The organism is uncultured Coprobacter sp., assembly GCF_947855755.1.
In the GTDB taxonomy this organism is placed as follows: Bacteria; Bacteroidota; Bacteroidia; order Bacteroidales; family Coprobacteraceae; genus Coprobacter.
The window spans coordinates 1-57671 of sequence record NZ_CANUAR010000018.1; the positions used below are offsets into that span (position 1 = coordinate 1).

A 57671-nucleotide genomic window follows, 5' to 3' on the forward strand; every position below is an offset into this window, starting at 1 on the left:
TTTCCAACAAAAAATATTATCAGGTCATTTTTGTGTTTTCTTCCGGTCTTTTTTCTCGTTTTCCCTCGTCAGATAGCTCAGTATCATCCTCGTAAAAACAGAAAAATATCCTCGAAAGGAACTCTCAAATCTGACCCGAGTAAAATTTAGATAGGCTCTGAGAGCCTTGTCTAAATAAAAACCGGTCAATAACGTAAATATTGACCGGCTCTCGCAAAATATAGTCATATACTATTTTTGCATCTGTTTAAATTTTATTAGAATAGGCAATCGAACATAGTCGTTATCTCTATTCTCGATTTGCATTTTACTTTATGATAGATACTGTCAACGGTTCACTCTTTAATGTAGCCTCCTCATCGATGTATGCATTCCAATCTTCGATTGTATCGAATCCATACTTACTCCATCCCGCTCCCCAATAATAGACTAATTCCGAACCGGGAGTGTAATCTGCAATAGCAAGCACATGACCGTCAGCTCCGCCTCTCAAACTGTTTTTTTCTTTTTCTTCAAAATAAACGGCTTTTGCATCTTTGGCCGTCGGCAAAATAGCTCCGACAAATATTGTTCCATTATTATTATTCGGATTATCGGTCGGATCGGCATAGGTAACATAACCTTTTTCTGCCGAAACTTCATATTGAGCCGAAGATTCCGGATCATGTAATACTATACCGGCAACTATCGGTGTCGTTTCTTTCAGGTTATCATAAGTCACGACGGTTTTATTTAACTGAGAACCGGCATCCAATGAAATCAAACGAGTTTCAACCACAGAATCGCCATTTACAATCAACGGATTATATGTCAGCTTTACAGTAAAGCGCAAAGGACCATTATCCAATATCTCAAACGTCTTATAACAATATGGGTACACAATCGTATCGTTCACCATCAATGCGGCAGTCCCTCCCCCCAAAGTAGGTCCTACCTTATAACAATCCAATCCGTCTCCATGATCTACATGATATGATACAGATTTATACAATTCATCAGCAGCTTTGGGATCTGTTTTCTTTAATTCCGCGATACGGGCTTTTGTTTCAGGATTCAACTCCCCTTCATAGCGCTTTTCAACAACCGGTTCTGCTACCGACTTTACCCAAATGTCATAGCCGAATGCTCTTTCTCCTGTAGCTTGAAGAGCCGGTCCATAAGTACGGAAAGCTATTTTATCATTTTCCCAAGCAATATCGTCTACACGTTCGGGATACTGTCTTCCGCAAGTTACCGTATCGTATTTTTCGGGTATCCCGGCTTGTACAGTATATTCGACAGAAGAATTAGCCTTCACCGTAACCGGAAAGATCAAATTACCGTCATAAGTCAATTGATAAGGCAGTTGTTTGCCTTGTGCATCCAAAATAACGAATTGTGCCGTATCGGATAGCCCGAGCATCTCAGTCACGCTATTCATAGAAATTTCAGCTATTTCATTTTCCCGATCTATCGTTGAATCATTCTTTACAGAAATCTTGACACTCTTACCTCCACTACAAGAGAATCCGATAATTGCAATAAACAGTAATAAAAAGATTTTTTTCATATCTTAATTTATTGGTTAATTATATATACAAAGCAACCCTCTGTCTCAAAATCGAGATAGAGGGTGTATTTTTATCTCCCGTTCTTTATTGGGGTTGTTTTCCGATATAAGCCAAAATACCACCATCTACATAAAGGATATGGCCATTAACGAAATTAGACGCTTCTGAAGCTAAAAACACAGCCGGACCCATCAAATCTTCCGGAGTACCCCAACGGGCAGCGGGAGTTTTTGCGACAATGAAAGAATCAAACGGATGTCTTGATCCATCAGGTTGTTTTTCCCGTAACGGAGCAGTTTGAGGAGTTGCAATATATCCCGGGCCAATGCCGTTACACTGAATATTATATTCACCGTATTCAGAGGCAATATTTTTCGTCAACATTTTGAGACCACCTTTTGCTGCTGCATAAGCAGATACGGTTTCACGCCCCAATTCGCTCATCATCGAACAAATATTGATAATTTTACCATGTCCTTTCTTTATCATAGAAGGAATAACTGCCTTAGATACGATAAACGGACCATTCAAGTCGATATCGATCACCTGACGAAAATCCGCTGCAGACATTTCGTGCATAGGAATACGTTTGATAATACCGGCATTATTTACCAAGATATCGATAACCCCGACTTCTTTTTCTATTTGAGCAACCAAAGCATTAACCTGATCTTCATTTGTTACATCACAAACATAACCATGTGCTTTAATCCCTTCAGCTTCATAAGCTGCCAATCCTTTTTCAACCAACTCAGGTTTAATATCGTTAAAAACGATTTTTGCACCGGCTTGTGCAAATGCAGTAGCCAAAGCGAAACCGATACCGTAAGAAGCGCCTGTTACAAGTGCAACCTTACCTTCTAATGAGAAATTTACCATATTTAATAAAGTTAGTGTGTTTAAGTTTTTATCTAAGATCTGTATTTTTATAAAAATCCTGATCACCATAATCCAGATTTTCACCGCCCATACCCCAAATAAAAGTATAATTACTAGTTGCAGCAGCAGAGTGTATCGACCATTCGGGCGACAATACGGCTTCATCTCCTTTCATCCAAATATGGCGAGTTTCGGTCGGCTCTCCCATGAAATGACAAACTGCATTTCCTTCCGGAACTTCAAAATAGAAATATGCTTCCATCCGGCGACTATGAGTATGTGCAGGCATAGTATTCCAAACACTGCCCGGCTGCAATTCTGTCATACCCATTTGCAACTGGCATGTTTCCAATACTTGAGATACCAACATCTTATTGATGTTACGATGATTAGATCCTTCTAATGAACCCATTTCCGCAACTACCGCATCAGCTTTCGTTACTTTTTTATCCGGATAAGTTTTATGCGCCGGAGCAGAATTGAAGTAAAATTTTGCCGGATTCTTATCATCCAGACTTTCAAATGTAACAGTCCGTTCGCCTGCACCGAGATATAAAGCTTCTTTGTAATTCAAATCAAAAGCCGTATCTCCCACTTTTACACAGCCCGGACCTCCGACATTGAATATTCCCAATTCACGACGAGAAAGGAAATGTGTCGCTTTTAACGGATCTATCGCTTCTAATGTAAGTACTTCACCTACCGGTTTAGCTCCTCCTACAATCAAACGATCATACATAGAGTAAACCATATTTACTTCATTATTTACAAATAAGTTCTGAATCAAAAAATCCTCACGCAAACGAGTCGTATCATAGCTTTTCGCATCTCGAGGATTGCTCGCATAGCGAAGTTCGTAATTTGTTTTCATAACTATCTAATTTATATATTTGATTATTAAACTATTATATTCAATTACCAATATCTTCAACTCAAACTTTATATTTAGATTGTGTAATCGATTGCACAAATGTATAAAAAAATAATCTTCAAACAATACCTCAAATATCTTTTTTTGATAAATTATCTTTTTTAATCGACGACTCTCTTATAATCAAAGAAGAGTCCAATACCTTATCGACCCATTTCCGGTTTTCTGGATCAACAGACATTTCTTCTAATAAAACTTCAGCTACTGTCTCACCCATTTTTTTATTTACTTGATCAACAGAACTTAAAGGAGGCTCAACAAAAGAATCAAAAGGTTCATTAGCAAATCCGACAATAGCAACGTCTTCAGGAACTTTCACTCCATTTTTTTTCAAAACATGCATAACCCCCATTGCCGAATAATCTCCGGCAGAAAAAATCGCATCCGGAAGAACAGGCATTTTAAGTATTTTTTCTCCGGCCTTTTCTCCTGTGGCTAAAGTGATACTGTTTTCAAAAATTAAAGATGAATCTACCCGAATATCCGAATCCATCAAAGCTTGAACATATCCGTCTTGTCGATCTTTATAAACACTAATAGCCTGAGGTCCTGATAGATGAACTATACGAGTACAACCCTGCTCTATTAAATGCATAACTGCATTATAGGCCGCCGTCCGATTATCTATTCTCACACAACTGCTCCTCTTGTCTAACGGAACTCTATCAAAAAAAACAACCGGTACTCCTCTGCTAACAACAGCATCGAAATGTTTATAATCAGTAGTTTCTGAAGCCAAAGATATTGCCAAACCATCGATTTTCTTCGCAAGCATAGTTTTTACGATATTCTTTTCTTCTTCCCAACGTTCGTTCGACTGGGAAACTAAAACGCTATAACCTGCAGCATGGGCGACACTCTCGATTCCCCCGATGACCGAAGCAAAAAAATGGCGATCGATTCTCGGAACAATAACTCCGATAACCGATCCTTTTCCCGTTCTTAGATGATGGGCTACTGGATCGGGATGATAATTCATCTTCTCTGCGAGCTCCGACACCGCTTTTTTCATCTTTTCACTAATTCTCGGATGATTCTGCAAAGCTCGTGAAACGGTCGAAGCCGAAGTATTCAATTCTTTGGCTAAATCATATATCGTAACCTTTTGCAATGGCTTCATATATTAGCTTTCTTTACGAATTTAGTACCCACCCATCGGTTTTTCTCGGTATAAGTCTCCAATACTAACCCACAGCGATTTGCCTCTTCGCATATCACCGGAATATCCTCTTTGTAAAATCCGCTCATATAAAGTTCAGAATTTTCATTCATGCAAGAACTATAAATTTTCATATTCTCTAACAAGACATTCCGATTTATATTCGCCAATATAATATCATAGTTTTTACCGGCAATTTGTTCTGAACCTCCTAATAAAATATCTATATTCGAAATATGATTCAGTCGAATATTTTCAAGAGCATTTTCATAAGCCCATTCATCGATATCGACTCCTGTGACCGATTTTGCACCTCTCAGACTCGCCAAAATGGACAATATGGCCGTTCCGCATCCCATATCCAAAACAACTTTGTTCTCAAATGAAGTTTTGAGCATCATTTCCATCATAGTACTCGTTGTCTCATGATGTCCCGTCCCGAACGACATTTTCGGATCTATCAAAATGTCATATTTCACCTCGGGTATATCAGTATGAAAAGAGCTATGAACTACACACTCATTACCGATTACAATAGGTGTAAAATAGTTTTTTTCCCACTCTTCATTCCAATTACGATCTGGAATTTCGATTACAGAATAATCGATTGCACAATCGACCGGAATTAAAGCGAACGATTGCTTCATACGATCTTCATCGAATAAAGATGACGGTATATACGCAAAAAGTCCTTCTTCAAAGGGAACAAAGCTATCGAATCCGATCTCCCCTAAAAATGCAGAAAGCAAATCTGCACTTACTTCGGAACAGGGGGTTATTTGTATTTTAACTTCAATATAATTCATCCTTTTATAAGCTAATGAGATAAATTAAATACCGTATCAACCTTTCATTTTTTCCAATAAACGAGGATAAGAAACATTTTTCACATGTGCATATTCCGGATATAACTCTAAAACTTTACGATACATTTTCTGAGCTTCCACATAATTCTCTCGTTTTTCTTCTACAACCCCGATTGTTACCATTAATTGAATGTACATCCAATTATTTTTTTTCAATTCGGGATCAGCTTCCATTGTTCGTAAAGCTTTTTTATAACCTTGTAACGCTTTCTCCGTATCTCCTCCAAATATTCCCGGCATATAGAACAAGATATTCGAATATAAAATATTCACATGCGGATCATTCGGTCCTTTAGCAATAGATTTTTTAGCCTTATTCATCATACCTTTAGCTAAAGTTGTAGCTTTCAAAGGGGATAGGGCTATTTGGAAACCTGTCAAATTAGACATGAGACCAAGTAAAAGAGGATTGTCCGGATTTGTTTTATACAGCTTCATCGCAAGCTCATTGGCCTTCCGCAAATTCTCCGACGCCTGTTTTTTCTGCCCGACATCCATCAAATGACCGACCAAACCATAATAATATGTTAAAATTTCCAACTGTCCTTCTGTATCTTGCAATTTAGGATCAGCAACCATCTTATTAATGACCCATGGCCACTGGGAAATTTTTCCATTCAAGAATAAGTTAAATGCTGTAGCTTTGTAATCAATCTGCTGAGCTTTCCCCCCCGAGACTATACACAAAGACAAAATAATAAAAATAAAAATTCGTTTCATTTCTTCTCAATTAATGCCAAAAGAGAGGCCTACACCTCTCTTTTGTATGACAATGCAAAGATAGTCTTATTATTCAAATTATTTCAGGACTTCTTCTAATTTCTTCACCAAAGCTGAACCTTTCAAATCTTTTGCTACAATTTTTCCTTGCGGATCTACTAATATCGTATGCGGTATGCCTTGTATTGCATAGAGCAATACTGCCTCTGACTCCCATCCGTTCAAATCGCTCATCTGAGGCCACGGAAGTTTTGCATTCCGGATGTATTGAATCCACTCATTTTTATTATTGTCAAACGAAACACCGACAATTTCAAAGTTCTTATTTTTAAACCGATCATATAAACTGATCAATGTCGGCATCTGTTTTCGGCAAGGAGCGCACCATGAAGCCCAAAAATCGATCAACACGTATTTTCCTTTTCCAATATAATCAGATAATGAAATCTCCTTTCCCTCCGGATCTTGCATCTTTAAATCAACATACGGCATCCCGACAGCTATATTTCGGGTATGTTCTAAAATATCCGAAAACGTCCGTATCATACGATTTTCTTTAAAAAACGGTTTTGCGTCCCGAATTATCGAGGCTTGTTCTTCAGGTGAGAATAAATAACTGTTTTGAAGAAATACGTAAACTCCCGAAACATTGTCGGTATTATTTTGTATATACTTTTGAGTTAAGATTCTCAAATTGGTCTCTTCGTCTGAAAATTGTTTTTTCAATTTTGTCAAGATACTGTCCGTCAATGTCCCCGTAAGATAATCCGTCACATATTCTCGACTAAGTTGTTCCATTTTTTTATCCGTACTAAATCGAGATTCCATATAACTTTGAAATACATCATTCAACTTTGTACCTGACACTGATGAAACTGTATCTACATTAACTTTCAAATTTCCATTTTCCAAAATAAACAGAACCGGCATATAAGGCAATTTCTCTTTACTCTCGACTGTCAATAATGCCATAGTCGCAGTATCTTGTTTTCCTCGAAATGCAAACTTTCCATTTTTTACAAAAGTACTGTCCATGTCGACAAACGATTCATCCACCTGTTTTCGGAGAAGAACTTTTGTTCCATCTGCCATCTTATCTACAGTTCCTTCGATTGTGTAGTCATTAGTACACGAAGACAGGAGCAATAACACTCCGGCAAAAAATAATAATTTCTTATACATAACAATTTTTTTATACGTTATGTACAAAAAACAATAGATTTCAAGGTAAAGTTCTCATAATTCAACAAATTAACTTCTTCAAAAACAACAAAGGTGAAGATTTGAACAAATCCTCACCTTTACCTCATGATTTATTGAATAAAGTTTTTACTTTTTCGTTCCCGTAACAGTTATATATACTTTTTCTACCAACTCTTGTTCTGCTACAATTTTTAAAGAGACTTCACTCCCTTGGAAATCTCCCACCATAGAGTTGATATATGCATCCAAATCACCTAATACTTTTAAAGGAATATTAAGGTTTGTCGAATTCAAAATAACTTTTTCCCCATCTACGGAAAAAGGCACATTCGGTACATTAATATTCATAGGATCAAGACCTTCTTGTAATATAAGTCCTGAAATAGATAAATTAATAGATTCTTGTCCATTCTGAGTTACGGTAAATTCCTGATTTTCCAATTTTATCGGATTTTCCGATTCTTCATCACCAATATTAATAATAATCGTACCGGTATATGATCCGGCAACATTAATACCTGTATCTTTATCCTTATCATCATCGTCGTCACCACATGCAGTCATAAATGTAACAGCAAACAATGCTATAAACAAATAGAATAAATTCTTTTTCATACTTACGTTTTTTACTTTTTACTCTTCTTGATTAATTTGATTTTAAAATTTGAACACAAAAATAGAGGAATTAAACTATATTTGCAAGGAAATTCTTATTTATTTACAACATCCATGCTCTTTTTAAAATTAACGGAACAGATTTTTTATTTTACGGATAATTTTTAATCCTATCATAAAACCGTCAAATATGGCAAATCCCGTTGTCAATTTTTTCATCAATGACGAATGCATCGGATTAAAAGTAAACGGTTCTGTCAACAAATGATAAGACTCGACAAGTTTTTGTTGCTGATTTTCAATTTGTTTTTTCAGTTCTTGTTTTTGAATCAACAAATCTTCTAACGTTATCTTTTTCTCTTGGATATTCATCATATATCTTTTAAAAATAATTTATACAGAAACCGAACTATCGGGTTAATTATGAGCTGTTTTCTTAATAAAATAACAATGACTAACATCAACAGGCAAATACAGCCTATAATACTAAAAGCCCCTATTAGGCCAATAGCCGGTTCTAATAAATAAGCCAAAGCAAAAAGCAAATAAAAAAGAGCCCCTCCCCCAAGAATGACACTTATCATTAAAACAAGAAAAGCCGAAATAAGAATTGTAAGTTTCTCAACTCCCTCAACTTTCAATAAATCTCGTTGTAATCCAAGATACTCTTTTATTTCAGAAATCAATTGATGCACAGATACAGATTTTGAATCATTATTTATCATAAAACACATAAACTTAAAGGACAAGTATAACAAGCATATATTATACAAATGCCATACTTGTCCCAAGAAATTTCTACTCTTTATCCGAGCTTAGTTCTGAAGTAATCTGATCTACCAATTCATCCATCTCATGATGGTTCAATTTAATTCCCTTTTCACGAAGGAGCTGGCAAATTCGTTTACGAGTATCCTCTCCTTTTTCCGGAGCAAACAGAACTCCCAGTGCAGCACCAACAGCTGCGCCGCCCAAAAAGGCAAATAATGCTGATAAGTTTTTCATAATCATTTATTTTTTAGTGCTATTACAAAGTTAACAAAAATCAGATCGTTTTTATTTTTTTCCACACAAAATATTCCACTTTTTTGAGATTATTTTATTTTCTCTCAGTTAAATCCCCAAAGAGAAAAAAATTATATATAATGTATCTGAAAGAGGCGAACCTTTTTTTTACATCCACTTTAATGTATTATCTTTGACTGTGTCTTAGAGCCTGTCGTAAATTTTGCTCGGGTCAGATTTGCGAGATTCTTTCGAGGATGTTTTTCTGTTTTTAGGAGGATGATAGCGGGCTATCTGACGAGTGAAAACGGGAAAAAAGACCGAAAGAAAACGCAAAGATGACCTGATAATATTTTCTTATTGGAAAATTTAGACAGGCTCTTAGATACTCCCGATCGGCAAAAACAAATTTTATTTGCTTTTGCGCTTGACTTATTCGTATCTTTGTAGGTTAATTTTGATTTGACAGCTAACATGACCGATAACTCAATATTTATAAAAGGCGCTCGGGTAAATAATCTCAAAAATATCGATATCGAGATACCCCGAGACAAACTGATCGTAATAACAGGACTCTCCGGTTCAGGAAAATCTTCATTGGCATTCGATACCTTGTATGCGGAGGGACAACGCCGGTACGTCGAAAGCCTCTCTGCCTACGCACGACAATTTTTAGGACGTATGAGCAAACCTGAGTGTGATTTCATAAAAGGTATTCCTCCTGCAATCGCAATAGAACAAAAAGTCAATACGCGAAATCCCCGTTCCACGGTAGGCACTTCCACCGAAATTTACGATTACCTACGACTATTATATGCTCGCATAGGAAAAACAATTTCTCCAATATCCGGGAAAGAGGTCAAAAAACATCAAATAGAAGATATAATCAGATGTATGTCCGATTATCCGGAAGGAACGCGATTTTCAATTCTCACGGCATTACATATTCCCGAAGGCCGAACTTTAGAAACACAGCTCGAGATTTTATTAAAAGAGGGATATAATCGCATCGAATATCAGGGAAAAACTATTCGAATAGAAGAATTAGAACACTCACCTAATATAGACACGACTTCTCTTTTCCTAATAATAGACAGAATGACTGTCTCTTCTGAAAAAAACACAATAAGCCGATTAGCAGACTCAGCAGAAACAGCGTTTTTTGAAGGGGGCGGTGAATGTATTCTTAAATTCTACACTGAAAAAGGGATAGATGAACGCATATTTTCAAAACGATTCGAAGCTGATGGTATTACTTTTGAAGAGCCGAACGATCTCATGTTCAGTTTTAATAGTCCTGTAGGAGCATGCCCAACTTGTGAAGGATTCGGCAAAGTTATCGGCATTGACGAAAATTTAGTTATTCCCAATAAAGCTTTATCGGTATTTGACGACGCTGTCATGTGTTGGAAAGGAGAAAAAATGAGCGAATGGAAAAAGAATTTGATTCGTGTAGCCGAAGCTTCTCACTTTCCCATACATCGCCCCTATTATCAACTTACCGAACAAGAAAAAGAACTCCTATGGAACGGGAATCATCTTTTCGGAGGAATTCACGATTTTTTCAAAATGCTTGAAGAAAACCAGTACAAAATTCAATATAGAGTCATGTTAGCCCGATATAGAGGCAAAACAATTTGTCCCGATTGTAAGGGGGGACGACTAAAGCCTCAGGCACAATATGTAAAAATCGGAGGAAAATCTATTTCAGAATTGGTAACTTTACCGATTACCGACCTAAAAGCTTTTTTCGACACTTTGTCATTAGATGAGCATGATAGCGTTGTTGCTAAAAGATTGCTGACAGAAATAAAGAACAGAATAGGTTTTCTTGTAAATGTCGGACTGGGTTATCTGACATTGAATCGACTATCTTCTACTCTTTCAGGAGGAGAAAGTCAACGGATCAATCTTGCAACATCTTTAGGAAGCAGTCTCGTCGGATCTCTGTATATTCTGGATGAACCAAGTATCGGATTACACTCTCGCGATACGACTTTACTTATAAAAGTATTAAGAGAATTGCAAGCTTTGGGAAATACCGTGATAGTTGTAGAACATGACGAAGAAATAATTCGCGCTGCCGATTATATCATCGACATAGGTCCTAAGGCAGGACGTCTTGGCGGAGAGGTCGTTTATCAAGGAGACCTGTCGAAACTCAAAAAGGCTACAAAAAGTTATACAGTCCGGTATCTTACCGGTGAAGAAAAAATCGAAACACCAACCCACCGAAGAAAATGGAACAGCTATATAAAAGTAGAAGGAGCTGCACATAATAATCTCAAAGGAATAGATGTCATATTTCCTTTACACATAATGACAGTAGTTACAGGAGTTAGCGGTTCGGGAAAATCATCACTGGTCAGAGACGTATTTTTCAAATCTCTTTCCAGATTTTATGAAGAGGATGGAGAGCAACCCGGTACATTCAACCGACTTTCCGGAGACATGCAGATGGTAAAACATATCGAATTTGTCGATCAAAATCCGATCGGCAAATCATCGAGATCTAATTCGGCAACATACCTAAAAGCTTTTGATGAAATCAGAAAATTATATGCCGAACAGCAGGCTGCCAAACAAATGGGATTTACTCCGGCATACTTTTCGTTCAACGTAGAAGGCGGACGTTGCGAAGAATGTAAAGGCGACGGAACTATCACCGTTGAAATGCAATTTATGGCGGATATTACTCTCACATGCGAAAGTTGCCACGGGAAAAGATTTAAACAAGATATACTTGAAATCGAATATCATGGAAAGAATATCAATGATGTATTAGAAATGACTATCAATCAGGCTATTGAGTTCTTTTCGGAACAGCAAGGAAGTATCGAGAAAAAAATTATCAAAAGACTGAAACCGCTACAAGATGTGGGATTAGGATATATTAAGCTCGGACAGGCTTCTTCGACCCTTTCGGGAGGAGAAAATCAACGGGTAAAGCTCGCTTATTTCTTGAGCAATGAAAAGCAAGAGCCTACGATATTCGTTTTTGACGAACCGACAACAGGATTACATTTTCATGATATAAAAACATTACTAAAAGCATTCGATTCTTTAATAGAAAAAGGGCATACGGTCGTAATTATCGAACACAATATGGACGTAATTAAATGTGCTGATTATGTCATAGACATGGGTCCTGAAGGAGGAGACAAAGGCGGTTTTCTTGTTTGTGCAGGAACTCCAGAAGATATTGCGTCTTGTGAAAAATCTTACACCGGGAAGTACTTAAAAGATAAATTATGATGATAAAGAAAATGCACTTGAAATTTCAAGTGCATTTTCTTTATCATCATAAATATTTTAAAATAACTTAGCAGGGTACTCTCCGGCAGCAACCAAAGCATTGATCTTATCTACAACAACCGGACGATCTAAAGCATAAGTTACACCAAACCATTTAGAAGGCGTATCCAAAACTTTAACTGTTGCGATTTTATTTTGAATCAAATGATTTACCATCAACGGAATAAAATATTCCGCCTTGAGATTTCCAGCATTTTCTTTTAAGAACTGAACAAAATAATCTTCTGAATATTTAAAGTAATCGGGCGTAAATCCCCACATATTCATGGATACGGGAGCATTCTCGTCAACTTCTGTCCAGACATCTCCCTCTTTAAACATTACCTTTCCGTCACGCCGTTCTATTTGAGTCCGCTCTACAACAGAGGTCAGCTCATTTTTATCATTCATTTCGCAAACTCCCCGAGCAACAGAGCCACTTTCGGACAGAGTATTTCCGACACGATATCCTACCATACAATATTCATTCTGTTTTCCGTCCAATTTAGACAAATAATCTGCAAGAATGGCAAAACTTTCACGGCCATAAAAATCATCTGCATTAATGACAGCAAATGGCTCTTTAATCACATCTTTCCCCATTAATACAGCATGATTAGTTCCCCACGGCTTCTCCCGGCCTTCAGGAAGAGAGAACCCATCAGGTAAATAATCTAATTCTTGAAATACTACCTCAACAGGTATTATATTCTCATATTTCTTTAAAATTTTTGTCCTGAAATCTTCTTCAAAAGAATGTCTGATTACAAAAACAACTTTCCCGAAGCCACCACGCACTGCATCAAAAATAGAATAATCCATGATAGTTTCGCCATTAGGACCAAGCCCGTCTAGCTGCTTTAATCCGCCATAACGGCTACCCATTCCGGCAGCCAAGACAAATAGTGTAGGTTTCATAATTCACGTTAATTTAGTTGGTAAACGAATTACAAAAGTAATAATAATACGTAAGAAATACACTTTTTTTATCAAATCTTTTATATTCCCCTATCATAGCTCTAACTCTTAAACGATTAACATTTTACGTGTTAAAGCTGTTAAATATGAACTTTTAAGGAGGAAAAATAACAAGAATGCTTTTTTTTGTATGGAAAATATATTTTATTTGCAACAAATCATCAACTAATTCATTCACATAAACAAAAAACAAGAGCCTATAGAAAAACATTACTCTTAAACCAACATACTACAAGGTAATGAATAATTTAGCATCACGAACAGACGAAGAACTGGTCGTACTTTATTCGAAGGGTAATAACGAGGCTTTTGACATTCTTCTGAACAGATACAAAAACCGTATTTATTCTTATATATATTATATAGTTAAAGATAGAGACTTGACTGAAGATATTTTTCAGGAAACCTTCGTAAAAGTAATCACGACTATCAAACAGGGACGTTATGTCGAAACGGGGAAATTCCCATCATGGATTTCCCGTATAGCCCACAATTTAATTATCGATTACTATCGTCAGGAGAAAAATGAAAATCATTTATCTAATGACGAAATGAATCCTGATGTATTCAATCGGAAAGAATTAAGCGAAGGTACGATAGAAGACTCATTAGTACAGACACAAATTCAAGCCGATATTCGTAAACTGGTAGCTGCGCTTCCCGATAACCAGAAAGAGGTACTCATCATGCGTTATTATAAAAACATGAGCTTTAAAGAGATTGCAGACGCTACAAATGTAAGTATCAATACTGCTTTGGGACGAATGAGATATGCAATTTTAAATATGAGGAAAATGGCAGAAGACCACCATATCGAACTTTCTTTATAAAAAAATAGCATGTTAGGATAATAAAAAACAGAGTAGGCACGTTTTAATAATAAACAAAATAAAAAACAGTGCCTATGAAAAAAAGCTCTACTCCTCGACTGCTTTCAGAGAAAGCTATTGCTCCGATATTAACACCTAAAAGTTCTACTGTCGAACTTCTTAAGCAATTTGCACGGTCATATACCTATGAAAGCAAATTGCCTCAAAATCTCGGAGGATACATTCTAAACTAAATCATTATCCTGTTTTTTGAAATATTCTTTTTCAAAAAACAGGATTTTTATGCCTTGGCTACTAATAACTTGCTTCCCAAAGCGGCCTAATACCTTTAGAGAAAATCTTTTATTTTTGTTCATAAATCCAAATCCTATCCGTATCTTTGTATATAATCTGATTTTATAAGATATGACACATAAAATAGCACCGTCCCTCTTATCCGCCGATTTCGGCAATCTGCAAACAGCCATAGAGATGGTAAACCAAAGTGAAGCGGATTGGTTGCATCTGGATATCATGGACGGCGTATTCGTACCGAATATTTCTTTCGGGTTTCCGGTTTTGAAATATGTAAAAGAAATCAGTACAAAACCTTTGGATGTTCATCTTATGATCACCGACCCCATTAAATTCATCAAGGAAATCAAAGGGATTGGCGCTTATATGATGAATGTGCATTATGAGACTTGCGTACATTTGCACCGTACTGTAGAACAGATAAAAGAAAACGGAATGAAAGCAGGTGTTACATTAAATCCCCACACTCCTGTTTCTTTACTGGAAGACATTGTTTCGGATGTTGATATGGTACTTATTATGTCTGTAAATCCGGGATTCGGAGGACAAAAATTTATAGAACATTCTACTGAAAAAATCTCAGTTTTAAAAGAGATGATTTTACGGAAAAATGCCAATACTCTCATTGAGGTTGACGGTGGTATTAATTTAGACACCGGTAAAAAAGTTTTGACAGCCGGAGCGGATATTCTTGTTGCAGGAAATGCGATATTCAGTGCTCCAGATCCTATGCAAATGATAGCAAAACTTAAAGCGTTATAAAAATTCGATATAATACCGGAGACAGGAACTCTGATAAATTACCTCAACAACATTCTTTGTTAATCTCATTCTAATCCATATCCGAAACACACAATCTTATTTGTCATTTCCTGTGCTCCCGTATATATCGTAAAAATAGCCCGATATAAAATGCCATGAAAAATTCCTTTCTCCCAATCGAAGAAGCTCCGTTTTTACGCATACTGCTCCCGTTCATAACGGGAATCTTATTACAATATTTTTTACCATTCCTTCATACTATTTATATTTTTTCGTTTTTAGGTATCATATTTATTATTAAATATCACAATTCATCAAAGTTCCCGTCAAAACGATTTATAAACCGGCACTATTTCGGTATGGCAATATCTTTATTCTTCATTTCTGCAGGAATTGCAACATTATTTATAAAACAGAAAAACGAACCGGGACATTATTCACCTAATCATAAATATGCTATTGCAACCATTACCGATTGTAAAGAAACACAACGTTCGATCTGCTGCGAAACAGAAATAAAAGAATGGATTCAACAAAACGGACAAACGATACACGACAATCAAAAAGCCATTCTATATTTTAAGCCGGATGCCCTTTCTCGTTCCCTAATAAAGAATAATATAATCATATTCAAACAAAAGCTCGCACCTATTGCCAATTTTAAGAATCCTGAGAGTTTCGATTATGCATCTTATATGAAATACAAGGGGATTTTATATACACAATATTTAGACACACAAGATTGGAAGCGGTTAGGTTACAGAGAAGATAAATCTATCAAAGGTATTGCTCAAGGATTGCAAGATTCAGCATTAGAAAAACTGAAAAGAGATAATTTTTCGGAAACTTCTTATGCTATATTAAGTGCTCTATTATTGGGAAATACAAAAGAAATCACTCCAGAAATCCGTAATGCGTTTTCTACAAGCGGACTTGCTCATATACTGGCTGTCAGCGGACTGCATACCGGTATTATATGGTCATTGTTATACATACTTCTTACACCACTCGTATGGATAAAGATGTCAAAATTACGACCGATTCTTATAGTTATCTTTTTATGGGCATACGCATTTCTAACCGGATTGTCTCCCTCTGCTGTCAGAGCAACAATCATGATCAGCTTAATATTATTCGGACAAATTCTCGACCGTAAGGGAACAACCATGAATAATCTTTTTGCAGCAGCATTTTTTATGTTATTATACAACCCGTATTATTTATTCAATGTCAGTTTTCAATTAAGTTTTATTGCAGTATTCTCAATTCTTTATATTTATCCGGTCCTTTATGATCTGATAAACCCTTCCTCGAAATGGAAATCATATATAATATCGATATTTTGTGTCTCTGCCGCATCTCAAATAGGGACATTGCCGTTAACCGTATACTACTTTCACGAGTTACCTTTACTTTCCCTGCCGGCAAATCTGATCATTATTCCTATCCTCCCTTTTATCTTAGGAGGTGGAATGCTTGTCTTAATATTGAATTATTTACAAATACCTGCAACTTTTCTGATAAACGGATTAGACCAAATTCTTATATATATAGAACACCTGACTAAAATAATTTCTACCCTTAATTTCTCTTCTATCAAGAATATCTGGATAGAATCTCATTATGTCCTGTTTCTGTTCGTCATTATTTTTACTCTTTTCTGGTCTTACCGAACACGACGCAGCGACATTCTGATTTTTACTCTTTCGTTCGCAGTATTGTTTCTAACGGCAGACACTTTTTACAAGAGTCATCCTATTCAAAACGCATGGGTCGTTTACCATGATAATCACAGCACAACGATCAACTTCATCGATAACGGGACTAATTATATTTTTTATTCAAATCCGGAAAAGCAAGATTCGACAATAGAAAGAAAAGCCCGTAACTTCTGGCTAAAGAATGAAATAGGTAATATTATACATATAAAAGAAGACAGTACCCATCTTCAAGATCTGACAATCTGCCACCCTTTCATTCATTTCAAAGGCAACAGAATACTATTACTAAACTCAGGATACTGGAAAAACAAAAAAAGCGCTTATCTTCTTCCCATCGATTATGCCATTATCAGTAAAGGTTTTTCAGGGAAACTTTCGGATATTACCGAGTTATTTAGCATACAGACAATCATACTTTGCTCAGATCTCAATTACTTCAAACATCAAGCATTACAAAAAGAGTCCGATCAATTGGGCATATCTTGTTATTCGATAAAAAAATCCGGAGCATGGATATTCAATACAGATACACAACTTAGAATTCCATTGATAACCTCAGATTGAACTGCCTCATAGTAAGATAATTAGGAACAGCACTTTGATGATTATAAATATCAGTCACCCAATAATAAGAATTTACATTACTTATATCCAACAAGTTAAAGACATCCAATCCAATCCAGATGCTCTTAAAATAGCGAAAAAATCCTCGTTTCATCAATCGGTCTTCTCCTCCGACCAATAAACGGGAAGCCCCTATATCGACCCTACGATATGGAGTTGTACGAAAGTAACCGGCCTGACGCCCTAATCGAGGAGCTCCTACGGGTAATCCGTCTGCCCAAATCGCACGTAAGCTAAATTTATATTTTGGGAAACGGGGTACATAATCTTGAAAAAACAACGCCACACTATATCTCTGCTCTGTCGGACGAGGAACTCTTACCCCTCCGATCGTTTCCTGTGTTCTCATCAAAGAAAAACTTAACCAAGAATCTGTCCCGGGAACAAATTGTCCGAAAAGCTTTAAATCCAATCCTGCAGCATATCCTTTCGACTCATTCCGTCCTGAATACCAAATACGGACATTATCTACTTCGTAAGGGATCAAATTATCGAGCTTTTTATAATATAACTCTGCCGTAAATTTAAAAGGTCTGTTCACCGCCCTAAAAGAATAATCGCTACCCAATACAAAATGAACAGATCTTTGAGATTTAATAGAGCGGTTCAAACGCACTACATAATTTTCTCCGGTACGCACCGTATCTCTCAACTCTTTATAAAAAGGAGCCTGATAATAAAGACCGGTCGCAAATCTGAATGTCAACCGATCATTAAAATTCGGAATGTAACCGACCGAAGCTCTCGGACTTAGAATAAACTCCTTATTGAATCCCCAATAAGAACCGCGTATGCCTCCGGTAAATGTATAAAAGCCAGACTTAGCCCGCAATTTATAAGTATCCTGTGCATAAAAAGAGAAACGATTGCTTTGCATATTCTGGTAAGAACTAAGGCTGGAAACAAGATCAATTCCATTACCCGTATGCGGTAAAGAATACCCGGCAGAGTCCCGAAGTTCCCATTCCCTCACCCTATCCTTAATTATTTCACGTTGAAAGTTAACGCCATATTTCAGTTCATTCTTGCCGAAACGAGTAGCCCCTTTAGCAGCTATTGCAAAAACCGAAGCGTTCAAGCGATTTCGAGCATGTTCATGGTAAGTTCCATATCCCAATGTCCCGGAAGTCTGTGGAACTCCACCATTATTTGCCATATCCAATTCATCGAGCCAATATTCACCGGTAATATCATAAGTTACGATCTCATTTGTTGCAAAAGCCGAAGCCAGCAACGATAATGCGGTATATTTCGACACACCGTAATTTAAAGAAAGAGCACCAAAAAATGTTTGGAACTTATCTTTTTCTTGTCCGTCGAAATAGACTTTAAACTGCGATGCTGATGTATAAGTTCCGTATTTCGTCGTACGCTCTTGCGGAGTAAAATTATAGATATTATTAGATATATTTCCCAAAAGAGAGATATTCCAATTCGGAGAAAATTTATATGTTAAATAAGTCTGATAATCAAAAAACGAAGGATCATACTCACCTTTCGTATCTAAAGAACTTAATAATGTTGAATTAGTTTTATACCGGAAACCGTGTAACTGAGAAAAATTTTTCGTACTATGTCCGATCATGGCACTAGCACCCAGAAAACTGGCAGATACAGCTCCCTCAAAAGCTTCTGGTTGTTTATAAGTAATATCCAATACAGACGACATTTTATCACCATATTCTGCAGAATAGCCTCCGGAAGAGAAACCGATACTGCCGACCATATTCGGATTGATAAAGCTTAACCCCTCCTGCTGACCCGAACGCACGAGTAAAGGCCGATATATCTCTATCCCGTTTACATAAACGATATTTTCATCGAAATTTCCTCCACGCACCGAATATTGGGAACTAAGTTCATTACTGGAATTAACCCCGGCTAAGGTCGAAAGCATACTCTCAATACTTCCTCCCGAAGCATCCGGCATCAACCTCAAATCTTTTGCATCTATTTTTTGGAGAGTACCGGTTTGTTTCCTTATTTCCGTCACGACCACCTCTCCCAATTTTTTATCTTTAGTATAAAGCCTCATATTTAACACCACATTACCTTGCGGTGCCGCCAAGACCCTCTTTTCGGTTCGATAACCCAAGCAAGAAAAAATAATTTCTATAGAATCCTGAGAAGCCACCGTCAGCTCATATTCTCCTTTCAAATCGGTCAATGTTCCTTGTGTAGTTCCGCCTATACGCACACTGACTAACTCTAATCCCTGATTATCAGCATCGATCACCTTCCCGGAAATTTTTATACGTGATTGAGCAAATACGGCAGATCCGATAAAAATAAATATAAAGAATATATATAGCTTTATTTTCATGAATTTCATTTTCAAAAGAATCTTTCTTTTCAGATATATAACGTAAAAAATATGATTTACGTATATTTACATTTTCAAGACGCGCAAATTTACATCTTTTTATGGGGCTTTTACCACAATATCGTATCTTTGTACAGAAACATTTCAATATTTACTTTATGGAAAACCTGAAAGAACTGCTCAAAAACAGACGCAGTATTCGCAAATATACCGAAGATTCCATTTCTCCGGAAAATGTAAAAGAAATACTTGAGGCAGCTTTAATGTCGCCGACATCTAAACGGTCTCTTTGCTGGGAATTCGTCGTGATCGAGAATCCGGAACAATTAGAAAAACTTTCTCACTGTAAAGCTCAAGGAGCAAAACCTATTGCCGGCGCAAAACTGGCTATTGTTATTCTTGCCGATCCGTCAAAAAGCGATGTATGGATCGAAGATGCATCCATTGCGGCAATCCTCATCCAACTACAATCTGAAGATCTCGGTATAGGCAGTTGTTGGATACAAATACGAAACCGATTGACAGAAAACGGACAATCTGCTGAAGATTATGTTCGTGAAATGTTGGGAATCCCATACGGAATGGAAGTTTTGTCCATTATCACTCTGGGTCACAAAAATGAAGAAAAAAAGCCTTTTGATCCGGATAAGGTTCAATGGGAAAAGGTTCACATAGAACGTTGGTAACATAAAAAGATAAATATGAAAAAAATAATATTTATCGGAGCTGGTAACCTCGCTACACAATTGTCGTCAACAATGAAAGAACAAGGTTACGATATAATCCAGATATATAGTAAAAGCCTCAAAAATGCAAAAATATTGGGGTCATCCTTGTCTTGTGATTACACCGATGACCTCAATCAAATAAAAGATACGGCAGATCTTTATATTTTTTCAATAAAAGATACGGCATTACAGGAATGCATCCGGTCTGTCAAACCGAATAAAGCTCTTTGGGTACATACAGCCGGAAGCATACCGATGTCCATATTCGAATCACATGTAAAAAGGTATGGTGTATTCTACCCGCTACAAACTTTCAGTAAAAACAAAAAGGTAAGTTTCTCAAATATACCGTTTTTTGTCGAAGCTAATTCAGAGAAAGATACTACGTTATTAGCCGATATGGCTTTAAAAATTTCACAAGATGTAAGAATCGTCTCTTCAGAGCAGCGAAAATATATTCACTTAGCTGCCGTATTTGCATGTAATTTCACAAACCACATGTATGCAATATCCGAAAAATTACTAAAAGAACACGGATTACCTTTCGACATTCTGCAACCGCTTATCCAAGAAACAGCTGATAAAATAAAAAAAATATCCCCCTTAACAGCTCAAACCGGTCCTGCCGTAAGATATGACGAGAACGTAATGAACAAGCAACTATCTTTGTTAGATGACGATCAACTAAAAGAAATCTACCGATTATTGAGTAAAAATATTCACGCATTTGCAATAAACATTTCCCATGAGCAAAATAAATTATGATTTATCTCGAATAAAAGCTTTCGCTTTCGATGTCGATGGAGTTCTTTCTTCAGACATGATTCCTCTGCATCCCAATGGAGAACCGATGCGTATGGTCAATATAAAAGACGGATACGCGATACAATTGGCCGTTCGTTTAGGTTACAATATAGCGATTATTACAGGAGGACGCACCCAAGCTGTTCATGAACGGTTTTCCGCATTAGGAGTAAAACATATCTTTATGGGTGCAAAAATCAAAACCGAAGCATACTATCAATGGATTGAATCTTCAAACCTAAAACCGGAAGAGATCCTGTATATGGGTGATGATATTCCGGATTATGAAGTTATGAAACTGGTAGGACTACCTACTTGCCCCGCTGACGCCGCACCTGAAATTAAAGCGATATCAGCTTATATATCCCCCAAAAAAGGAGGATGCGGATGCGGACGAGACGTTATAGAAGAGGTGCTGAAAGTACAAGGAAAATGGATGGCCGACGAGGCTTTCGGATGGTAATAAATAAGAAAAAATGCTGGATCATATACAAAAATACAATATTTTACTGGCAAGCAATTCGCCAAGACGTCGAGAATTATTGAGCGGATTAGGAATCGAATACGAAGTAACCGCCCTTTCTGATATAGATGAATCATATCCGGAAACATTGCAAGGTGAAGAAATTCCGAAATACATAGCTATGGTAAAGGCAGAGGCTTATAAACCGGAAATGACAGATAAAACTCTGCTGATCACAGCAGATACAATCGTATGGTTGAACGGTAAGGTTTTCGGGAAACCGAAAGACAAAGACGATGCGAAAAATATGCTACGTACTTTATCGGGAAATATTCACACGGTGATTACCGGTGTTTGCATCACTACACAGGAGAAACAAATTTCTTTTGCCGTTTCTACCGATGTATCTTTTGCAACTCTCGATGAAGAAGAAATCGATTTTTATGTAGAAAAATATACTCCTCTCGATAAAGCCGGTGCATACGGAATACAGGAATGGATCGGATTTGTAGGAGTAAACGGCATTAACGGTTCTTATTTTAATGTTATGGGGTTGCCTATACACCGGCTATATCAGGAACTCAAACATTTTTAATTGCGAAATATTTTGTAATTAAAACCCGTATATTCTATTCCGAAAAGATTCGTTTTACAAATTCTCATTTATGGAACAAAAGAAACAACAATATATAATAGATGAACAAAGTCTGGAGAAAGCCAAAGCTCTGTTTGAAACAGGCGATATAAATAACATTGAGGTAGGTACAACTAAAGGATTGTGCCAGATACATGAGTATTTATTCTGCGGTCTATACAACTTTGCCGGAAAGGTACGTACCCAGAACATCGCCAAAGGAGGCTTTCGTTTTGCAAATTCAATGTTTCTCGACGTAATACTTCCTGTAATAGAGAAAATGCCGGAAACAACTTTTGAGGAAATCATAGCTAAGTATGTAGAAATGAATATCGCTCATCCATTTATGGAAGGTAACGGACGTTCTACAAGAATATGGCTTGATCTAATTTTGAAAAAAAATCTTGGTAAAGTTGTTGATTGGAACATGGTTGACAAAGACCTCTATCTGCAAGCAATGGAACGCAGTCCAATCAATGACTTGGAGCTCCGTTTCCTTTTGCAACCGGCACTAACTGAAAAAGTCGATGATAGGAAAATGATATTTAAAGGGATAGAACAATCGTATTATTACGAAGGATATAGTAAAGACAAAATTTAGACAGGCTATAAGACTCTTTTAATAAATCTCTACCCTCGCCCGATAATGAGATGCGGAAGTAACCGGAGATAAAGATATATATCCTTTAACAATTTTCCCGTCACAGATGATTAACGGATTATTTTTCGTCCGGGCTAAGTGATCTGCATATAAAGCAGCGGAATCAGGGTTATAATCGACAACATATATTCCTTTCGATCCGGATGCTGTATAACGATCATAAAAAATGCGGGATACTACTCCCATATTCATTCTCAGATTCAATTCGATACAAGGATTCAGGCGATACTTACCGTTTTCTTTATAAATCATCATATCGATACCGAGATATCCTTTATAATAAGGTGCGACTTTTACCGACAATAATTCTTGTAACGCTATCTTTACAGATTCTATACGTTCTGTAGCCACATAAATTGACAAACAAGATAATATATCATCGTCTCCGGTCAAAATATTTCCGGTATACACTCCCTTTTTGTTTGTATCAAACAACGAATATCCGGCAAAAACTACGGACGAGACTCCGTCTGAATGAAACTCCATGGCAAAATCCTGCACTTTTTCGTAAAACGGTTCTCCCATCATACTTCCTTGCCGACGTAATATTCCTCTACTCCAGCGCTCAAGTGTCGTATCATATACGCCACGTCCCCAGCTCAATCCTTTACCACTTCCGGACCATGGCGCTTTAAGAACCGTCAACGGAGCAGATTGTATGTAGCGGCGTACAGATTCGGTCGTATATAATTCTTCCGGCAACAAATCGGGAATATCTTCTATTTTATAATCTCTCAACCCTTTTAATATTTCCAGTGTCTGATTTCTATGATATAAGCGCTTCTGTTCTTTTAGAAAAGCATCTCCCGGCAATAAATGATTCGACACTCCCATACGTAAAAAACGTTTGGCAATTTCAGGACTCCATCCCCAAGGAATGCAAGCCGTCCAATTCTTATCAGGCAAACAGTCCTTTATCACAACTCCGGGAAAACATCCTAACAAGGTTCTCTCGGAATACATCCAATCGATATATTTTTCAGAAGGAACTATTACATCATCATCTTTCTCTGCATACCAAACCGGCAAGAACGCTAAATCTTCAGCTATAATTCTGGCTCGAGGAGGAGGCATATAATTTTCACCGCCATTGGCGACAGAAAGATCATTCTCAGGATTAAAAATATAGAGAGCACCAGACATATTCGTATTATTCTGGCTGCAAAAATAGGAGATTTATTTTAATAGCTTTAGAGCCTGTCTAAATTTTCCAATAAAAAAAATATTATCAGGTCATCTTTGTGTTTTCTTCCGGTCTTTTTTCCCGTTTTCCCTCGTCAGATAGCCCACTATCATCCTCCTGAAAACAGAAAAATATCCTCGTAAGAAACTCTCAAACCTGACCCGAGCAAAATTTAGACAGGCTCTAAGAGTCTATCTAAATTTTGTGGAAATATCTTTCTAAAATTCTCATATCATCCGAAAGAAAATAATATACAAAGCCGATAATACCAATAAAATCAACAATATGCTTCGAATAAAAACCGGACTCCAAGTACGAACGAATTTTACTCCCCAATATCCACCTACCGCACTTCCTACTCCCATCAACAATCCATAGTTCCAAACAATTTGAGCATGATATATAAATATTATCAGAGCGACAGGAATAATCATCAAATTAAGGAAAAGTTTCAAAGCATCTCCCGTAACCATATTATGTCCCATTCTCAACACCAATACTGCTAATACGAGATAAGTAAATCCTGCTTGTATAAATCCTCCGTAAAAACCGATGAAAAACAATAAAATAAAATTACTCACGGTCAAGCCACGAAAAACTATCGAATTTTTAATACGAGTCCATTTATCCGGCTGAAAGAAAAGTGCTGCAATCATCAATACAGTCAACAACAAAATAACAATATTCAGAATTGTTTCGGTTAAATATTCTGCTGCCAGCCATGCTCCTACCATAGCACCAATAATAACAGGAACAGAAAGAATGAAGCCCTCACGTAATGGAAGCTGTTTTTGTTTATGAAATGTCGTTACCGCTACTATATCCTGTAATAGAATAGCAATTCTATTAGTTCCGTTAGCAACTCCTGCAGGCAACCCTAAAGCCAATAAAACCGGAAGTGCCAATAAAGAACCTCCGCCTCCGATGACATTTACAATACCACAGATCATTCCTGCCATCAATAAAGATATTACCGTTACAAAATCCATAATTTTTTTTATATTAAACGGAAAAAGATTATACTTTGTTTATAAAAAAGGATATAAAAGAAGCCATGTCGGTATTTCGACACAGCTTCTTTTTGCGCAGATTAATTTGTAAAGGAAAACTTAACTTATCACTGTTTGATAAATTTCAATGTTGAAGTATATGTATCATCTGTAATCCGAATATAATATAGTCCGGTAGCCAGATCACCTACATAAATTTGTTCAGATGCTGAAACAGAACGAACAAGAACTCCGTTTAACGTATAAATATCAGCTTTTTTATATTCATCACCTTTGATGCGAATATAATTCGATGCCGGATTAGGATATACACTCCAAGAAAGTGCTTTCTCACTTTCTGATATTGCAGATGGCACTGAAGCCTGAGGATTTACCGACAAGCCATCTAAGCAAAAATAAGTCGGAGTGTTCATTCCATAATCTCCATTATCTGAAGATGACAAAGAAAACTCTATCGAAGAAACCTCTCCCAAAGAAGACAAATCCATCCAACTCCAATCTGTGACAATATAATCGTCACAACTATAATCTGAACGATAATCAGCCAAATAAAAATCGACATTCCCGGTTTCTGTATCACCATTCTTTCCCACAGCCGTCAATTTTAAGAAATCCGGATCTGTCCCATTTTTTCCACCAAACTTTTTCCCATAAGAATCACCATATTTCATCGAAATATAATTTATGGCAGCATTCGTCACATACACACCGTTTACTCTATGAGACATTCCGTCTGCAAAAGATATAATACTTTGATCATCACTATATGAGTTCCAATATCCGAAAATATATGGGGTATTATCCCCGTTTACGCCTGCTCCGGTCACTGCAGCGTAAGTATTCTGCGGCAAATATTCCCACGAACTTACGACATCTGTATTTACACTGCCATCCGGGTTGTATAAATCCGAAGGTTCATTCAGATCGGGTTGCTGTTTACTGCAAACAAAACCGTCCCAAGAGAAAGAACCCCCACCCCAATCCGTTGCCGAATGTGAAAAACGGAACAAATCATTAAAATCAAAGAATTTCGTTTCTGTATCGAAAATAAAATCCGAAACCTTTGTCGATTCATCTAAAACTGCTTCGGATAAATCCAAAACAACAGATTTGTCTTCAGATACTTGAGCATCGGGATGAAGATCTATGACAGACTTAAATTCTGTCGATGTCTCTCCTACAGCTCCGACACATTGGTTCAAAGCAGTATATACCTTTACAAAATCGATATGTGTCAAACGAACAGGATTTCCGTATTTATCGACAGCCCAATCTATTTTCATCCCGATTTTCTCATTCGACTCATTGGCACTCCAATTATCGGCATACCCCCAGTCATAAGCCGGAAATTGCCATATATTCCCGGACTGTACAGCATTCGAAGGCAATAAAGAACCCGAAAATGTCAACTCATCCGATTCGATCCACATCGGATAATAAGACTGCTGTTTATGGAAAGTATTACGCAATACATAACCTGTATTTCCCAAATTATCTTTCCACATTACATCCGCAATATTATTATTTTCTGTTTCTGTACGAAATGAAGCTGGGTTATTTATATAATTTTCATCAGGAGTTCCTCCTTTCCGTATTTCTATGTCGTATTGAGGCCTGTAATAAGTTATTTTATAATTATGAACTGTCTTAGGGTTATTATATTCCGAACCGGCCAATTCATACCACTCGTCATCAGGAAGGCCGTTTCCATTCTTATCTTGAGATACCATAATAATTCCACACTCGGCATTATTTACATACGCATTTCCCGCTGTCTTAAAATCATACTCGCCGGGAACATTCACAATCGGTTTATCAAAACCGACAACCACATAACCGCCATAAGCTCCCAAACCGATAAACGAACTACCGGCTTTCATTGTCGATTCTGCCTTTGCCCGAATCGATTCATCCGTATCTCCTGCTTCATATTTAGGCAAAGATGCATTCACGAATTGCCCGGGTGCAGGAACATATTCCAACACTTTAGTTACTGAGGTTGTTTGTCCCGTCACACTTAACGAAGCTGACAATAAACTGCAACAAAGCAATACTCGGGACTTTCTCAAACCCTGCAAAACAAAATCTTTTTCACAATTAAAACGTAAAAATTTCTGCATACTGATATATTTATTTGATTCTAACTAATCAAATAGCCAACTAAAAATAAGAAAGTGAACATTATATGGTAAAATACCGCGTAATAATACTCAAAAGCTTATTCCTCGAAAGCTATTGAAATGAGTTTGTCCGGCAGGTCTTCTGACTTACTCCTGTTTTGAACGCCTTCCCATTTACAGAAAATAAACAGTGGCAAAGTATTTTGTCAAAACATTTTACAGAGTTTACAGCAGCGGGACTGTTCAGGATTCTCACCTGATTCCCTTTTAATCATGTCCCTGAACAGGAACTATGAACCGAAACGCAGCAAAGATAATATTTTTATTATAATATTATTTTAGTACCTATTTAAATTTTACGGAAATATTTTTTCCTTACTCATATCAGCTACAATAGATTCACATCTCGAATAAGAACCTGATTAAACTTTAAACTGTATTAAAAAAACTCCGGGAAGCTACAAATAGTAACTTCCCGGAGCTTCATAAATTATCAAATTCTCAATTATTTTTTACTTTAATACCGAAAGAACAATATGTCAAATATAATATGCAAACTAAAATAACCGCGACAGAACCGTTTTGACTCCCAACCAAATCCGTAGCGTATCCCATCAAAGGAGGAACAATCGCTCCACCAAAAACTCCCGTAATCATCAAACCGGAAATTTCATTTGCTTTGTCGGGACGACTTTGTAATGCCATAGAGTAAATAACAGAGAAAATACTTGAACATACAAACCCTACTAACCCGATCATTGCATATATTAACATCAAATCATTCACAAAAAACAGAGCTAACATACCTAAAATCGCTATAAGGATATTGATCCGGAAAAATTTAACAGGTGAATATTTCGCTAACAAGGCCGTACCGACAAAAGCTCCGACTGTACGACAAGCAAAATATACGCTCGAACCGAATCCTGCAGCATCAACAGCCATGCCACAACGTTCTATAAGCAATTTCGGAGCAATAGTATTCATTCCTACATCCGTACCTACGACAAACACTATTCCCAAGAAAAGGAGCAAAATCGTTTTATCTTTCAATAATCCGAATGTCGCTCCGAATGACGAAGCTGAATCGGGTTTCTCCTCCTGAATAGGACTAACTAACAGCCACAGCGTAGAAATCAAAGTTATTACAGCAAAAATCGGAAAAAGATATTCCCAAGATCCGAAAAAACTCAAGGCAAATGCGGCAATAAACGGTCCGCAAAATGATGATATTGCTTTAATAACTTGCCCTCCGGTTAAAGAACTGGTCAAAGCATCGCCTTTTACAACATTGGTCAATAACGGATTTAAAGAAACTTGTAAAATGGTATTTCCAATTCCTAAAAACGCAAAAGCGACCAGGCAAGATACCAAGTTATAAGAAATAAAAGGTAGCATCATTCCCACAATAGTTACAACCATGCTTACCAAAACAGTCCGCTTTCTGCCAATTTTATTCATCACGATAGCTGTAGGAACGGACAAAAGTAAAAACCAGAAAAATACTGCGGAAGGGATAAAACCTGCTAATGTTTCGGACAATCCGAAATCATTTTTTACATAAGAGGTAGCCATACCGACTACATCACAGAATCCCATGATAAAGAATCCGAACAGCACTGCGAGAAGTGCCGATAATGAAGTTTTGTTTTTCATCTGAGGTCAATTGTGTGTATTATTAATGAACCAAAATTATGCAAAATGATCGTAATAGCGATATAAAATAGCAGATTTTTTTAGAGCCCATTTAAATTTTCTGAGCAAAAAGGATTAAAAAGCTTCTTAATTTTCTCAATAAAACAATGTATATCTTTCTATATATAAATCATTTAACTTACATAAGTATAAGAAACCTATCTAAATTTTCTGACAAAAAAGTATTCTCGAAAACAGCTATCAAAAAATGTTCGTGTAAAATCTAAACAGTCTCTCAAAATTAAAACTTCCATCATAGTATGGAACAAAACTTTAAACTGGATCTAAAAAATAATATTCCCTGAAATACAGTAAGTAATTTCAGGGAATATATTTCTTAGCTTCGCTTAAAATCTTCACCATCCGACAGAGGGAATCACCAACAATGGAGTATCTGCATGGAATAGCATCTTATGAGCAATACTCGGATTAAACAACCTCGCAAATATATTTCTCTTTCGTGTCGTCATCGTTAATATATCGATTTTTTCATCTCTGATAAACTTTTCTACACTATTCAAGAAATCATCTCCATTTAACATCATATAAGCAACTTCACGTCCCGGATAATGTTTATCGAAATATTCCTTCATCCCTGCTAATTTAATTTCATTCCAAGCGTCTCGTTTAGTATTCATATGAACAAAGTTAATCTTAAAATCATACGAACCGAATAATCTCATAAACGTATCTATCGCTATCAAATCCTGTTGATCGAAGTTTGTAAAAAACGCAATGTTATTTACCTCGTCAATCATTGTAAACGGAACACTCTCAGGTACGGCAAACACCGGGAATTTTGTAGAATCCAAAACTTCTGCCGTGACACTTCCTATCAAATCGAGCTCCTTCTGGCTTTTTCCGCGTGTCCCCATTACAATCAGCATAGGATTATATTCTTTACTATAATGATTGATTTCATCTTCTGGAATACCTTCCCGAAGAACATAATCGAATTCTACGCCCGGTAGTAACCCTTCAGCAATCTGCTTATGCAAAGTCTCGACAAAACGAGCCATATCTTTTCCTACTCGATCTTGCACCTGTTTCAGCGCTTCATCTTCAGAAACTTCATAAGTAAATGTATCGGTGATTGGTATAGCGCCCGGGAAATATGGACTGAAATAAGCATGAAATAACATCACTTTGGCATTATGAGCCTTTGCAAAATCAAAGCCAATCTGACAGGCTTTAAAAGAATAGTCGGAGAAATCGACCGGAATTAGAATTTTCTTTTCGTGATTTTTACTTTTATCTTTTTGATGATCTTTATCATCGAAAAGTGAATACTGTTCTAAAATTTGAAGAGCATGCGGTAAATCCTGTTCTCTGATTCTTACGCGTACACCTGACGATATTACCGGCTGTATCAGATTTACGTTTTGGATAGCCACCGGGATATCCTCGTTCTCCAGAATGCCTTTTATAATCTGAGCCTTTTCGTACGTATAAATGGCTATAGTGATTAATTTATCATCGCCCATAACGCAAAAGTTTAAAAATTATTTACTTCTATTTTTCTTCGGCCATGCTATTCTCTTCTTGAAGAATAGACATCGCCATATCATATATAGTAGTGTTGTCCAATACGACTATACCACCATCAGGACCTGGTTCTATGTGCAGACCGCAATTTTTCCCGTATTCATAATTATTTCCACCGAAATAATTGCGAACAGTCTGTACCGTTACATTCAACTCATCTGCTATTCTGTGCATAGAACCATCGGGTAAACAATCTTTGATACGGCGAAGTTCATTAAATGTTATTGTTTTAGTCATAGTCGTTAATGTTTTAAATGGTTAATAGCTATGGTTTGTAATACGCATTAAATTTATATTTAAAAATCCACATTTCCAAATTTATCGGACTTTTTTATCGTTCATTTTAATAAAAAAACTCACAGGGAAAATTTTCTGTGAGTTTTTCAGTATAAATTAACAGTGGTTTACTTTATTCTGAAATTAATCCAAGGAGATATTATCAATATAGCCAAAAACGTAACATAAATTACGGCAACAATTATACGAACATCCTTATTATTATAATAAGGAGAAAAATTTCCTTGAAGCCACCCCCGTTTTACCGCATTATTGCGTCCCGCAACATACAGATAGTAGCCTCCCCATCCGGTCAATATTCCCCAAACACTTCCGGCTAAAATATCTCCCGGATAATGAACTCCCAAATACATACGGGAATAACATGTCAGCAAAGCCCATATAATAGCAGTAATCGTATATAATTTATTTCTGAATAATAACGCAGTAAAAGTTACCAAACCGGCAGCATTCGCAGCATGACTTGAGATGAAACCGAATTTTCCACCCCGATATCCGTTTGCAATAGTAACGAACTGAGAAAAGTCCGGATCTTGAGCCGGTCTGAAACGGGCAAAATAAGGTTTACAAATCGTCGAAGCGAATTGATCGCATACAGTAACGACAAGAATCATCATTAATATTGTCCATAACGCATCTTTCCAGTTTTTCCGAAAATATACCCAAGCAAATGACAAAATAAGCGGTATCCAGATATATTTGCCGGTATATACCCACATAACTTGGTCCCAATACACAGTATGATACCGATTAAGCAACAACAATATTTGTTGATCTATCTTGATAAGTTCCTCAAGCATAATGTTTTTATAAAATAAGATTACACAAAGCGACAAAATGCTTCCGCCACTTTGTGTAATTTAATAAGCGTTTTTTATATTTTTATTTTAAATTATTTCGATTTGATCTGTCGGTATCCAACCTCTGTTTCCGTCTGCCAACAAAATTTCAGACCATTCTCCAACTTTATCCAAAAGTTTCACCTTTGTACCTTCATGCAAAACAAAAAGATCAGTTCCGCTTTCAGCCGGTGAACTTTTAATTGTTATCGTCGGTGCAAACACTATGGCTTCGTTACGCTCGGTTATCTTATCTTTTTGTGCCGATGCAAAACTATTTGAGAATATAGAAACTAATAACAATAATAATCCGACGAAGAATCCTATTTTCCGCAATAATACATTTCTTGTAAAAAAATATAAATAAATACCGACAATAAAAAGCAAGAAACTAATAATACCCAATATAGCCCAGCTATTTGACGACAAAGTATTTATTAAGGTATGAATCCAAACAGTCAAAAAGAACGAGCCTACCGGTTCTATCTTATCCGTTATATGACTATTCGCCATACTCAAATTAAATCGTGCATCCTCGTTTCCCGGAGAGAGCAATAATGCCCTTTCATAGTTCAATATAGCTTTCGCATACTGCTTATCTTTATAATAAGCATTTCCTAAATTATAGTATAAATCTGAAGAGACTCCTTCGTCTTGAAGAACTTTCTCATATAATTCTGCCGCTTTCTTATAATTTTCCCGGCTATATGACTCATTTGCCTGATTCAATAATTCTTGTCCCCAAACAGTAGTAATGAGACAGAAAAAAAACAGAATACTATATATTTTTTTCATATCCATATCTCTATTTATTTCTTTACGGTATTTTCCATTTTTCCTATTGCTTCCACCGTATCTGCATATAGCTTATCCATCGCACTGTCTGATTGAGAAGGTGCATACTGAGCAAACTCACAAGTATCCAATATTTCCATAAAACGATTTATCAAATCTTCACTTGCTCCATATTTTGCTAATTCAGCAGCAACATTATCCCGAGTCAATTCCGACAATGGCAAACTTAATTTATCACTCAAATATCCCCATACAGCCTGCAGAACTTCATTGTAGAACGCCTCTTTCTGATGTTCTTTCAAATATTTCCCTGCAGTTTTCAACCTTCGTGTCGCTACTTTATTAGCTTTTTTCGTTTTCATTAAAGTAACATTTGCATTCTCCCTGGCCTGCTTCCGATTGACAATTACAAATATAATAAAAAACAATGCAGGCAAAATATACCACAACCAATATCCCGTACTTCCCCACACAAGAGACGGAGATTTTTGCAAATGTAAATTTCCGGTTTTAATAAAGTGGATATCTTGATTCAACATTTGCAAAGCTTCCTTATCCGTAAAATTGGAGATATGAGATGAAGAACCTCCAGCGCCTTTTTCTACTTTTAAATGATATTCCGGTGTGGTCAAAGTTTTATAGCTATTCGAATGAACGTCGAAATATGAAAAATCGATTCCCGGAATAACAAAATCTCCTGCATTGCGAGGAATTGCGGTATATTCTATCGTACGGACACCTTCTACTCCGGATGTCGTATTTTGAGTTTTCACATCAATCTTTGGATCATAAACTTCGAAATCAGCCGGGAATTTGATTTCCGGATTCTTTACATATTTAAGATTTCCAACCCCTTTGATTTGTAATTTTACTGTTACGGCTTCATTGGTTTTCAGATTCTCTCTATTTATAGAAGAAGTAATTGTAAATGTTCCTACAGCTCCCATATATGAGGCCGGCTTTCCTGCCGGCAACGGCAATACTTCTACAGTAACCGGTTGTGTCCGCACCGTCTTTTTTACTTCCTGCAAACCTCGCATCATACCGAAAGGCCCTCTCATGGGACGTACGACCTGTAACGCCATATCGAATTTACCGGGATTAATCGTTATTTTTCCCGAACGTTGAGGAAATAACAAAGCTCTCTTAATCACAACTGTTGTATAATTAGCTCCATCATAATGATCTAACTCAAACTGAGGATTCTGAATCGGCATATCCTGAACTACAAAGCCGTCAAAACTCGGAAAAGTATAATTCTCAAGTCCCATATTGGCAGCTTTGGTATATAATTTTATAGTTGCCAATATAGCTTCTTGTTCATATACCTTTGTTCTTGAAAGTATCAAACGGGCAAATGTCGTCGCATCAGTTCCTGCAGAGCCCTGAGCCGAAGGTGCATATTCCCGATCATCGTCAGAGCTATTATCGGAGTTTTTATCCGGAGGCAAAATTTTCAAACTAAGAGTATTGGATGTCAATTGCTTTCCTCCTGCTCGAATAGTTGCAGATCCTATCTTATAAGTTCCTTCTTTAATCGCCTTTAACGTATAAGTATAGGATTCTTCTGTTTGAGTAGTTGTTTTCCCGTTTATACTGGTAAATTGCGATCCTTGAGAAACAGCAGGACCAAAGAGGACGTTACATCCGGGAAATTCAGGCACTCTTAAATCTTGACCATTTGCATTGATCAAAGTAAATGTTACTTGGAATGTCTGTCCTTTGATTACTTGTCCCGGTGCTGATGCAGAAAATTTCACCCCATCAGCAAAACCGGATGAAATAGTACTGAAAAAAACCGCTATTATGAAAAATAATTTTTTCATTTCTATATATACTATATTTTGTTACTACTTATATAGATTGATATTTCCGTTGAGCCTCATTAAATCTCGTTTTACGAGTTTTTTCACTCTCCGGCAATATTTTTATTTTTACTTTTTTTGTTTTCAAAACTTTCCCATTTACATCTACTGAAGCAGAGGGAAATTTAACTGTCCCCGTTTTCTTCGCCTTCAATATCAACGTATATACCGTTTCTATCGGAGTACGTCCCCAGAACGAAAACCCTCCCTTACGAGAGACCTCCGGTCCGTAAATAAATTCGCAATTTTTTACTACCGGAAGATTAAAATTTTCTCCTTGCGCATTTTTCAAAACAAAAACAGCCTTAAAAGTTTTCCCCACTTCTACTTTTTCCGGGACAACAGCTGTAAATGATATAACATTATCGGCATACTCTTGTTTAGAGGATTTATCAAGTAAAATCGTATGTGAAGCGGTTTTCAACAGATCTCCATCAACCCTGACTGTCGCAGCCCCTATTTTCACCTTCTTTTTGCGGTCGGTTTTCAAAATATATGCATAATCTGTATAACTTAAAGACCGCCCTATTCCCCACTCCATTGCATACCGTGAAGGATGAGAAATTTCAGGTCCTTTTATAACTTGACATCCGCTAAACTCCGGAGCTCTGAAATCTTGTCCTTCAGCATTTTCAAGACGAAAAATGATCGTAAATTCCCGACCCGAATAAACTTTCTCCGGAACTATCAATTCAAAACGTACATTATTTCCTCCATAAGTCGCAACACTTATGAAAAAGAATATGAACATTATGAATCTTGTTCTTTTTGTCATACCGAATGAGTTTTAATCTTTAATCACCATTACCATTCCTTGTCTGTTTTCTTCCGTTTCTGCTGTTGCATCATAGCTTTACGGACTTTTTCTTGAGTATTCCGTTCATCTTGCTGCATAGCATCTAATATCTGTTGTGCATTTTCTTTAGACATTTGAGGTGAAGATGATTGTTGTTTATCCTGCTCTTTTTTATCTTGCTTATTATCATCTTTCGGATTTTGCTGTTGATTTTTATTCTGATCCTTATTATCTTTATTTTGGTCTTTCTGGTCTTTATTATCCTTATTCTGATCTTTATTTTGATCTTGATTTTTCTGATCTTGCTGTTGTTTCTTTAAAAGCAACTGAGCCAAACGCAAATTATAGCGTGCTTCATCATCTTTCGGATTTCGCCGTAACGCATTCTTATACGCATCTATACTCTCAGCATATTTTTTATCCTGCATAAACACATTGCCCATGTTATACCATGCCTGAGAACTTTTTATAGTATCGGTTTCTAATGTCGCCGCCTTTTTATATTGTTCGAAAGCGGCTTCATACTTCCCTTGACGGAACAACGAATTTCCCAAATTATACATCCCCATCCATGAGTCGGGATTAGCATCTAACGCCTTTCTATACTCAATTTCCGATTCGGTATATTTCTCGCCGGAATATAGTTTATTTCCACTACGAATGCTGTTTCGTTCAGCCTTTTTGTTCACTTCTTTACTGGATGACATAGGTTCTTTTGCCGAATTCTGAGCTGAAAGTACGGTAAAACAACACAATGAAACTATTATCGCTATATATTTCATAACCTTTCCGTTTTTTTAAGAGCACGGGGGCACACCACCGACTAAAAACAAATTTTATTTAGTAAAGAAATTAAATTTCTTCATCCATTCGTTCTTCCGATCCAAAATAAAAATATCAATCAATAATAACAAAAGTACGATCCAAGCAAGCCCCTGAAACTGTTCGTCATATTCTGAATATACTTTACTTTCGATATCTGATTTTTTCATCTTTTTTATTTGGTTGGTCAAAGCACGTAAAGCGCTGTTCGTATTATCTGCTGTTACATAAATACCTTCTCCGGCTTTAGCAATCTCCTGTCCCATCTGCTCATTCAATTTAGTAATGACGACATTGCCCTCATTATCCTTCCTGAAATCACTGCTTTCATTACTCATCGGGATAGGTGATCCTTGTGGAGAACCTATCCCGATCACATCCACACGAATGCCTTTTTTTGCCGCTTCCGCAGCCATTGCAACCGCATCATCTTCATGGTTTTCTCCATCTGTGATCACGATAATCGCCTTATCGGCACTTTCATCCGGAGTAAACGAATTCATTGCCAAACTAATCGCTCTTCCTATTGCCGTCCCTTGAGTAGGAACCATATTGGGATCGATACTGGACAAAAACATTTTCGCCGAAACAAAGTCTGAAGTAATCGGCAATTGCGTATATGCGTCTCCGGCAAACACAATCAACCCGACTTTATCGTTATCCAACTCATCTACCAACTTAGATAACATCATTTTAGCCTTTTCCAGACGGCTCGGATTAATATCCCGGGCCAGCATCGAATTAGAAACGTCCAAAGCTACGACAATCTCTACACCTTGTTTTTTCACCGTTTCTACTTTTGCACCCATTTGAGGTCTGGCAATTAAAAATACCAAAACAATCAATGCCAACTGTTGTAAAAAGAACTTTGTTCCCGGTTTATATTTTGAAACATCCGGCATTAAGGGCTCAAGAGTCTTTACATGACCGAATTTTTCCAGATTTTTCTTTTTTTTATACACACTATAAAAATAGAGCAGCCATATTAGCGGCACTATAAAAAGAAGATATAAATATTCTGGTTGTGCAAATCGAAACATAATCAAATCATTTAAGGAATGTTTCTTAATAAAGTATTTCTCAAAACAATCTCACAAATCAACAAAATCAGAGCCATGATTGCCCACGGCATAAAGTTCTCTTCTCTACGACTAAATTCTGTTACCGTCAATTTTGTTTTCTCTAACTTATCGATTTCTGAAAATATATTTTTCAAAACACCTTTATTCGTAGCTCTGAAATACTCTCCTCCTGTAGTAGAGGCGATCTGTTTCAAAGTAACTTCATCTATTTCTACTGGAATATTCTGATATTCGATACCATACGGGGTCTGAACCGGATATGGTGCAGTTCCCTGTGTTCCTACTCCAATCGTATATACCCGAATACCGAACGATTTTGCAATCTGTGCAGCCGTAACCGGAGCAATATCTCCCGCATTGTTAGTACCATCTGTCAACAGTATTATCGTCTTCGACTTTGCCGGACCGTCTTTAATACGGTTTACAGCTGTAGCAAGTCCGTCTCCGATAGCTGTCATATCGGCGATCATACCGCACTGAACATCTTTCAATAAGTTCAATAAGACGGCATGGTCTGTAGTCATCGGACACATCGTAAAACTTTCTCCTGCAAATATTACCAACCCGATATTATCATGTGTACGTCCTGTGATAAACTGTGCCGCAACATCTTTTGCCGCATCAATACGATTGGGTTTAAAATCACGTGCCAACATACTTGTCGATATATCTAAAGCGACAACAATATCAACACCTTCTGTTGTTTGATTCTCCCACTTATCTGTCGATTGAGGACGAGCTAATGCAACAATCACACATGCAATAACACCTAAACGCAAAGCAAAGCGTAAATGCCGTAAATAAGCCTTATAAGTCGTGGGTAATTTATCAAAAGCAAAAGTAGATGAAACCTGCAATGAGGCTTGAGCTTTTTTATGCTTCATAATATACCAGGCTATTGCCGGAAGAAGCAAAAGTAACAACCATAAATATAGAGGATTCGCAAATATCATAATTCATCTTTTTTATCAGAACCGGATACAGAGATTTTGTCTTCGGCCTGTACACCGTTTTCCTTTTTCTCTTCATTTGCAGTGGGGAGTTCTTCAACGACTTTTGTTTCTTCGACAAAAGTTATTGCATCCCGCATTGTCGCATCGTTATCATCCGGAAGCGGTCTCATCTTTGCAAACTTCACAAAATCTGCCATTTCCAAAATCTGTTTTAACTGTGTATCAACAGCTTTGGTTTCTTTATTAGAACGTAAAACAGATAAAATCTGAGATGATGTCATCTCCATTGCATTAATATGAAAACGATCATCAATATATTCACGCAAAATTTCAGTCAATCGAGTATAATACTCTTTCTCCTGTCCATTCTGCCAAAGTTTATCTTCCTTTAAAACTTCTAAAGCTTTTAACGCACGCTCATGCGGAGGTAACAGATCCTCTGGAGAAACAGTGTCCTCTCCCGGTCTCTTTTTCTTTCTGTAATAAAAATATCCGGCAACAATCAAAGCCAATAAAACAATGATACCTATAACAGTAAGGAGAGTATCTGAAATATAATCGAACAATACAAACGGAGGCTCTTGCACTCCCTTTATATCAATCGCAGCCTGAGTCGTGTCAACCTCTACCGGAACGACTTTCAAACTCAATGTCTGAGTAGAAAACGTATCATTATTTAAAATATACCGAAATGGCGGTATATAATAGAAACCCGAATCAAAAGAGGTCACTAAAATATCTCTGTTGATTTGAACGCGATCATTACCCAACAACACGGTATCCGGCTTCGAAACATTCAAAATTTCTACTCCAGCAACTAACGTATCATTTAATACCGGCATAGAAATTACCTTATTTTTATCCTGTACGAGCTCCAAATGTATCCGCGTCTGCTCACCCATCCATATAGATGCCGAATCCATCCGAGCCCGAACAACAGGGTCTCCGGCAAAAACCGGACAAACTATAAAGATAGCCGACACCACTGCGAAAAACTTCATCAATAGTTTTTTATAAATATCTTTCATCTCAGAATTTCTATTTTTATCCGTTATAAGGCTTATCATCCCCTATGCTTAAACAGATTCATCAAAGCCAATACGTAATCTTCATCCGTAGCGATAGCGGTTATATCGACTCTGCTCTTGCGAGCAGCATCCAACACACGACCTTGACGTTGAGACCACCATTGCGAGTATGTATCTCTCACCCTCTTGGAAGAAGTATCGATCCATTTTTCCTCACCCCGTTCGGAGTCCTGCATCTTCATCAATCCGACATTCGGAAGTTCGGTCTCTCTCCTATCATACACCTGAACAGCTACAACATCATGCTTACGATTAGCAATCGATAAAGCATTTTTAAAATTTTCTTCGGTAATAAAATCCGAAATGAAAAATGCCGTACACCTTTTCTTGATCGCATTAGTCAAATACTCTAATACCAGAGATAAATTCGTTCCCGTATGCTCAGGCTGAAAATCAATTAATTCCCGAATAATATAGAGGATATGTTTTCTTCCTTTTTTCGGCGGAATAAATTTCTCTATTTGATCTGAAAAAAAGATAACTCCTATTTTGTCATTATTTTGTATTGCAGAAAATGCCAAAGTCGCAGCAATCTCGGTCATCACCTCTTTTTTCGACTCACCCACAGCACCGAAATTACGACTGCCGGAAACATCGACAAGCAGCATAACTGTCAATTCCCGCTCTTCTTCGAAAACTTTGATATAAGGTTTGTGATGACGGGCTGTTACATTCCAATCGATATCCCGAACATCATCCCCGAATTGATATTCCCGAACTTCGGAAAAGGCCATACCTCTCCCTTTAAAAGCCGTATGGTACTGCCCCGCAAAGATATTACGGGATAGTCCCCGCGTCTTTATTTCGATCTGGCGGACTTTTTTTAATAATTCTGTCGTCTCCATACGTTATAATTCTCCGGAATACTTTTATTTAGGGAACTTCTACCTTATTCAATATTTCACTGATCACCTCCTCAGACGTAACATTGTTTGCTTCTGCCTCATAACTTAAACCGATACGATGCCGCATCACGTCATGACACACAGCACGAACATCTTCGGGAATCACATATCCCCGCTGCTTCAAGAATGCGTACGAACGAGCCGCCAAAGCCAAATTGATAGATGCACGCGGCGAAGCCCCGAACGAAATCATATCCTTTATATCTCCTAAACCATAGTCTTGAGGGAAACGAGTTGCAAATACGATGTCAACAATATAGCGTTCGATCTTCTCATCTATATATACTTTTCGGACGATATTACGAGTCTCGATGATTTCTTCAGCTTTCAATACCGGCTGAACTTTGGCTCTTTCGCCGGATATATTCTGACGGATAATCAATCGTTCCTCTTCTTTTTTAGGATAGCCTATAATTACCTTCAACATGAAACGGTCAACTTGTGCCTCAGGCAGAGGGTACGTACCTTCTTGCTCGATCGGATTTTGAGTAGCCAAGACAAGAAACGGATCATCCAGTTTATAAGTTTCCTCACCAATTGTCACCTGACGTTCCTGCATCGCTTCCAACAAAGCACTCTGTACTTTTGCCGGTGCACGGTTTATTTCGTCTGCCAAAACAAAGTTTGCAAAAACAGGACCTTTCTTTACTTGAAACTGCTCTTTCGCCTGACTATAAACCATCGTACCGATTACATCGGCCGGAAGTAAATCAGGAGTGAACTGAATACGATTATACTTAGCATCAATTAATGATGCAAGTGTTTTAATAGCCAATGTTTTTGCCAATCCGGGAACACCCTCTAACAAAATATGTCCATTAGACAACAATCCGATCAAAAGAGAATCTACAAGATGTTTTTGACCTACAATGACCTGATCCATGCCCATTGTAATCATATTGACAAAAGAACTCTTGCTGGCAATAAGTTCATTAAGTTCTCGAATATCAACTGTTTGACTCATATTTTTTCTTTTTAAATGAGTTATTTATATTTATCGATTATTTTTATTCTATGTAATGTTGCAAAAGTAGCCATGTTGCTTTTACATTTAACAATTTAGATGTTAAAAAAGAAAGAACTATATATTAAAAAAAACTAAGTCGCCCGGCTGAATCCAACGGACGACTTAGGCTATTATAGATCATTTTTCATATCTTTTCAATATTTCTGCCGCAAGAGCCTTTGCTTTATCAACAGACTCTTCATTTCTCGAATTTATTCCATATTTATTCGGATCGGGAATAACCAAGACCGTACCAATCGGAACATTATTCGGGTTTTGTATCTTCATTTTATTTTCCTCATAGATATAAACCCAAAAAGTTTTATGTCCATAATGTTTTAACGAAATAGTTGTCAAAAAAATACCCGGTTTTACAATCTCAGTAACCGGAATTTTCGGTTCGTCTATCTTTTTTTGGTGTTGTTGCGAATCTGTCGAATCAACATCCGGATATTTTTCTTCATCTCGGACATCAGTCCTTTGCTTTACGACTTCATCCGCCATATTCGACTTTCTTTTCATTACCGCTATTGCTTTTATAGAATCTGTTACCATCGTTTCAACAACCGACAAAGAATCTTTGTTCTCACTCACATCGGTTTTATTCTTTTTTATGGTAAAAGTCACGGGATGCATTGTCAGATTCACTTCTTTATACGAATCTACTTTATCAAAATATAACCAACCCAAAGCGATCAATGAAATAAGAAGGCAAGCAGACAGGAATCCTGAAATATACCCCATTCTGGTACGGCGTCTAAATTCACCTTTTATATCTATATTTTCAGGCCGGACAGACTTCTGCAAAGGCTGTAATGAAACTTCCCCTTCATCCGTATTTTTCTCTTCGCAAACAGATTCCCGTACACTTTCAGATTCCGATGAAGGATATTTTTCCTCTTTATCACGGTTTTCACGAGAAGTCGAAATTTCAGTTTCCGTCTTTGTTACAAGTTCATCACCATCCATTACAGTGACTTCGCCTTCTTCAAAATCCAAAAGATCCTCATTTTCCTCATCTTCTGCTTCTGTCAGGGTAACATCGGTCATGACATCATCCGGAAGGACTTCTGCTTCAAAACAAGCGAACGGAGCATTAACCGCTTCTTTAAGATTCTTATCAGGGGTAAAAGTTAATTTATAATGTCCGGGAATTTCAAAAGGCAACCCTGTTTGAATATTGACACTGGCTCTTTTTTCTACCCAGATGATTTTAAAAACACCTAACCCGTTAATTTTCAAAGATTCTCCTCTAGATATAACTTCAGACGCCAACCCGAAGAACTCCTTTAAAAAAAGCTCTGCGTCTTTCTTGGTGCATCTGGCTTTTTGAGCAAGAAGATCCGCTAAATCGGGCATAGTTATTTTATTGTTCATCTCCAGAAATATCTTTTAATCGATTTTTGATTACTGTTCCCGGCTTAAAACCCAAAACTATTTTGGGAGGGATAAGCATTCTTTTACCCGTTGCCGGATTTACCGATACCCGTTCCATTTTTTTTCGAGGCTCAAAAGTCCCGAATCCTTGTATAGATAAAGTATCCATCTGACCGCAACGATCTTTCAGTATTTGCAACATATCTGAAAAAAGATTATCTATTTCTTTTTTATCTTTTCCCAATCTGCTTTGAAGTTCCTCTATAAATTGCTTATGTTCCACGTAACCATTATTTAAACAATTCGGATGCTATATTACACTTTTTTTTCGATTTTTCAAAATAATCATCTTCTATTGAGACAAAACAAAATATCTCTACACTCTGTTTAATTATTTTCAAAAAAACAGATACAAAATAACGAAATAAATCTTATATTTACCTATCTAGCATAAAAGTTTACGCAGATGAATGAAAATCGAATCTTTTTTAAAAGAGATATCAGCTGGTTATCTTTTAATTATCGAGTTTTATCAGAATCTCGAAATAAAAATCTACCGATATTCGAAAGAATTAAGTTTTTATCTATATTTTCTTCGAATTTAGAGGAATTTTACAAAATACGCATATCGGAATATCGCCAAACCATTGCTCAGGAAAACAACGAACCCGAGCTAAAATCACGTGCAAAAGAAACTTTATGCGAAATCAACAAAGAGGTAAGCCGACAAATGCAAGATTTCTTTTTTATATTTCGAGATGAAATATTACCGGAGCTTGCCAGAAATAACATCATTTTATATCAGGGAGAACAACCTATAATAGAAATACACCGTGCCTTTATTCGAAATTATTTTTATGACGAAATATTTCCTTTTCTACAACCTGTTCTAATTTTAAAAGACGATATTTCGTCTTTCTTACGAGATAACAGACTCTATTTGGTCATAAAACTTTACAAAAAAAGCAATGCAGAACATTGTTATGCTTTAATAAAAATACCTTTTTCTAAAGTTCCCAGATTCATCTCTCTTCCGTCTATCGGAGAAACCCACTACCTGATGTTCGTCGATGATGCAATCGGATATAATTTGGACATTGTATTTCCGGGATTTATCGTAGATTCTTATTATAGTATCCGAATATCCCGAGACGCAGACTTTTCAATCGATCCGCATCGGAATTATGATCTGGTGAAAGAGATCCAAAAAAGCGTAAAGAAGAGAAAAACGGGAAGAGCAAACCGCATGGTTTATAATCATAGAATGCCGTCAGATATGCTTCGATATCTATGTGAAACATATCATATCCCGGAATCCCAATGTATTCCGGCCGGACGTTATTTGACGTTGGAAGACCTTATCAAACTTCCTAATCCGGGTTCTCCAAGTCTCTCATCCCGAACATTCTCCCCCATGCGGGTTTCTCTATTCGACCAATCTGGTTCAATGTTTAAAATCATAAAAAAACAAGATGTATTATTGCATTACCCTTATCAATCGTTCGACTATTTAATCCGTTTCCTTACCGAAGCCGCCTATGATCCTAAAGTCGATGAGATAAAAATCACTCAATACAGAGTCGCAGAAGAATCGGCAGTAGTAAATGCTCTCATCACCGCCGCAAAAAACGGGAAAAGAGTCACGGTTTTTGTAGAATTGAAAGCCAGATTTGATGAAGAGAACAATATTGCAACTTCTGAACGGATGAAAAAACATGGAATAAAGATAATATACAGCACTCCCGGACTAAAAGTTCATGCAAAAGTGGCTTTGATATTACGTCATTCGGAAAAAGGAGAAAATATCGAAAAAAGTTTCGCTTATTTGAGTACCGGAAATTTTAATGAAAAAACGGCAAAAATATACTCCGATATGGGACTGTTTACCTATAATACGATATTAATACAAGACTTAAATTTATTGTTCAACATGCTTGAAGGTAGAGTTGCATGTCCTCATTTCGGACAATTAATCGTATCTCCCTTCAATATGCTTTCTTCATTAAAAGAAAAAATCGCTCGTGAAATAGAGCTTGCAAGACAAGGGAAAAAATCGTATGTCATTTTCAAAATGAATGGATTGCAAGATGAAGAAATGATCAGATTACTATATGACGCCAGTGAAGCGGGAGTAAAAATAGATTTAATCATTCGAGGTATTTGTTGCCTTGTTCCCAACCAGCCATATAGCCGAAACATAAAGATTATCCGTATTATCGATGAGTTTTTGGAACATGCCCGCATTTGGTACTTTAACGCCGAAGGTAAAAAGGAGGTCTTCCTGAGTTCTGCCGACTGGATGAAAAGGAATCTGAGTCGCCGAATAGAAACAGCATTTCCCGTCACGGATGAACAGATAAAACAAAAAATTATAAAGATATTACAACTTCAATTGCAAGACAATACTCAGGCCTGCATTATCAATGAACACCTGCAAAATATACCTGTAACCGAGAATCCTGAGAACCCGGTAAGAGCTCAACAAGAAATATATGAACTTTTAAAAAACGAAGCAGAACCGACTACTATTCATATCTGAATCTAAAAAACGGGAAATAAGAGGATTGCTTTACCGTTTCGGTTTGTAAGGAAGCGATAAGTTCTGTAATATTAATTATCGGTAGCGGGTAGTTGCAAAAAAATGAATCTGTACTTTTCAAAACCAACATTCCCCTCAAAGTGCCGATCGAAACTCCGACCAATATACTCAACAGTTCGGGAGCTACAGAAACACTATAATCCCGGATACATACTACCGTTTCCATTTCTCTTATCTCGAAAGTTGATTTGATTTCATAAGTCAGCAAATCTTCAGAATTCGTATGATACACTACACCGACAATCAGTTCTATGATACTTCGACTAATATCAGGCAATATATTCAATAACAACTTTACAAAAACAGGCTCTTGCAAATCCTCTCCCAGCTTTGTTTTATCTCTATAAGACAATTCCTCTATTTTTAGCAATCGTATCTGCATTGCGATTTTATCCATAATTTCATTATTTTGGAAGTTAGAACAGATAAAAAATCGATAATGTTTATCTCGCCTCATTTAAAAGAAAATCTACAAGAGTTTCTTGATCCAGAATTTGTTATCTTTGTTCCCTGATTAAAATAGACTAAAATGAGCAAAGAGAAGAATCCATGGATAATATCTACAATCATACTTTCTGTCCTTCTTTTGATGATTGCCGGACTATTCTGGTATCGTTATAACAATGAACATACAACATTCGAGATTGTTGATGATTTGGGAGGAAACATATTTCCTTCAGCTATCCTTTCCGTTGCAGTTTCCGATACACAAATTGTCGTTCCGGCAGACACCGCATATTTGGGAAATCCGAAATCCGGTATTGCGGTCTGTATCAAATCGGGAAAACCTCACAGTAAAGTCAGAATTACAGTAGGAGCAACACCTTTTTTCGAAGAATCGGTTTCTGAATTTATTCTGGAAAAACCCAAAACCGAATATAGGATATACCCGGATATTATCTGGAAATACGATGCTTTAAAACAAACCATACAACCTTCTCCCGTCAGCGTAGCAATACAGGTAGAACTAAACCGCAAGAAAATGGGAAGACACGTTAAAACCATGTCCGTAAGGAGTATAAACGAGTGTTTATTGGGATATATCGATGAAAAACAAAAATTCCATGATACCGGGATATTTTTTGCAGCTTATGTAAATGAAGACCATCCGATGATCGATATTATTTTGAGAGAGGCTTTAAATACACGCATAGTAAATCGATTCCTCGGTTATCAATATCAAGGGAAATATGTAGAAAAACAAATATATGCAATTTGGAATGCTTTGCAAAAACGAAACTTGAAATATAGCTCTATATCTTCTTCGAGTTTGTCTTCAAATGTGGTTTTTTCTCAACGGGTACGCCTATTCGAGGATGTACTGGAATCTGCACAAATAAATTGTGTGGACGGAAGTGTTTTATTTGCTTCATTACTGAAAGCGATCAATATAGATCCGATATTGGTAAGAATGCCCGGTCACATGTTTGTGGGATATTATCTGGATAAAAGCCACACGAAAAAAAACTTTTTAGAAACTACGATGATAGGAGACGTCAATTTAGATGACTTTTTCCCCGAAGAACAACTGGACTCGACTATGGTGGGTAAAAGCCAAAACGAAATCTCATATACGATATTCAATAAGTCAAAAGAATATGCCAATAAACGGTACGAAGACAATAAATCTTCAATAGAAAATAAGAAGAAATTCTATACACTGCTGGAAATATCCCGGAATATACGTAAAGACATACAACCTATAGGGAAATAATATATAGATACCATATTACTACCAATAGTCAATACGTTGTATTTCTTCAGCCAAACGAAAAGCCTTTTCCATATCACATATTCCATATCCGCAAAGTAATACAGGATTAGTATATCTATCGGAAGTTCATTTTAGAACCTCTTCAAAAGAAATTTTCAACTCTGACCCGAGTAAAATTTAGACAGGCTCTTAGAGAAAGGAATAGAAGAAATAACCGTTGTGATGTTTTCAACTTTTTGATTGTCAGACTTTTGTATTTTACTAATTTGTCGCCCTATTCCCGTTCCTTAAAAAATTAAAAAGCTCCGAAAGTATTGATTGTCAATAGCTTTGGAGCTTTTATTGAGGTTCCTGGCGGATTCGAACCGCCGTAAACGGTTTTGCAGACCGGTGCCTAGCCACTCGGCCAAGGAACCATGTTTTTCTCATTTGCGATTGCAAAGGTAGTGTATTTTTTTTAATCTGCAAGACAAATGAGAATTTTTATTTCATTATTTAGAACCTTTTTCTCCAAATGTATCTTTGCAACAATCACTCTTCTTTCCACAACCTGAACAACTACAACAAGACGCAGATTTTTTATCTTTACGAACAAATCGAATAATAGCTCTCAATAAATATAAAGCTACTAATATGCCGATAATCCCGACAATTATATTCTGATTCATATATACCCTTTCTTTTATATAAACAATTTCCCGATATTATAGATCAAAAAAGAGACAATCCAAGCAACTCCGGTATTATAAATAATTGTGAATAATCCCCATTTCCAACTTCCGGCCTCATTAGCCACCGCAACAATCGTAGCGATACAAGGAATATACAACAAAACGAACGCCATAAAGCTAATTGCAATCAATGGTGTAAAGTCCGGATGTCCTGTTTGTGGGTTAGGTGCAGTAAGTTTCGCCGAAAGTGTCGCATCATCATCCGAAGCACCCTCTGAATACAAGACTCCTATAGTACTCACAACCAATTCTTTTGCTGCCGTACCGGAAATAAGAGCGATACTAACTTTCCAATTAAATCCGAGTGGTTCTAATACCGGCTCGATAAATTGTCCTATTCTCCCGATATATGAATTTTGCTGCTGAACAAAACTTTCTTCTACAGTAGTTTCAGATACAGTATCTGAAATAGAAGTTCTCGGGTAATAACTTAAAAACCAAATGATAATAGATGCAACCAGTATTAATCCTCCCATTTTCCTCAAATATTGTTCGGCTTTTCCCCACATGTGACGTAATGTGGCTTTTGCCGTAGGAATCCGATAGGGCGGCAACTCCATAACAAAAGGCGTTTCATCCTTTTTAAACAAGAATTTCCGCAATAAACGTGCTGTAATGATAGCAACAATGATACCTAACAAATAGAGCCCTATGAAAACCAAACTTGCATGATCAGGGAAAAATGTTCCGATTAACAAAACATATATAGGTAAACGAGCACTACAAGACATAAAAGGATTTATCAGAATCGTAATAAGCCGACTACTGCGACTCTCAATCGTACGAGATGCCATAATTGCGGGAACATTGCATCCGAAACCCATAACTAACGGAATAAAAGATTTACCGTGCAACCCGATTCTATGCATAATCTTATCCATGATAAAAGCTGCCCGAGCCATATATCCAGAATCTTCCATAAAAGAAATAAAAAGATATAATATCAGTATATTCGGAAGAAAAACGATAACGCCTCCTACTCCGCCAATAACACCGTCCACAATCAGGTCTTTCAAAGGACCGTCATTCATATATCTTTCTACCAAAGATCCGATCCATGCAACTCCGGATTCGATCCATTCCATCGGATACGCCCCTAATTTGAAAGTCGCTTCAAACATAACCCACATCAATAGAATAAAAATCGGAAAACCGAAAAGCTTATTCGTTACTAAAGAATCTATTATATGAGTAGTACGAGCTTTTTCCCTATCTCCGGGTACTAAAGTTTCTTTCAAAGCACCCGAAATGAATCCGTATTTCTCATTAGAAACAGCAGTTTCCACATCTTCTCCCAAAGTCTTGGAAATACGCTGCACCTCTCTATTACGCAATGTAATCAAATCGTCATAATCTACCTTATCTTTTAATATAGATTCGACTTCTTTATCTCCTTCAAGAAGTTTTATCGCCAGATAACGAGGCGAGAAATGTTGTTTTATTTGAGGATCGGTTTTTAGCTTATCTTTCAATACATTAATCCCCGACTCAATTACATTCCCATGATTGATATGTATATGCCGTACGGTCGGATCTTGATTTTCATATACTCGAATAATCGTATCGAACAAATTATCAATTCCCTTACCCGAACGTGAAACTGTCGGAATAATAGGTACACCGATCATTTCTCCTAATGTCTTATAATCCAATACTGCTCCGCTCTGCTCCAGCTCATCATACATATTCAAAGCGATAACCATACTGAGATCCATATCGATAAGCTCGGTAGTAAGATATAGATTCCTCTCCAAATTAGAAGCGACGACGACATTTACGATAACATCAGGAGTCTGTTCAAATATATGGCGACGCACATATAATTCTTCAGGAGAATATGCAGACAATGAATATGTTCCCGGTAAATCATAAATATTGAAATGATACCCTTTATAATTGAAATATCCTTTTTTCGCATCGACCGTCACTCCACTATAATTTCCTACATGCTCGTGAGAACCGGATGCCACATTGAACAAAGAGGTTTTTCCACAATTAGGATTCCCTACAAGCGCTATATTAATCGTTTTTCCCGAACGAACCGCCGCATTTTCAACAACATCATCATTTTGAAGTACATTAGGATCTTCATTAGAGACCATATCTACAGCTTCACCTTCTGTAAGGACTTCTATCATAGAAGCCTCACTTCTTCTTAAAGAGACTTCATAATCTAAAATCTTATACTTAATAGGGTCTTTTAACGGAGCATTTAATAAAACAGAAACTTTTTTCCCTCTAACAAATCCCATCTCTGTAATACGTTTACGGAAAGCCCCATGTCCCAAGACTTTAACAATTACAGCTTCATCACCAGTTTGCAGATCGGATAAACGCATACTACTCTTATTCTTTTATGTTATACCTAAAAGCCCATCCAAATTCTATGAAAATACTTATTAAATATTCCTTTCCTGCTGTAACAAAACGATTTTCGAATACTACGGGTCATCAAACAATATCTCTTTCAAAAGACCTCAAATAGCAAAAACGGCATTTTACTACAACCCGAGTAAAATTCAGACAGGCTCTAATTCGCGCTGCAAAGATCATTATTTATTCTGATTCTACATAACATATCTCTTTTTTTATTTATACATAATATAAATAATAACATTTTTTATCAAACCTATATTCTTAAAATATCTAACTTTTATCTTTCTCTATCTAAGAGCCTGTCGATATTTTCCGGCAAAAAAAATATTATCAGGTCATTTCTGCGTTTTCTTCCGGTCTTTTTTCCTGTTTTCACTCGTCAGATACCCTGATATCGTCCTCGTAAAAACAGAAAAATATCCTCGTAAGAAAATCTCAAATCTGACTCGAGCAAAATATATATCCAGATTTTTTGAATCTCTTTTTTGCCCCAGTTATACATCGACAACTTGCTTTTTGTCAGAAACAATTTTTACAATTATAAATATAGATTCAGGAACAGAAACCGAAACAATAAAAAAGGGATTGTCTTTATTCCATCTGACAATCCCTTTTTTATCAATTATATATATCGTTATCTTTTTATAGACATTATCCATGCATCAGAAAATGGTGAATCTCCATTTCTCAAAGTCATCAAAAGTTTTTGAGCGTCCTCTTTCTCAAAGAAAGAATCTATATATATCCGAACCTTCTTAGAAGTTTCATATATTTTCAGATCAGCCGTTACACCTTGTTGCCTAAATTGCTCTAATTGCCGCAAAGCAGCCTGTTTTCCTGATAATGTTGCAACAACCACAATATAAGGACGCACGACATCACTTTCTGATATATTATTAACTTGAGAATTATCTTGCTCTGATTTCTGCACTGTGGAAAAATCTTTTTCGAGCGTTAAAACAGAATCATTCTCTTGTTGCAACGACACAATATCATTTATTTTACCCCTCTCATCTTTTTTATTTTCAAACAATTCAGAAGAAACAAGACTCGCATAATCCGACGTTGTGTTTATCTCAGACATAGGAGTCGAAACCATTAAAAGCAGAATGATAATAGCTGCAGCTGCTATCAATTGGCGAACAAAAGATTTATTGACAGGAATATATACGACATCATGCTTTTTATTTCCAAGATTCGGTTCTATTATACTCTTATCTTTATGCAATTGTCCTAATGGACAGATATCGACCTTTTTCAATCCAAATGCAAAAATACCGAACAAACAGGGCATCTGTGGCTCAAATACCAATGATCTTTCATCCGAAAGGACTAATGTTCCCAACTCCCCCAAGACATAAGAATCACCGGGCTTTGAAAAATTTTGTTTTATTTCATCGACCCAATGATCTATCATTGCCACCGCTTTTCCGTAATCTATATCCAAAGTTCGCATCAACGATTGAGCCAACAACCCATCGTTATACGATAAAGAAGAATTAAAAGTTATTTGTTTTCCAGGAGGTTGTATCGATTTACGATCATCACTAAAACGAGCGGGAACATATTGCAAAACAAAACCTCCCAACCCCGGAACAAGTACACAATCATGTTCCGTCAGTAAATATTCAATATGTCTTATTAATTCCAACATTAGTACAAATGTAATTATTTTTTATAGAATTATAAACATACCGTCACAAAAATTCATCCTGATTTTCAAATTATTTTCTCGTTTGTTCTTTATTTAGAAGAATATCAGCATCTTTTCGGTCAAAACCCAATGAAACAGCCCTGTCCAAATCTCGAGCGGCATCTTCTTTTTCATAACGTGCCAACTTTAATTTAGCACGTAAAACATACACTAACGGATCTTTTGAATCTAATTCTAATGCTTTAGCTACATCTTCGTCGGCCTTATTCAAACGATGATTTAATAAGTAGGCTTCTCCCCTATTCAAATATAGGGACGTTTGTTTGGGATTAACCCTTATTACTTGCGTATAAAGATCTATTGCCTCAGTATAATAGCCTCTCAACTTCATCAATGCAGCTAACCCGATACGAGCATCAGAACTTTTCGGATTAATTTTAAGAAGCTGTTCAAAATCTTTACGGCAGGCAGTCGTATCATTCTTTTCTAATCGAATCAACCCTCTCAAATAAAGAGCATCTTCTTCTTTATCATCTAACATTAACACCTGATTATAATCTTTTAAGGCATCATCGAATTTTTCCATTTCCGAAAATAACGCAGCTCTGTTCATCAACAGCGTCACCGAACGGGGCGTAATCATCAATGCGTTCGTATAAGATTTCAATGCCTCATCATTTTTACCCATTTTCCTTTGAACAGTCCCCAAATTAGACAACAGCAAGGCGTTTTGCGGATTAGCAGGTTGCACCCTCAATGCACCTATCAAAGCATTTTCTGCACCTGCCCAATCTTCCGAGTTTATACATTCAAAAGATTTATCGATCCATTCATCGTAGGTCTGAGCCGAAACAAACAAAAAATCAAACATTAAGAAAATGAAAAACATTATACGTTTCATATCCGATTGGTCTTTTTATAAACAAGAAGCAAAAGTACCTATTTTAATAAGTAACGAAATATCGAAATACCGCAAATTCATAAAAATTATATTTTTATAAGAATAGAAAAAAAATCCATATCAAACAAAAACATTCTATATCGCGTTTTCTAATACATTAGTTAGATATAAAATTATTTTATTTAATTTTGCAAAAGTCAAACTTAAAAACACTATTATATGCTTGATTTACTTATTAGCGGAGGTCTTCCGGAAACCGCACCGGCAGATACGACCAAAGTCGTTTCTTTTTTTGAAAAACTTTCCAGTGCTTCCAACATGTCTCTCCAGCAATTATTGGAGCAAATGGTCAGCGGGATAATACATATTTCTATAAAAATACTGATCGCACTGGTCATATTTTGGGTAGGGAAATGGCTGATGAAAAAAATCAGGAAATTCGTTTCCGGCATTTTAATACGAAGAAATGTAGAGCTTTCATTACGCACTTTTCTTCTAAGCCTTATCAACATATCGCTCATGTTGATATTACTCGTTATCGTCGTCGGTATTCTTGGTGTCAATACCTCATCATTTGTCGCATTATTCGCATCGGCAGGTATCGCTGTCGGTATGGCATTGAGCGGAACATTACAGAATTTTGCCGGAGGAGTCATGGTGCTCCTTTTCAAGCCTTATAAAGTAGGAGATTATATCGAAGCTCAAGGACAAAGCGGAACAGTAAAAGAGATACAGATATTCAATACGATTTTAAATACACCCGATAATAAAACGATCATTGTACCGAACGGAGGTCTGTCGACAGGTATTATCAATAATTATTCGAAAGAAGGTAAGCGCCGGGTGGATTGGACTTTCGGTATCGGATATGGCGATGATTATGATAAAGCCAAAGAAGTATTATCCCAAATGCTCGATGAAGATACACGAGTTTTTAAAGATCCGGCATATTTTATAGCTTTGCACAGTTTAGGAGACAGTTCTGTAAATATCGTCGTCAGAGCTTGGGTAGCATCTTCGGACTATTGGTCTGTATATTTTGACATGAATGAAAGAGTTTATAAAGAATTCGGGAAATACGGACTCAATATTCCATTCCCACAAATGGACGTGCATGTTATAAATGAATAAAAACAAATAACCGAAACTGTAAAAACGCGACAATAGAATTTTATTGCCGCGTTTTTTATTTTTTTGCAACAAATAGCTCCTCTTTTTAGTCCATATTTTACTATCTTTACAGCTGCCCTTTTACAAGTGACAAGAGAATAAATGCAAAAAGGGTATATCGTTATAGTACTAATATTTAATAATCAACATTTTAGTATTATAAAAGATTATCATTTTTAATGATAATACAAGTTGCATGCAATAATAAAATTACAAATCGCAACTTACCAATCTCGATAAAATAAAAAACATATAAATGATAAGTAAATGGAATTACTTACCCCTTACAGAAAAAGAACAACAAGCAAAAGAGACGTTATCCCGGACATTGGGATTAGATCCCTATATATGCGAGTTATTGGTACTGCGGGGGGTGACAAACGAAACAGATGCAAAAAAGTTTTTCCGCCCCCAATTATCCGATCTATATGATCCGTTCTTACTGAACGACATGGACAAAGCTGTAAATCGTCTGAATAAGGCGATGGGGAGCAAAGAAAAAATACTGATTTACGGAGATTATGATGTGGACGGCACTACAGCTGTCGCCTTAGTGTATAAATTTTTACAGAACTTTTATTCCAGTCTGGACTGCTATATTCCAGATCGATATGATGAAGGATACGGCATTTCGATAAAGGGTATAGATTATGCCGAAGAAAACGGCTTTTCTCTGATCATTGCTCTTGATTGCGGAATAAAAGCAATAGAAAAAGTCGAATATGCAAAAAGCAAAGGTATAGACTTCATTATCTGCGACCATCATGTTCCGGACAAAGAACTACCCGGAGCTGTTGCCGTATTAGACCCCAAAAGAGACGACTCGACCTATCCTTATCAGCATTTATCGGGGTGTGGAGTCGGATTTAAATTTATGCAAGCTTTCGCAATAAGCAACAATCTAAGTATAAAAGAATATCTTTTCCCTTTGCTCGATCTTATGGCTGTAAGCATTGCTTCGGACATTGTACCGATAACGGACGAAAACCGGATATTAGCTTTTCACGGTCTAAAACAGCTCAACTCCAATCCGAGCAACGGATTAAAAGCCATTATCGACTTATGCGGTTTGAAAAACAAAGATATTACTACCAGCGATATCGTCTTTAAAATAGGTCCTCGCATCAATGCTTCAGGTAGGGTACAATCCGGCAAAGAGGCTGTGGATCTTCTGATATCCAAAGATCCTGAAGGCGCTAAGGAAAAAGGGGAAAACATCAACCAATACAATGAAACCCGAAAAGAAATAGACAAGCAGGTCACCGGAGAAGCCAATAAAATTCTCGAAAATTTAAAAGACTTCGAATCTCATAAATCTATTGTAGTATACAATCCCGACTGGCATAAAGGCATCATCGCTATCGTAGCTTCTCGCCTTACCGAACTTTATTACCGTCCTGCAATTGTTCTGACATTTTCCAACGGATTAGTTACCGGTTCGGCACGTTCAGTACAAGGGTTCGATGTTTACAAAGCAATAGAATCGTGTCGTGACTTATTGGAAAATTTCGGTGGACACACATACGCAGCAGGACTTTCTTTAAAAGAAGAGAATATTCCGACATTTATCGAGCGTTTTGAAAATTATGTGGCAGAAAACATCCTCCCGGAACAGATGATGCCTCAAATAGATATCGATGCAACAATTGATTTCAAAGATATAACCCCCTCTTTTTTGAAAACGTTAAAACAGTTCAATCCGTTCGGACCCGGAAACACCAAACCTATTTTTTGTACCAAAAGGGTTTTGGATTACGGAACAAGCCGATTAGTCGGACGTGAATTGGAACACCTAAAATTAGAAATGGTCGATAGCCGTTCAGAAAACATAATGAACGGTATTGCTTTCGGTATGCACGAACATAATGAATATATAAAAGCCCATCACCCTTTCGATATTTGTTATACAATCGAAGAAAACACTCATAACAAAAATATTCAATTGATGATAAAAGACATTCAGCCTTCTAAATAGGAAATAGACAGTTCATTAAAAACAGGCAGTTTCAAAGATATTGAAGCTGCCTGTTTTTTTCACCAATGACTCAACAAAAAGGATATTAAAATGATTATTATATTATATCGTAGTTACCTTTATCAAAAACGCATAAATTAGACATAAATATACACATATAAATTCATTTTTATTTATACAAAGAATAAAATCAAAAATAATAATATAAAAACAGACATAGAATAAACAAAATGATATATATTTGCACAAAATATTTTTAAATATGCAGTTTGATATAGAATTAATACAGAAAGTATATGCTTCGTATGCAGAAAAGGTTGAAAAAAGCCGTCGATTATTAGGTCGTCCGATGACCCTTACAGAAAAAATCTTATATGCGCATTTGTATAATAATGAATATCCCTCTAAACCGTTTATACGAGGAATCGACTATGTCAATTTTTCTCCGGACAGAGTTGCGATGCAAGATGCTACGGCACAAATGGCTTTATTGCAATTTATGATTGCAGGGAAAGATAGAGTGGCCGTACCTTCTTCCGTACATTGCGATCATCTTATACAAGCGGATATAGATGCAAGTAACGACATAAAAAAAGCTCTTGTTACCAATCAAGAAGTATATGACTTCTTAAAAAATGTCTCAAACAAATACGGGATCGGTTTCTGGAAACCGGGAGCAGGAATCATACATCAGGTCGTTTTAGAAAATTATGCATTTCCGGGAGGTATGATGGTAGGGACAGATTCTCATACTCCCAATGCCGGAGGGTTAGGTATGATAGCAATCGGTGTAGGCGGAGCAGATGCGGTAGATGTTATGACCGGTATTCCATGGGAATTGAAAATGCCTAAGATAATAGGAGTCAAATTAACCGGTAAACTGAACGGTTGGGCTTCTCCCAAAGATGTCATTTTAAAATTAGCCGGGATACTCACTGTAAAAGGCGGGACAAATTCCATTATAGAATATTTCGGTGAAGGGGCTAAAAATCTGTCGGCAACGGGAAAAGCGACTATTTGCAACATGGGTGCTGAAGTAGGAGCGACAACGTCCCTATTTGCATACGATGAGAGTATGGTAAGGTATCTTAAAGCTACCGGACGCGAACAAATTGCCGAAATGGCAAACAAACTTTCAAATTATTTAGAAGCGGATAAAGAGGTAACCGACAATCCCGAAAAATATTATGATCGGATCATAGAAATCAATCTTTCCGAACTCGAGCCGTATATAAACGGGCCTTTCACTCCGGATGCGGCACATCCTATTTCGGCATTCGGCCGAATCGTTAAAGAAAACGGATATCCGCAAATTATGGAAGTAGGTCTGATCGGGTCTTGTACAAACTCATCATATCAAGATTTAAGCCGTGCGGCATCTGTAGCCCGACAAGCATCAAAAAAACGATTAAAAGCAAAAGCCGAATTCAGAATCAATCCCGGATCAGAACAAGTTCGTTATACAGCAGAACGAGATGGATTGATCTCCGATTTCGAATCGATCGGGGGCATCGTTATGACAAATGCTTGTGGCCCTTGCATAGGACAATGGAAACGTCATACGGATGATAATCAAAGAGCAAATTCTATTGTAACATCTTTTAATCGAAATTTCGCAAAACGTGCAGACGGTAATCCGAATACACACGCATTCGTCGCTTCTCCCGAAATCGTCACGGCATTGACAATCGCCGGGAATCTGTGCTTCAATCCCTTGACAGATACCTTAATCAATGAAAACGGGGAATCTGTAAAATTGGATATGCCAGTAGGAGAAGAACTCCCCGTTGAAGGTTTTGATGTCAAAGATCCCGGATACATAGCTCCGAACAAAGGCCTATCCTCTTCTGATATCATCATCGATCCGAATTCTAAACGATTACAAAAACTGACACCTTTCGCACCGCTTAATCTGTCGAATTTCGAAAAAATGCCTTTACTGATAAAAACAAGCGGGAAATGTACAACAGACCATATTTCAATGGCAGGACCTTGGTTACGCTTCAGAGGACATCTCGAAAACATTTCGGACAATTTATTAATGGGTGCAATAAATGCTTTTAACGGTAAAACAAACGAAGTTTTCAATCAATTGACAAATGAATACGATACCGTTTCCGGAACTGCGA

51 protein-coding genes, 1 tRNA gene and 1 riboswitch (1 of these 53 running past the window's edge) are annotated in these 57671 nt (G+C 36.8%); of the genes, 15 read left to right on the plus strand and 37 right to left on the minus strand.

The genetic code is table 11. The features are described from left to right. Positions 1-307 precede the first annotated feature (307 nt). The 11 genes from Q0093_RS10010 to Q0093_RS10060 form a co-directional block, all read right to left on the minus strand. Entirely contained in the window at positions 308-1549 is a 1242-nt protein-coding gene (locus Q0093_RS10010; RefSeq protein WP_294177545.1) for a DUF4861 domain-containing protein, read from the minus strand. A gap of 85 nt (positions 1550-1634) precedes the next feature. Further along, entirely contained in the window at positions 1635-2429 is a 795-nt protein-coding gene (locus tag Q0093_RS10015) for a gluconate 5-dehydrogenase (RefSeq protein ID WP_294177546.1), read from the minus strand. 28 nt (positions 2430-2457) lie between these two features. After that, complete coding sequence (gene kduI / locus Q0093_RS10020) at positions 2458-3300, minus strand: 5-dehydro-4-deoxy-D-glucuronate isomerase (protein ID WP_009316921.1); 843 nt, start codon at positions 3298-3300, stop codon at positions 2458-2460. Between the two features lie 130 nt (positions 3301-3430). After that, positions 3431-4480 carry a LacI family DNA-binding transcriptional regulator gene (locus Q0093_RS10025; protein ID WP_294177547.1) on the minus strand — a complete coding sequence of 350 codons (1050 nt, stop codon included), beginning with the start codon at positions 4478-4480 and terminating at the stop codon, positions 3431-3433. Further along, complete coding sequence (prmA, locus tag Q0093_RS10030) at positions 4477-5325, minus strand: 50S ribosomal protein L11 methyltransferase (protein WP_294177548.1); 849 nt, start codon at positions 5323-5325, stop codon at positions 4477-4479. Before prmA ends, Q0093_RS10025 begins: the two co-directional genes overlap by 4 nt. Positions 5326-5361: 36 nt before the next feature. Beyond that, positions 5362-6105: a hypothetical protein gene (locus tag Q0093_RS10035; RefSeq protein ID WP_294177549.1), complete on the minus strand. Its 744-nt coding sequence runs from the start codon at positions 6103-6105 to the stop codon at positions 5362-5364. 78 nt (positions 6106-6183) lie between these two features. After that, positions 6184-7287: a TlpA disulfide reductase family protein gene (locus Q0093_RS10040; protein ID WP_297930064.1), complete on the minus strand. Its 1104-nt coding sequence runs from the start codon at positions 7285-7287 to the stop codon at positions 6184-6186. Positions 7288-7434: 147 nt separating this feature from the next. Beyond that, a complete protein-coding gene (locus tag Q0093_RS10045) occupies positions 7435-7923 on the minus strand; it encodes a calycin-like domain-containing protein (RefSeq protein WP_294177551.1) in 489 nt (162 codons plus the stop codon). Between the two features lie 129 nt (positions 7924-8052). Further along, positions 8053-8298, minus strand: a complete 246-nt coding sequence (locus tag Q0093_RS10050; protein ID WP_294177552.1) for a hypothetical protein — start codon at positions 8296-8298, stop codon at positions 8053-8055. Next, positions 8295-8648 carry a phage holin family protein gene (locus tag Q0093_RS10055; RefSeq protein WP_294177553.1) on the minus strand — a complete coding sequence of 118 codons (354 nt, stop codon included), beginning with the start codon at positions 8646-8648 and terminating at the stop codon, positions 8295-8297. Before Q0093_RS10055 ends, Q0093_RS10050 begins: the two co-directional genes overlap by 4 nt. Positions 8649-8721: 73 nt before the next feature. Then, positions 8722-8928 carry a YtxH domain-containing protein gene (locus Q0093_RS10060; RefSeq protein WP_022390768.1) on the minus strand — a complete coding sequence of 69 codons (207 nt, stop codon included), beginning with the start codon at positions 8926-8928 and terminating at the stop codon, positions 8722-8724. A 474-nt stretch (positions 8929-9402) separates the two neighbouring features. Here Q0093_RS10060 and uvrA point away from each other — a divergent pair, with 474 nt between their 5' ends. Next, a complete protein-coding gene (uvrA, locus tag Q0093_RS10065) occupies positions 9403-12183 on the plus strand; it encodes an excinuclease ABC subunit UvrA (RefSeq protein WP_297930067.1) in 2781 nt (926 codons plus the stop codon). Between the two features lie 57 nt (positions 12184-12240). On the opposite strand, the gene Q0093_RS10070 is transcribed toward uvrA, so the two are convergent. After that, a complete protein-coding gene (locus Q0093_RS10070) occupies positions 12241-13140 on the minus strand; it encodes a nucleotidyltransferase (protein ID WP_297930069.1) in 900 nt (299 codons plus the stop codon). A 299-nt stretch (positions 13141-13439) separates the two neighbouring features. Here Q0093_RS10070 and Q0093_RS10075 point away from each other — a divergent pair, with 299 nt between their 5' ends. From Q0093_RS10075 to Q0093_RS10090, 4 genes are all read left to right on the plus strand, one after another. Next, on the plus strand, positions 13440-14030 hold the full coding sequence (locus Q0093_RS10075; protein ID WP_294175953.1) for a sigma-70 family RNA polymerase sigma factor: 591 nt from the start codon (positions 13440-13442) through the stop codon (positions 14028-14030). Positions 14031-14104: 74 nt separating this feature from the next. After that, positions 14105-14263: a hypothetical protein gene (locus Q0093_RS10080; protein ID WP_009316907.1), complete on the plus strand. Its 159-nt coding sequence runs from the start codon at positions 14105-14107 to the stop codon at positions 14261-14263. 172 nt (positions 14264-14435) lie between these two features. Continuing rightward, a complete protein-coding gene (rpe, locus tag Q0093_RS10085; RefSeq protein ID WP_294175952.1) occupies positions 14436-15086 on the plus strand; it encodes a ribulose-phosphate 3-epimerase in 651 nt (216 codons plus the stop codon). A gap of 155 nt (positions 15087-15241) precedes the next feature. Beyond that, the gene (locus tag Q0093_RS10090; RefSeq protein ID WP_297930072.1) at positions 15242-17371 is read left to right on the plus strand and encodes a ComEC/Rec2 family competence protein; all 2130 of its coding nucleotides are present in this window, start codon (positions 15242-15244) and stop codon (positions 17369-17371) included. Here the strand turns inward: Q0093_RS10090 and Q0093_RS10095 are convergent. Further along, the gene (locus tag Q0093_RS10095; protein ID WP_297930073.1) at positions 17343-19754 is read right to left on the minus strand and encodes a TonB-dependent receptor; all 2412 of its coding nucleotides are present in this window, start codon (positions 19752-19754) and stop codon (positions 17343-17345) included. The two genes, Q0093_RS10090 and Q0093_RS10095, sit on opposite strands and share 29 nt — an antisense overlap. A gap of 158 nt (positions 19755-19912) precedes the next feature. Here Q0093_RS10095 and Q0093_RS10100 point away from each other — a divergent pair, with 158 nt between their 5' ends. The 5 genes from Q0093_RS10100 to fic all read left to right on the plus strand — a co-directional run bounded on the left by Q0093_RS10100 (position 19913) and on the right by fic (position 22984). Further along, entirely contained in the window at positions 19913-20440 is a 528-nt protein-coding gene (locus Q0093_RS10100; protein WP_297930075.1) for a nitroreductase family protein, read from the plus strand. A gap of 15 nt (positions 20441-20455) precedes the next feature. Next, complete coding sequence (locus Q0093_RS10105) at positions 20456-21247, plus strand: Rossmann-like and DUF2520 domain-containing protein (RefSeq protein WP_297930077.1); 792 nt, start codon at positions 20456-20458, stop codon at positions 21245-21247. Next, a complete protein-coding gene (locus tag Q0093_RS10110) occupies positions 21228-21749 on the plus strand; it encodes an HAD family hydrolase (RefSeq protein ID WP_297303406.1) in 522 nt (173 codons plus the stop codon). The genes Q0093_RS10105 and Q0093_RS10110 overlap by 20 nt, the downstream gene beginning before the upstream one ends. A 13-nt stretch (positions 21750-21762) precedes the next feature. After that, a complete protein-coding gene (locus Q0093_RS10115; protein ID WP_297303407.1) occupies positions 21763-22344 on the plus strand; it encodes a Maf-like protein in 582 nt (193 codons plus the stop codon). A gap of 70 nt (positions 22345-22414) precedes the next feature. Next, the gene (fic, locus tag Q0093_RS10120; RefSeq protein WP_297930079.1) at positions 22415-22984 is read left to right on the plus strand and encodes a protein adenylyltransferase Fic; all 570 of its coding nucleotides are present in this window, start codon (positions 22415-22417) and stop codon (positions 22982-22984) included. An 18-nt stretch (positions 22985-23002) separates the two neighbouring features. Here fic and Q0093_RS10125 read toward each other — a convergent pair whose 3' ends face one another. The 18 genes from Q0093_RS10125 to Q0093_RS10210 form a co-directional block, all read right to left on the minus strand. Next, positions 23003-24187 (minus strand): hypothetical protein, encoded by a 1185-nt coding sequence (locus Q0093_RS10125; RefSeq protein WP_297930081.1) that lies wholly within the window; start codon positions 24185-24187, stop codon positions 23003-23005. 267 nt (positions 24188-24454) lie between these two features. Then, entirely contained in the window at positions 24455-25216 is a 762-nt protein-coding gene (locus Q0093_RS10130) for a sulfite exporter TauE/SafE family protein (RefSeq protein WP_297930083.1), read from the minus strand. 128 nt (positions 25217-25344) lie between these two features. Next, positions 25345-27357 (minus strand): DUF4465 domain-containing protein, encoded by a 2013-nt coding sequence (locus tag Q0093_RS10135; protein WP_297930085.1) that lies wholly within the window; start codon positions 27355-27357, stop codon positions 25345-25347. 114 nt (positions 27358-27471) lie between these two features. Then, positions 27472-27674: riboswitch (cobalamin riboswitch) on the minus strand. A 184-nt stretch (positions 27675-27858) separates the two neighbouring features. Beyond that, positions 27859-29013 carry a sugar MFS transporter gene (locus tag Q0093_RS10140; protein ID WP_297930087.1) on the minus strand — a complete coding sequence of 385 codons (1155 nt, stop codon included), beginning with the start codon at positions 29011-29013 and terminating at the stop codon, positions 27859-27861. A 395-nt stretch (positions 29014-29408) separates the two neighbouring features. Next, a complete protein-coding gene (locus tag Q0093_RS10145; protein WP_294175916.1) occupies positions 29409-30536 on the minus strand; it encodes a universal stress protein in 1128 nt (375 codons plus the stop codon). A 28-nt stretch (positions 30537-30564) separates the two neighbouring features. After that, positions 30565-30834, minus strand: coding sequence for a hypothetical protein (locus tag Q0093_RS10150; protein ID WP_009316794.1), 270 nt, complete (start codon positions 30832-30834; stop codon positions 30565-30567). 167 nt (positions 30835-31001) lie between these two features. After that, positions 31002-31694 carry a phosphatase PAP2 family protein gene (locus tag Q0093_RS10155; protein ID WP_297930089.1) on the minus strand — a complete coding sequence of 231 codons (693 nt, stop codon included), beginning with the start codon at positions 31692-31694 and terminating at the stop codon, positions 31002-31004. An 87-nt stretch (positions 31695-31781) separates the two neighbouring features. Then, the gene (locus Q0093_RS10160) at positions 31782-32528 is read right to left on the minus strand and encodes a tetratricopeptide repeat protein (RefSeq protein ID WP_297930091.1); all 747 of its coding nucleotides are present in this window, start codon (positions 32526-32528) and stop codon (positions 31782-31784) included. A gap of 14 nt (positions 32529-32542) precedes the next feature. Beyond that, complete coding sequence (locus Q0093_RS10165) at positions 32543-34354, minus strand: BatD family protein (RefSeq protein ID WP_297930093.1); 1812 nt, start codon at positions 34352-34354, stop codon at positions 32543-32545. A gap of 28 nt (positions 34355-34382) precedes the next feature. Then, a complete protein-coding gene (locus Q0093_RS10170; protein WP_297930094.1) occupies positions 34383-35168 on the minus strand; it encodes a BatD family protein in 786 nt (261 codons plus the stop codon). 29 nt (positions 35169-35197) lie between these two features. Continuing rightward, a complete protein-coding gene (locus Q0093_RS10175; RefSeq protein ID WP_297930096.1) occupies positions 35198-35971 on the minus strand; it encodes a tetratricopeptide repeat protein in 774 nt (257 codons plus the stop codon). Between the two features lie 54 nt (positions 35972-36025). Then, positions 36026-37051: a VWA domain-containing protein gene (locus Q0093_RS10180; RefSeq protein WP_294175904.1), complete on the minus strand. Its 1026-nt coding sequence runs from the start codon at positions 37049-37051 to the stop codon at positions 36026-36028. A gap of 11 nt (positions 37052-37062) precedes the next feature. After that, a complete protein-coding gene (locus Q0093_RS10185; protein ID WP_022390757.1) occupies positions 37063-38046 on the minus strand; it encodes a VWA domain-containing protein in 984 nt (327 codons plus the stop codon). Further along, positions 38043-39074, minus strand: coding sequence for an LPXTG cell wall anchor domain-containing protein (locus tag Q0093_RS10190; protein WP_297930098.1), 1032 nt, complete (start codon positions 39072-39074; stop codon positions 38043-38045). Before Q0093_RS10190 ends, Q0093_RS10185 begins: the two co-directional genes overlap by 4 nt. Before the next feature lie 35 nt (positions 39075-39109). Next, positions 39110-39979 carry a DUF58 domain-containing protein gene (locus Q0093_RS10195; protein ID WP_294175898.1) on the minus strand — a complete coding sequence of 290 codons (870 nt, stop codon included), beginning with the start codon at positions 39977-39979 and terminating at the stop codon, positions 39110-39112. A 28-nt stretch (positions 39980-40007) separates the two neighbouring features. Then, on the minus strand, positions 40008-41003 hold the full coding sequence (locus Q0093_RS10200; protein ID WP_009316784.1) for a MoxR family ATPase: 996 nt from the start codon (positions 41001-41003) through the stop codon (positions 40008-40010). Between the two features lie 180 nt (positions 41004-41183). Beyond that, positions 41184-42422, minus strand: a complete 1239-nt coding sequence (locus tag Q0093_RS10205; protein WP_297930100.1) for an HU family DNA-binding protein — start codon at positions 42420-42422, stop codon at positions 41184-41186. Next, entirely contained in the window at positions 42412-42705 is a 294-nt protein-coding gene (locus Q0093_RS10210; protein WP_009316782.1) for an HU family DNA-binding protein, read from the minus strand. The genes Q0093_RS10205 and Q0093_RS10210 overlap by 11 nt, the downstream gene beginning before the upstream one ends. A gap of 183 nt (positions 42706-42888) precedes the next feature. Here Q0093_RS10210 and ppk1 point away from each other — a divergent pair, with 183 nt between their 5' ends. Continuing rightward, a complete protein-coding gene (ppk1, locus tag Q0093_RS10215) occupies positions 42889-44961 on the plus strand; it encodes a polyphosphate kinase 1 (RefSeq protein ID WP_297930102.1) in 2073 nt (690 codons plus the stop codon). On the opposite strand, the gene Q0093_RS10220 is transcribed toward ppk1, so the two are convergent. Then, the gene (locus Q0093_RS10220) at positions 44948-45418 is read right to left on the minus strand and encodes a hypothetical protein (protein ID WP_297930103.1); all 471 of its coding nucleotides are present in this window, start codon (positions 45416-45418) and stop codon (positions 44948-44950) included. The two genes, ppk1 and Q0093_RS10220, sit on opposite strands and share 14 nt — an antisense overlap. 132 nt (positions 45419-45550) lie before the next feature. On the opposite strand from Q0093_RS10220, the gene Q0093_RS10225 reads away from it, so the two are divergent. Further along, the gene (locus Q0093_RS10225; RefSeq protein ID WP_297930104.1) at positions 45551-46735 is read left to right on the plus strand and encodes a hypothetical protein; all 1185 of its coding nucleotides are present in this window, start codon (positions 45551-45553) and stop codon (positions 46733-46735) included. A gap of 345 nt (positions 46736-47080) precedes the next feature. Here Q0093_RS10225 and Q0093_RS10230 read toward each other — a convergent pair. The 5 genes from Q0093_RS10230 to Q0093_RS10250 all read right to left on the minus strand — a co-directional run bounded on the left by Q0093_RS10230 (position 47081) and on the right by Q0093_RS10250 (position 52397). Beyond that, positions 47081-47151, minus strand: a tRNA-Cys gene (locus Q0093_RS10230). A gap of 75 nt (positions 47152-47226) precedes the next feature. Next, positions 47227-47403, minus strand: coding sequence for a FeoB-associated Cys-rich membrane protein (locus Q0093_RS10235; RefSeq protein ID WP_297930105.1), 177 nt, complete (start codon positions 47401-47403; stop codon positions 47227-47229). A gap of 14 nt (positions 47404-47417) precedes the next feature. Next, positions 47418-49805: a ferrous iron transport protein B gene (gene feoB, locus Q0093_RS10240; protein ID WP_297930106.1), complete on the minus strand. Its 2388-nt coding sequence runs from the start codon at positions 49803-49805 to the stop codon at positions 47418-47420. A 671-nt stretch (positions 49806-50476) separates the two neighbouring features. Then, a complete protein-coding gene (locus Q0093_RS10245) occupies positions 50477-51496 on the minus strand; it encodes an SPOR domain-containing protein (RefSeq protein WP_297930107.1) in 1020 nt (339 codons plus the stop codon). 70 nt (positions 51497-51566) lie between these two features. Continuing rightward, entirely contained in the window at positions 51567-52397 is an 831-nt protein-coding gene (locus tag Q0093_RS10250; RefSeq protein ID WP_297930108.1) for a tetratricopeptide repeat protein, read from the minus strand. A 219-nt stretch (positions 52398-52616) separates the two neighbouring features. Between Q0093_RS10250 and Q0093_RS10255 the strand changes: the two genes are divergently transcribed. The 3 genes from Q0093_RS10255 to Q0093_RS10265 form a co-directional block, all read left to right on the plus strand. Beyond that, the gene (locus tag Q0093_RS10255) at positions 52617-53528 is read left to right on the plus strand and encodes a mechanosensitive ion channel domain-containing protein (RefSeq protein WP_297930109.1); all 912 of its coding nucleotides are present in this window, start codon (positions 52617-52619) and stop codon (positions 53526-53528) included. A gap of 295 nt (positions 53529-53823) precedes the next feature. Further along, positions 53824-55542 carry a single-stranded-DNA-specific exonuclease RecJ gene (gene recJ, locus Q0093_RS10260; RefSeq protein WP_294175869.1) on the plus strand — a complete coding sequence of 573 codons (1719 nt, stop codon included), beginning with the start codon at positions 53824-53826 and terminating at the stop codon, positions 55540-55542. A gap of 262 nt (positions 55543-55804) precedes the next feature. After that, on the plus strand, positions 55805-57671 hold the 5' portion of the coding sequence (locus tag Q0093_RS10265; RefSeq protein WP_297930110.1) for an aconitate hydratase. It continues 398 nt past the right edge of the window; 1867 of the gene's 2265 nt are visible here — the first part of the coding sequence; its start codon is at positions 55805-55807; the stop codon falls past the right edge of the window.

Excerpts from the sequence above, each read along its gene's own strand:
- Q0093_RS10010 (WP_294177545.1), bottom strand. The coding sequence starts at position 1,549 with ATGAAAAAAATCTTTTTATTACTGTTTATTGCAATTATCGGATTCTCT.
- Q0093_RS10015 (WP_294177546.1), bottom strand. The coding sequence starts at position 2,429 with ATGGTAAATTTCTCATTAGAAGGTAAGGTTGCACTTGTAACAGGCGCT.
- kduI (WP_009316921.1), bottom strand. The coding sequence starts at position 3,300 with ATGAAAACAAATTACGAACTTCGCTATGCGAGCAATCCTCGAGATGCG.
- Q0093_RS10025 (WP_294177547.1), bottom strand. The coding sequence starts at position 4,480 with ATGAAGCCATTGCAAAAGGTTACGATATATGATTTAGCCAAAGAATTG.
- prmA (WP_294177548.1), bottom strand. The coding sequence starts at position 5,325 with ATGAATTATATTGAAGTTAAAATACAAATAACCCCCTGTTCCGAAGTA.
- Q0093_RS10035 (WP_294177549.1), bottom strand. The coding sequence starts at position 6,105 with ATGAAACGAATTTTTATTTTTATTATTTTGTCTTTGTGTATAGTCTCG.
- Q0093_RS10040 (WP_297930064.1), bottom strand. The coding sequence starts at position 7,287 with ATGTATAAGAAATTATTATTTTTTGCCGGAGTGTTATTGCTCCTGTCT.
- Q0093_RS10045 (WP_294177551.1), bottom strand. The coding sequence starts at position 7,923 with ATGAAAAAGAATTTATTCTATTTGTTTATAGCATTGTTTGCTGTTACA.
- Q0093_RS10050 (WP_294177552.1), bottom strand. The coding sequence starts at position 8,298 with ATGATGAATATCCAAGAGAAAAAGATAACGTTAGAAGATTTGTTGATT.
- Q0093_RS10055 (WP_294177553.1), bottom strand. The coding sequence starts at position 8,648 with ATGATAAATAATGATTCAAAATCTGTATCTGTGCATCAATTGATTTCT.
- Q0093_RS10060 (WP_022390768.1), bottom strand. The coding sequence starts at position 8,928 with ATGAAAAACTTATCAGCATTATTTGCCTTTTTGGGCGGCGCAGCTGTT.
- uvrA (WP_297930067.1), top strand. The coding sequence starts at position 9,403 with ATGACCGATAACTCAATATTTATAAAAGGCGCTCGGGTAAATAATCTC.
- Q0093_RS10070 (WP_297930069.1), bottom strand. The coding sequence starts at position 13,140 with ATGAAACCTACACTATTTGTCTTGGCTGCCGGAATGGGTAGCCGTTAT.
- Q0093_RS10075 (WP_294175953.1), top strand. The coding sequence starts at position 13,440 with ATGAATAATTTAGCATCACGAACAGACGAAGAACTGGTCGTACTTTAT.
- Q0093_RS10080 (WP_009316907.1), top strand. The coding sequence starts at position 14,105 with ATGAAAAAAAGCTCTACTCCTCGACTGCTTTCAGAGAAAGCTATTGCT.
- rpe (WP_294175952.1), top strand. The coding sequence starts at position 14,436 with ATGACACATAAAATAGCACCGTCCCTCTTATCCGCCGATTTCGGCAAT.
- Q0093_RS10090 (WP_297930072.1), top strand. The coding sequence starts at position 15,242 with ATGAAAAATTCCTTTCTCCCAATCGAAGAAGCTCCGTTTTTACGCATA.
- Q0093_RS10095 (WP_297930073.1), bottom strand. The coding sequence starts at position 19,754 with ATGAAAATAAAGCTATATATATTCTTTATATTTATTTTTATCGGATCT.
- Q0093_RS10100 (WP_297930075.1), top strand. The coding sequence starts at position 19,913 with ATGGAAAACCTGAAAGAACTGCTCAAAAACAGACGCAGTATTCGCAAA.
- Q0093_RS10105 (WP_297930077.1), top strand. The coding sequence starts at position 20,456 with ATGAAAAAAATAATATTTATCGGAGCTGGTAACCTCGCTACACAATTG.
- Q0093_RS10110 (WP_297303406.1), top strand. The coding sequence starts at position 21,228 with ATGAGCAAAATAAATTATGATTTATCTCGAATAAAAGCTTTCGCTTTC.
- Q0093_RS10115 (WP_297303407.1), top strand. The coding sequence starts at position 21,763 with ATGCTGGATCATATACAAAAATACAATATTTTACTGGCAAGCAATTCG.
- fic (WP_297930079.1), top strand. The coding sequence starts at position 22,415 with ATGGAACAAAAGAAACAACAATATATAATAGATGAACAAAGTCTGGAG.
- Q0093_RS10125 (WP_297930081.1), bottom strand. The coding sequence starts at position 24,187 with ATGTCTGGTGCTCTCTATATTTTTAATCCTGAGAATGATCTTTCTGTC.
- Q0093_RS10130 (WP_297930083.1), bottom strand. The coding sequence starts at position 25,216 with ATGGATTTTGTAACGGTAATATCTTTATTGATGGCAGGAATGATCTGT.
- Q0093_RS10135 (WP_297930085.1), bottom strand. The coding sequence starts at position 27,357 with ATGCAGAAATTTTTACGTTTTAATTGTGAAAAAGATTTTGTTTTGCAG.
- Q0093_RS10140 (WP_297930087.1), bottom strand. The coding sequence starts at position 29,013 with ATGAAAAACAAAACTTCATTATCGGCACTTCTCGCAGTGCTGTTCGGA.
- Q0093_RS10145 (WP_294175916.1), bottom strand. The coding sequence starts at position 30,536 with ATGGGCGATGATAAATTAATCACTATAGCCATTTATACGTACGAAAAG.
- Q0093_RS10150 (WP_009316794.1), bottom strand. The coding sequence starts at position 30,834 with ATGACTAAAACAATAACATTTAATGAACTTCGCCGTATCAAAGATTGT.
- Q0093_RS10155 (WP_297930089.1), bottom strand. The coding sequence starts at position 31,694 with ATGCTTGAGGAACTTATCAAGATAGATCAACAAATATTGTTGTTGCTT.
- Q0093_RS10160 (WP_297930091.1), bottom strand. The coding sequence starts at position 32,528 with ATGAAAAAAATATATAGTATTCTGTTTTTTTTCTGTCTCATTACTACT.
- Q0093_RS10165 (WP_297930093.1), bottom strand. The coding sequence starts at position 34,354 with ATGAAAAAATTATTTTTCATAATAGCGGTTTTTTTCAGTACTATTTCA.
- Q0093_RS10170 (WP_297930094.1), bottom strand. The coding sequence starts at position 35,168 with ATGACAAAAAGAACAAGATTCATAATGTTCATATTCTTTTTCATAAGT.
- Q0093_RS10175 (WP_297930096.1), bottom strand. The coding sequence starts at position 35,971 with ATGAAATATATAGCGATAATAGTTTCATTGTGTTGTTTTACCGTACTT.
- Q0093_RS10180 (WP_294175904.1), bottom strand. The coding sequence starts at position 37,051 with ATGTTTCGATTTGCACAACCAGAATATTTATATCTTCTTTTTATAGTG.
- Q0093_RS10185 (WP_022390757.1), bottom strand. The coding sequence starts at position 38,046 with ATGATATTTGCGAATCCTCTATATTTATGGTTGTTACTTTTGCTTCTT.
- Q0093_RS10190 (WP_297930098.1), bottom strand. The coding sequence starts at position 39,074 with ATGAAAGATATTTATAAAAAACTATTGATGAAGTTTTTCGCAGTGGTG.
- Q0093_RS10195 (WP_294175898.1), bottom strand. The coding sequence starts at position 39,979 with ATGGAGACGACAGAATTATTAAAAAAAGTCCGCCAGATCGAAATAAAG.
- Q0093_RS10200 (WP_009316784.1), bottom strand. The coding sequence starts at position 41,003 with ATGAGTCAAACAGTTGATATTCGAGAACTTAATGAACTTATTGCCAGC.
- Q0093_RS10205 (WP_297930100.1), bottom strand. The coding sequence starts at position 42,422 with ATGAACAATAAAATAACTATGCCCGATTTAGCGGATCTTCTTGCTCAA.
- ppk1 (WP_297930102.1), top strand. The coding sequence starts at position 42,889 with ATGAATGAAAATCGAATCTTTTTTAAAAGAGATATCAGCTGGTTATCT.
- Q0093_RS10220 (WP_297930103.1), bottom strand. The coding sequence starts at position 45,418 with ATGGATAAAATCGCAATGCAGATACGATTGCTAAAAATAGAGGAATTG.
- Q0093_RS10225 (WP_297930104.1), top strand. The coding sequence starts at position 45,551 with ATGAGCAAAGAGAAGAATCCATGGATAATATCTACAATCATACTTTCT.
- Q0093_RS10235 (WP_297930105.1), bottom strand. The coding sequence starts at position 47,403 with ATGAATCAGAATATAATTGTCGGGATTATCGGCATATTAGTAGCTTTA.
- feoB (WP_297930106.1), bottom strand. The coding sequence starts at position 49,805 with ATGCGTTTATCCGATCTGCAAACTGGTGATGAAGCTGTAATTGTTAAA.
- Q0093_RS10245 (WP_297930107.1), bottom strand. The coding sequence starts at position 51,496 with ATGTTGGAATTAATAAGACATATTGAATATTTACTGACGGAACATGAT.
- Q0093_RS10250 (WP_297930108.1), bottom strand. The coding sequence starts at position 52,397 with ATGAAACGTATAATGTTTTTCATTTTCTTAATGTTTGATTTTTTGTTT.
- Q0093_RS10255 (WP_297930109.1), top strand. The coding sequence starts at position 52,617 with ATGCTTGATTTACTTATTAGCGGAGGTCTTCCGGAAACCGCACCGGCA.
- recJ (WP_294175869.1), top strand. The coding sequence starts at position 53,824 with ATGATAAGTAAATGGAATTACTTACCCCTTACAGAAAAAGAACAACAA.